Annotated in this window: 46 protein-coding genes (2 of these 46 only partly in view); 28 read left to right on the top strand and 18 right to left on the bottom strand. The window is 58.3% G+C overall.

Features of this window, described 5'->3' with window-relative positions:
• Together INF58_RS12035 and INF58_RS12030 are read left to right on the top strand one after the other, a co-directional pair.
• Nucleotides 1–1116 carry the 3' end of a response regulator gene (locus tag INF58_RS12035; protein ID WP_193527750.1) on the top strand. 1581 nt of this gene lie to the left of the window's left edge, so only the last 1116 of its 2697 coding nucleotides appear in the window; its start codon lies beyond the left edge, outside the window; the stop codon is at nt 1114–1116.
• Nucleotides 1085–3283, top strand: coding sequence for a sugar-binding domain-containing protein (locus INF58_RS12030; RefSeq protein ID WP_193034151.1), 2199 nt, complete (start codon nt 1085–1087; stop codon nt 3281–3283). The genes INF58_RS12035 and INF58_RS12030 overlap by 32 nt, the downstream gene beginning before the upstream one ends.
• A 7-nt stretch (nt 3284–3290) precedes the next feature.
• On the opposite strand, the gene INF58_RS12025 is transcribed toward INF58_RS12030, so the two are convergent.
• Nucleotides 3291–4202: a LysR family transcriptional regulator gene (locus tag INF58_RS12025; RefSeq protein WP_370552657.1), complete on the bottom strand. Its 912-nt coding sequence runs from the start codon at nt 4200–4202 to the stop codon at nt 3291–3293.
• A gap of 120 nt (nt 4203–4322) precedes the next feature.
• Here INF58_RS12025 and INF58_RS12020 point away from each other — a divergent pair, with 120 nt between their 5' ends.
• From INF58_RS12020 to INF58_RS12010, 3 genes are all read left to right on the top strand, one after another.
• Nucleotides 4323–4928, top strand: coding sequence for an NADPH-dependent F420 reductase (locus INF58_RS12020; RefSeq protein ID WP_193527748.1), 606 nt, complete (start codon nt 4323–4325; stop codon nt 4926–4928).
• 17 nt (nt 4929–4945) lie between these two features.
• Nucleotides 4946–5827 (top strand): helix-turn-helix domain-containing protein, encoded by an 882-nt coding sequence (locus INF58_RS12015; protein ID WP_112792904.1) that lies wholly within the window; start codon nt 4946–4948, stop codon nt 5825–5827.
• A gap of 101 nt (nt 5828–5928) precedes the next feature.
• The gene (locus INF58_RS12010) at nt 5929–6675 is read left to right on the top strand and encodes an SDR family oxidoreductase (RefSeq protein ID WP_063865311.1); all 747 of its coding nucleotides are present in this window, start codon (nt 5929–5931) and stop codon (nt 6673–6675) included.
• 39 nt (nt 6676–6714) lie between these two features.
• On the opposite strand, the gene INF58_RS12005 is transcribed toward INF58_RS12010, so the two are convergent.
• Nucleotides 6715–7437 (bottom strand): SDR family oxidoreductase, encoded by a 723-nt coding sequence (locus INF58_RS12005; RefSeq protein WP_193527747.1) that lies wholly within the window; start codon nt 7435–7437, stop codon nt 6715–6717.
• 98 nt (nt 7438–7535) lie between these two features.
• Between INF58_RS12005 and INF58_RS12000 the strand changes: the two genes are divergently transcribed.
• The 7 genes from INF58_RS12000 to INF58_RS11970 all read left to right on the top strand — a co-directional run bounded on the left by INF58_RS12000 (nt 7536) and on the right by INF58_RS11970 (nt 27266).
• Entirely contained in the window at nt 7536–8453 is a 918-nt protein-coding gene (locus INF58_RS12000; RefSeq protein WP_193527746.1) for a LysR family transcriptional regulator, read from the top strand.
• Between the two features lie 892 nt (nt 8454–9345).
• Nucleotides 9346–20778, top strand: coding sequence for a BapA/Bap/LapF family large adhesin (locus INF58_RS11995; protein WP_193527745.1), 11433 nt, complete (start codon nt 9346–9348; stop codon nt 20776–20778).
• An 80-nt stretch (nt 20779–20858) separates the two neighbouring features.
• Entirely contained in the window at nt 20859–22262 is a 1404-nt protein-coding gene (locus INF58_RS11990) for a TolC family outer membrane protein (RefSeq protein WP_063865314.1), read from the top strand.
• Entirely contained in the window at nt 22259–24451 is a 2193-nt protein-coding gene (locus INF58_RS11985; protein ID WP_193527744.1) for a type I secretion system permease/ATPase, read from the top strand. The genes INF58_RS11990 and INF58_RS11985 overlap by 4 nt, the downstream gene beginning before the upstream one ends.
• On the top strand, nt 24432–25631 hold the full coding sequence (locus INF58_RS11980; protein WP_227415078.1) for an HlyD family efflux transporter periplasmic adaptor subunit: 1200 nt from the start codon (nt 24432–24434) through the stop codon (nt 25629–25631). Before INF58_RS11985 ends, INF58_RS11980 begins: the two co-directional genes overlap by 20 nt.
• Before the next feature lie 323 nt (nt 25632–25954).
• Complete coding sequence (locus INF58_RS11975) at nt 25955–26392, top strand: hypothetical protein (protein ID WP_193527743.1); 438 nt, start codon at nt 25955–25957, stop codon at nt 26390–26392.
• Between the two features lie 526 nt (nt 26393–26918).
• Nucleotides 26919–27266: a HigA family addiction module antitoxin gene (locus tag INF58_RS11970; RefSeq protein WP_193527742.1), complete on the top strand. Its 348-nt coding sequence runs from the start codon at nt 26919–26921 to the stop codon at nt 27264–27266.
• 50 nt (nt 27267–27316) lie between these two features.
• On the opposite strand, the gene INF58_RS11965 is transcribed toward INF58_RS11970, so the two are convergent.
• Together INF58_RS11965 and INF58_RS11960 are read right to left on the bottom strand one after the other, a co-directional pair.
• Nucleotides 27317–28498, bottom strand: coding sequence for a PLP-dependent aminotransferase family protein (locus INF58_RS11965; protein ID WP_112792777.1), 1182 nt, complete (start codon nt 28496–28498; stop codon nt 27317–27319).
• 20 nt (nt 28499–28518) lie between these two features.
• Nucleotides 28519–29406, bottom strand: a complete 888-nt coding sequence (locus INF58_RS11960) for a LysR family transcriptional regulator (protein WP_112792776.1) — start codon at nt 29404–29406, stop codon at nt 28519–28521.
• Between the two features lie 97 nt (nt 29407–29503).
• Here INF58_RS11960 and INF58_RS11955 point away from each other — a divergent pair, with 97 nt between their 5' ends.
• The gene (locus tag INF58_RS11955; RefSeq protein WP_193527741.1) at nt 29504–30106 is read left to right on the top strand and encodes a short chain dehydrogenase; all 603 of its coding nucleotides are present in this window, start codon (nt 29504–29506) and stop codon (nt 30104–30106) included.
• Here INF58_RS11955 and INF58_RS11950 read toward each other — a convergent pair.
• From INF58_RS11950 to INF58_RS11930, 5 genes are all read right to left on the bottom strand, one after another.
• Nucleotides 30103–30834 (bottom strand): bifunctional 2-polyprenyl-6-hydroxyphenol methylase/3-demethylubiquinol 3-O-methyltransferase UbiG, encoded by a 732-nt coding sequence (locus INF58_RS11950; protein ID WP_193527740.1) that lies wholly within the window; start codon nt 30832–30834, stop codon nt 30103–30105. The two genes, INF58_RS11955 and INF58_RS11950, sit on opposite strands and share 4 nt — an antisense overlap.
• Before the next feature lie 74 nt (nt 30835–30908).
• Nucleotides 30909–31907: a transketolase family protein gene (locus tag INF58_RS11945; protein WP_063451815.1), complete on the bottom strand. Its 999-nt coding sequence runs from the start codon at nt 31905–31907 to the stop codon at nt 30909–30911.
• Nucleotides 31907–32752, bottom strand: coding sequence for a transketolase (locus INF58_RS11940; protein ID WP_193033245.1), 846 nt, complete (start codon nt 32750–32752; stop codon nt 31907–31909). Before INF58_RS11940 ends, INF58_RS11945 begins: the two co-directional genes overlap by 1 nt.
• 12 nt (nt 32753–32764) lie before the next feature.
• Nucleotides 32765–33514 carry an SDR family NAD(P)-dependent oxidoreductase gene (locus INF58_RS11935; RefSeq protein ID WP_003862216.1) on the bottom strand — a complete coding sequence of 250 codons (750 nt, stop codon included), beginning with the start codon at nt 33512–33514 and terminating at the stop codon, nt 32765–32767.
• A gap of 36 nt (nt 33515–33550) precedes the next feature.
• On the bottom strand, nt 33551–34882 hold the full coding sequence (locus tag INF58_RS11930; protein ID WP_193033244.1) for an MFS transporter: 1332 nt from the start codon (nt 34880–34882) through the stop codon (nt 33551–33553).
• A 216-nt stretch (nt 34883–35098) separates the two neighbouring features.
• Here INF58_RS11930 and INF58_RS11925 point away from each other — a divergent pair, with 216 nt between their 5' ends.
• Nucleotides 35099–36019, top strand: a complete 921-nt coding sequence (locus INF58_RS11925; RefSeq protein ID WP_063451819.1) for a LysR substrate-binding domain-containing protein — start codon at nt 35099–35101, stop codon at nt 36017–36019.
• An 18-nt stretch (nt 36020–36037) separates the two neighbouring features.
• Here the strand turns inward: INF58_RS11925 and INF58_RS11920 are convergent, their stop codons facing one another.
• The 6 genes from INF58_RS11920 to INF58_RS11895 all read right to left on the bottom strand — a co-directional run bounded on the left by INF58_RS11920 (nt 36038) and on the right by INF58_RS11895 (nt 43602).
• Complete coding sequence (locus tag INF58_RS11920; RefSeq protein WP_193527739.1) at nt 36038–37417, bottom strand: amidohydrolase family protein; 1380 nt, start codon at nt 37415–37417, stop codon at nt 36038–36040.
• 1 nt (nt 37418) lies between these two features.
• A complete protein-coding gene (locus INF58_RS11915) occupies nt 37419–38375 on the bottom strand; it encodes a carbamate kinase family protein (RefSeq protein ID WP_193527738.1) in 957 nt (318 codons plus the stop codon).
• Nucleotides 38372–39922 (bottom strand): xanthine permease, encoded by a 1551-nt coding sequence (locus INF58_RS11910; protein ID WP_088204888.1) that lies wholly within the window; start codon nt 39920–39922, stop codon nt 38372–38374. The genes INF58_RS11915 and INF58_RS11910 overlap by 4 nt, the downstream gene beginning before the upstream one ends.
• Before the next feature lie 11 nt (nt 39923–39933).
• On the bottom strand, nt 39934–41349 hold the full coding sequence (locus INF58_RS11905; protein ID WP_193527737.1) for a DUF1116 domain-containing protein: 1416 nt from the start codon (nt 41347–41349) through the stop codon (nt 39934–39936).
• Complete coding sequence (gene fdrA / locus INF58_RS11900; protein ID WP_063869466.1) at nt 41349–42890, bottom strand: acyl-CoA synthetase FdrA; 1542 nt, start codon at nt 42888–42890, stop codon at nt 41349–41351. The genes INF58_RS11905 and fdrA overlap by 1 nt, the downstream gene beginning before the upstream one ends.
• A 106-nt stretch (nt 42891–42996) precedes the next feature.
• A complete protein-coding gene (locus INF58_RS11895; RefSeq protein WP_063869464.1) occupies nt 42997–43602 on the bottom strand; it encodes an ankyrin repeat domain-containing protein in 606 nt (201 codons plus the stop codon).
• A 320-nt stretch (nt 43603–43922) separates the two neighbouring features.
• Between INF58_RS11895 and INF58_RS11890 the strand changes: the two genes are divergently transcribed.
• A complete protein-coding gene (locus INF58_RS11890) occupies nt 43923–44852 on the top strand; it encodes a LysR substrate-binding domain-containing protein (RefSeq protein ID WP_193527736.1) in 930 nt (309 codons plus the stop codon).
• Here INF58_RS11890 and INF58_RS11885 read toward each other — a convergent pair.
• Complete coding sequence (locus INF58_RS11885) at nt 44849–45007, bottom strand: YqaE/Pmp3 family membrane protein (RefSeq protein WP_003862203.1); 159 nt, start codon at nt 45005–45007, stop codon at nt 44849–44851. The two genes, INF58_RS11890 and INF58_RS11885, sit on opposite strands and share 4 nt — an antisense overlap.
• A gap of 178 nt (nt 45008–45185) precedes the next feature.
• Between INF58_RS11885 and INF58_RS11880 the strand changes: the two genes are divergently transcribed.
• Both INF58_RS11880 and INF58_RS11875 read left to right on the top strand, forming a co-directional pair.
• Nucleotides 45186–45704: a rhodanese family protein gene (locus INF58_RS11880; RefSeq protein WP_193527735.1), complete on the top strand. Its 519-nt coding sequence runs from the start codon at nt 45186–45188 to the stop codon at nt 45702–45704.
• 82 nt (nt 45705–45786) lie between these two features.
• Nucleotides 45787–45966, top strand: a complete 180-nt coding sequence (locus INF58_RS11875) for a hypothetical protein (protein ID WP_063451827.1) — start codon at nt 45787–45789, stop codon at nt 45964–45966.
• Between the two features lie 37 nt (nt 45967–46003).
• Here the strand turns inward: INF58_RS11875 and stpA are convergent, their stop codons facing one another.
• Nucleotides 46004–46408, bottom strand: a complete 405-nt coding sequence (stpA, locus tag INF58_RS11870; RefSeq protein ID WP_063869457.1) for a DNA-binding protein StpA — start codon at nt 46406–46408, stop codon at nt 46004–46006.
• A 496-nt stretch (nt 46409–46904) separates the two neighbouring features.
• Here stpA and alaE point away from each other — a divergent pair, with 496 nt between their 5' ends.
• On the top strand, nt 46905–47354 hold the full coding sequence (alaE, locus tag INF58_RS11865; RefSeq protein WP_063869455.1) for an L-alanine exporter AlaE: 450 nt from the start codon (nt 46905–46907) through the stop codon (nt 47352–47354).
• Nucleotides 47355–47386: 32 nt separating this feature from the next.
• Here alaE and INF58_RS11860 read toward each other — a convergent pair whose 3' ends face one another.
• Entirely contained in the window at nt 47387–47731 is a 345-nt protein-coding gene (locus tag INF58_RS11860) for a DUF2002 family protein (RefSeq protein ID WP_193527734.1), read from the bottom strand.
• A 158-nt stretch (nt 47732–47889) separates the two neighbouring features.
• Here INF58_RS11860 and INF58_RS11855 point away from each other — a divergent pair, with 158 nt between their 5' ends.
• From INF58_RS11855 to emrR, 10 genes are all read left to right on the top strand, one after another.
• Nucleotides 47890–48216 (top strand): DUF883 domain-containing protein, encoded by a 327-nt coding sequence (locus INF58_RS11855; RefSeq protein ID WP_063869453.1) that lies wholly within the window; start codon nt 47890–47892, stop codon nt 48214–48216.
• Between the two features lie 243 nt (nt 48217–48459).
• Nucleotides 48460–48699, top strand: a complete 240-nt coding sequence (gene nrdH / locus INF58_RS11850) for a glutaredoxin-like protein NrdH (RefSeq protein ID WP_063451831.1) — start codon at nt 48460–48462, stop codon at nt 48697–48699.
• A complete protein-coding gene (gene nrdI / locus INF58_RS11845) occupies nt 48696–49106 on the top strand; it encodes a class Ib ribonucleoside-diphosphate reductase assembly flavoprotein NrdI (RefSeq protein ID WP_063869450.1) in 411 nt (136 codons plus the stop codon). The genes nrdH and nrdI overlap by 4 nt, the downstream gene beginning before the upstream one ends.
• Nucleotides 49079–51223, top strand: a complete 2145-nt coding sequence (gene nrdE / locus INF58_RS11840; protein ID WP_193527733.1) for a class 1b ribonucleoside-diphosphate reductase subunit alpha — start codon at nt 49079–49081, stop codon at nt 51221–51223. Before nrdI ends, nrdE begins: the two co-directional genes overlap by 28 nt.
• A 9-nt stretch (nt 51224–51232) precedes the next feature.
• A complete protein-coding gene (gene nrdF / locus INF58_RS11835; protein WP_064909824.1) occupies nt 51233–52192 on the top strand; it encodes a class 1b ribonucleoside-diphosphate reductase subunit beta in 960 nt (319 codons plus the stop codon).
• Between the two features lie 333 nt (nt 52193–52525).
• On the top strand, nt 52526–53728 hold the full coding sequence (proV, locus tag INF58_RS11830) for a glycine betaine/L-proline ABC transporter ATP-binding protein ProV (protein WP_063869443.1): 1203 nt from the start codon (nt 52526–52528) through the stop codon (nt 53726–53728).
• The gene (gene proW, locus INF58_RS11825) at nt 53721–54785 is read left to right on the top strand and encodes a glycine betaine/L-proline ABC transporter permease ProW (RefSeq protein WP_063869441.1); all 1065 of its coding nucleotides are present in this window, start codon (nt 53721–53723) and stop codon (nt 54783–54785) included. Before proV ends, proW begins: the two co-directional genes overlap by 8 nt.
• Nucleotides 54786–54794: 9 nt before the next feature.
• Entirely contained in the window at nt 54795–55790 is a 996-nt protein-coding gene (gene proX, locus INF58_RS11820) for a glycine betaine/L-proline ABC transporter substrate-binding protein ProX (RefSeq protein ID WP_193527732.1), read from the top strand.
• A gap of 169 nt (nt 55791–55959) precedes the next feature.
• Nucleotides 55960–57144, top strand: a complete 1185-nt coding sequence (locus INF58_RS11815) for an MFS transporter (RefSeq protein WP_107533585.1) — start codon at nt 55960–55962, stop codon at nt 57142–57144.
• Between the two features lie 314 nt (nt 57145–57458).
• Nucleotides 57459–57671, top strand: partial view of a multidrug efflux transporter EmrAB transcriptional repressor EmrR gene (emrR, locus tag INF58_RS11810; RefSeq protein WP_017694792.1) — the beginning only. 318 nt of this gene lie beyond the right edge of the window; 213 of the gene's 531 nt are visible here — the first part of the coding sequence; the start codon lies at nt 57459–57461; its stop codon lies off the right edge, out of view.

Here is a 57671-nt window from a genome sequence, read left to right as displayed (position 1 = left end):
CTTCGCCAGATGGGTCTGACGCCGACCTGTGTTAACAACGCAGGGGAAGCGTTAAGCCTGATCGCAAAAGGGGGATGCTGGCCGCTGATCCTGCTGGATGCGCAGATGCCGGATATGGACGGCGTATCGCTGGCCCTTGAGCTCTCCGTTATGCCGCAGGCCGGGCAAAGCCACATCATTATGCTCAGTTCCATGAGCCGTCATTTCGACGCCAACATGCTGAAGCGCATCGGGATCGCCCATTATCTGCATAAGCCGGTTGCCCAACGTGAACTCTATCAAACCATAGCCAGCGTCCTTGCGCCCGCCCCCCTTGCCTCCCCCGCGGCTGTGCCCGCTTCTGCGCCCGTTACGGCGCAGGCCAGTCTGCGTATCCTGCTGGCTGAGGACAACCTGGTGAATCAGAAAGTGGCCAGACGCCTGCTGGAGCAGCTCGGGCACCGTTGCGAAGTGGTATCCAATGGCCGGGAGGCCCTCGAACGCTGGCGTGAACAGCCGTGGGATTTGATGCTGGTTGACCTGCAAATGCCAGAAATGGACGGTGAAACGGCCATTCGCCTGCTTCGTGAAGAAACGCTCGCGCGAGGGCGTAACCATCAGCCCACCATCGCGATGACCGCCCATGCCATGCAGGGCGACAAGGCGCGCTGTCTGGCAATGGGCTTCGACGGCTATATTGCCAAGCCGGTAAGTCAGGAGGCGCTCAGGGAGGAGATAGCCCGTGTTGTCGCCGGAGAAGAAAAGGGTCTGCCGGATGAGGCACAGCTGTTAAAACAGTGCGCGGACGATCCTGAACTGGTTAATGAGCTGCTGGCGCTGTTCGGCAACGGTCTTGACGAGGCGGTGGCAGCCATAGCGCTGAACATTGCGCATGATGACCGCGAGGCCCTGCGGCGGGCCGCTCATAAGCTTCGCGGCGAAGCCGTCACCCTCGGTTTCACTCGTCTTTCAGAAGTGCTTCAGCAAATGGAGAGTCAGGCGGTCTCGCTGAACCAGACGGGGCTGAGCGTTTTACATGGCGAGCTTATCGAGGAGGCCAGACGCTCTGCGGCCTGGCTGCGCCGCAGAGCTCAGGAGGTTAAAGATGATCAGGTTTCTTCTGCTGCTGGCAATTAGCCCTCTGCTGGCCCAGGCCAGCCAGCCCGTCACCTGGTCACTGGCCGGAATGTGGCGCGTGCATGACGCCAACCTCAGCACCTTTGATGGCGCCAGCGCACCTGACCGCGACTGGCGATCGGTTGCGGTTCCGGCCAACTGGTACAGCGCCGGATACGATCATCAGGGTGCTCTCTGGTATCGGCACGAATTTACCCTGCCCCGGCGCGCGCCCGATACCATGGCCACCCTGGTCTTTGATGGCGTGGACTATTTTGCCGACGTCACGCTCAACGGCAGGCATCTTGCCCGTCACGAGGGGTATTTTCAGCGCTTCTCCGTAGACATAAGCGATGCTTTGCAGCGACACAATAAGCTCGCCGTGCGGGTGGACAGCCCCTGGGAAGATCCGAAAACAATCTGGCCGCTGCACAAAACGATGGTTAAAGGCGTACTTAACCAGCACGACACTCGCCCTGGCGGGGCGTGGGCAGAGAATGGCCAGGACGCCAACTCAGGTGGGATTTGGGCACCGGTGAAGCTACACCTGAGTCGCGGCGTGACTATCGATGAGGTGATCCTGCGTCCGGACTGGCGTGAAGGGCTGAACAAACCAGCGCTGCGCGCCGAGATCCGCTATCGGGCGTTGTCTGCCGGTGACGTCACGCTGCGCCTGTCAGCGACCCCTGATAATTTCATCGGCGAGCGCACAGAGCAGGCGTTTTCGGTTCAGATTGCGAAAACGGACGGTAAGCCGCGGTCGCTCAGCGTCACGCTGCCCGTAAAAGACGCGAAGCTCTGGTGGCCAGTGGGCTATGGCAGGCCAAATCTCTACCGGGTGCGTGCGACCCTGGCGGACGAACAGGGCGTGATGGATACCGCGGTGACCCGAACCGGCCTGCGCAAGATGGAGGAGCAGCCGGACAACAGGGGCTGGCTGATCAATGACAGGCGCCTGTTTATCAAGGGAAGCAACTACATCGGTTCCCCCTGGCTTAGCACCATGACGCGCAAGAAATATCGCCGCGACTTCAGGCTGGTACAGGCGATGAACGCCAATGCGATACGCGTTCACGCGCATGTGGCAGGCCGGGCGCTTTACGATGTGGCTGACGAGATGGGGCTGATGATCTGGCAGGATGTCCCCCTGCAATGGGGTTACAACAACAGCGACGCCTTTGCGGACAATGCCGCGCGGCAGACCCGCGAGATGGTTGAACAATTTGGCAATTCCCCGGCCATTATCGTCTGGGGCGGTCATAACGAGCCGCCGTGGAATTCACCGTGGATGGAAAAACGCTTCCCCGACTGGAATAAAACCCTGAACCAGAACCTGACGAAACGCGTGGGAGACGCGCTTGCGCAAGACACCTCGCGCATTGTGCATCATTTTTCCGCGGTGGAAGAACACTACTGGGCCGGCTGGTACTTCGGCACCATGCGCGATTTGCTCGGCCCCGCCAAAACCGCGATCATCACGGAGTTTGGCGCTCAGGCGCTACCGCGACTCTCAACCCTGAAAACCATCATTCCCGCCCGCCTGATGTGGCCGAAAAGCACCGCCGCCGACGATCCCGGCTGGACGCACTGGAAATATCATAACTTCCAGCCCTTCCAGACCTTTAAATTTGCCAATATTCCGCGGGGTAATACCATTCAGGAGATGATTGCCAACACCCAGCGTTACCAGGCGGAGCTGGTGGCAATGGCGGCAGAGAGCTATCGCCGGCAGCGCTATCAGCCGGTTACCGCCCTCTTCCACTTTATGTTTGTAGAAACCTGGCCCTCCATCAACTGGGGCGTCGTGGATTATCTGCGTAAGCCGAAAGCGGGCTACTACGCGCTGCAAAAAGCTTATCAGCCCATTCTGCCGTCGATTGAACCCGTGACGGCGGTGTGGCGTCAGGGGAACGAAGCAACGGTTCGCCTGTGGGCAATAAATGACACCTGGTCCGCCTGTGAGGCGTGTCGTCTGAAGTGGCAGGTGAAGCAACATGGTCGGGTGCTGGCTAAAGGCAATACAACCCTTACGCTTCCCCCCGATTCGGGCAGCAGGATCCAGGACATCACCGTCACACCGACCACCAGGCATAACGTTACCATTGAGTATGAGATTTCGGATCGCGCCGGTAAAACCGTGGGTTCCAACCAGCGCACTGAGAGGGTGGAAAGCCCTCCTGAGCCATAAATGCTGGCTACCCGACGCTGCTATTGTTACCCAGCATGCCAGCCTGCATTTTCAGCATGTTAACGAACCAGCGCCCGGCCGGCCCGGGCGGATGTTCTTCCAGGTGCACCGCCTGCATGGAAAAACCGGCCCCGACGTCGGGCTGCATCTGCACGTTCAGCGTAACCAGTTTTCCCGCTGCGAGATCTTCCTCGACCATTGGCAGCGGCATATAGCCCCACCCCAGTCCGGCACGCAGGAAGGCGTGCTTCGCGCCCATATCCGCCAAATGCCAGGTCTTCGACGACATGACGCCAAAGCTTCGGCCCACGGTGAGAGCGGAGCGATCGGTCAGCACCAGCTGGACGTGTTCCTGTAAGAGTGAACGAAGGATCGGGCCAGACGCGGTCGCCAGCGGATGCTCAGGGGAGACAACGGCCACCGCAGGCACGCTGAGAAGGAATTCTGAGGTGCATCCCGCCGGAAGATGCGGCAGCGATCCGGTTATCGCCACCCGGCAGTGACCGTCCAGCAAAGGCTGGAGCACCGCCCCCAGCGCTTCCACATACAAACGCAGCGGCGTGTCAGGAAATGCCTGATGAAACGCCTGCACCGCAGCGGTGAGCTGCGCAACGGGAAACATCACGTCGACGGACACCACCAGCTCAGGCTCAAGTCCTTCCGCTAAGGTGCGCGCCTTAGCCTTAAAGGCATCCATCCCGGCAGCGGCAAGACGTGCCGCTTCCAGCATGGCGACGCCCGCCTCCGTCAGTTTCGGATAGCGCCCGGAACGATCGAATAATGGAAACCCGACCTGCGCCTCAAGATTGGCCAGCGTCGCGCTGACAACCGACTGCGCGCGCCGCAGCCTGCGCCCGGCGGCGGAAAAACTGCCCTCATCAACGGCGGCAATAAAGGTGCGCAGTTGATCAACAGACATACCGTCCAGCATGTATCGCTCCAGCAGATGGATTCCATCTAATTATATAGGCTATTCAGATAGGTTAAAGATTACTACTCTCTGTGCATGTTCACTACACATCATTGAAGGTTATTCAGCATGAAAACAACAACGGTAGGCATTATCGGCGCTGGCGCAATCGGGCAAGCCTTTGCAGGACAGCTGGTTAAAGCGGGCATAAACGCTATTCTGAGTAACAGCCGCGGGCCGGAAAGCCTGGCTGCGGTGGTCGATAGACTGGGACACGGGGCGCGCGCCGGCACCGTACAACAGGCCGCTGACGCCGATATCGTCTTTGTCAGCACGAACTGGGACAAAACCGAAGCCGCGTTAAGGGGTATTCACTGGGATGGGCGTATCCTGATTGACGCGACCAACCCGGTCATACTGCCAGGCTTTACGCTGGCTGAACTGGGCGGGAAAAACTCGAGCCAGGTTGTGACTCAGTGGGCGCCGGGTGCACGCGTCGTGAAAGCCTTTAATACCCTGCTTGCAGGGGTGCTGGCTCAGGATCCGGCGCAGGCGGGTGGTCGTCGTGTCGTCTTTCTCTCCGGAGTCCATCCAGACGCGAAGGCGGACGTCAGCGCGCTGGCAGCGCAGCTCGGTTTCGCACCTATCGATTTAGGCAGCCTGGAGGTCGGCGGTACGCTTCAGCAATTCCCCGGCGGGCCTCTTCCGGCGGTAAACCTGGTGCAACTGCCATAACGAAAGGCACGATAAACATGACGCAGCGTACTTCCGCAGAGACGTTTGAAGAGTACCTTCCCGGCGAACTGCTCAGGGAGCATCGGGCGCAATCCTCCCGGGATGTCTTTGTGCAAATTCTGGCGCGAAGGCACGTTCAGGAAAACGTCATTATTCCGGCGGTACCAGAGCCTTTTATCGTCTGGATCCTTTCAGGTAATGCCGTCGTTGAGGAGCGCTCTCCCGGGGAAGCGTGGTTATCAAACCGCGTTGCCGCAGGTGATTTTTTTCTCACGACGGCGGACTACCCAAGCGAAATGCGCTGGCGCGCCGAGCCAGAGACACCGTTTGTCGTCATGCATGTTTACATCGGCGTGGCGATGATGCAGGAGTGTGAATTGCGGGAGGTTTCCGGCGCGCGCGACGAAACGCTGTCCGTCCTGCTGGAGCAGATACGCCGCGAGCTGTATTTGCAAAATCCACCAAGTGGCCCGTTTATTCAGGGGATTGCACAGGCGCTGGCGGTACACCTTATTCGCACCTACGGCACCCGTGCGAAACGACACCGCGGGGGCTTGCAGGCGTTTAAACTGCACCGGGTCTTCACGGCAATGCGTGACGGGTTAGCCCAGCCGTTTGACCTGGCACGGCTGGCTAAGCTGTCCGATCTGAGCGAATACCATTTTAGCCGCGCCTTTAAACAGTCTACCGGGCTTTCGCCTTCCCACTATTTTATCCGACTACGCATGGAGGAAGCGCGGCGCATGCTGTCGGAATCCACTGATTCCGTTATCAATATTGCCCTGAACGTGGGTTACACCAGCCCCAGCCACTTTGCAGCCGTCTTCCTCAGGCATAACGGCGTGACGCCCTCGCACTATCGCAAGGCGATGGTGCGTAGCAAAAGCCCGACAGTTTGAGCAAAAGCCCGCGCGAAGCCAGCGCCTGAAAAATCCATTATTGAACCGTACTTCAGACGTTCTTTCTGAAGCGTTGAAATTAACTCTCAAGAGGATCAACTATGGAACTCAAAGGTAAAGTCGCGCTCATCACCGGTGCTTCAAGCGGAATTGGCGCCGCCACGGCAAAAAAATTAGCGCAACAGGGCGTCAGGGTGGGTCTCGCCGCCCGCCGTCTGGATCGCCTTCAGGCGCTGGTGTCTGACATTGAGGCTGCTGGCGGTGAAGCCATAGCGCTGGCGATGGATGTCACTGACCCGGCCTCGGTGAATGAAGGGGTGGCGGCACTGCACAAACGCTATGGGCATATTGATATCGCCTTCAATAACGCCGGGCTGATGCCGATTTCGGATATCGCCAGCCTCCGGGTTGACGAATGGCACCGTATGGTAGACGTCAACGTAAAAGGCCTGTTTAACACCGTGGCGGCCGTGCTGCCGATTATGCAGTCGCAGCGGTCCGGGCATATCATCAATACCTCGTCGATCGCCGGGCGTAAAACCTTCCCCGGGCTTGGCGTGTACTGCGCGACGAAGCACGCCGTTGCCGCCTTCTCGGATATTTTGCGTATGGAGCTGGCGCCGCAGTTCAACATTCGCGTCACCTCGCTTCAGCCGGGTGCCGTTGAAAGTGAATTATTCGAGCATATCAGTGACGAAAATTATCGTGCACAGATGGAACAGCTGAAGGAGAAGATGACGTTCCTGAAAGCCGATGATATCGCCGACTCGATTCTTTACGTGTTGCAGGCACCGGAACATGTGGACGTGGCAGAGCTGTTTATTATGCCGACCGAACAGCCGTGGTAAGAGGGTGAAGCGGGTCAGGCTGATGCCTGACCCGCTACGTTAGTTTGCGGATGCCGTAGGTCTGATGGTGATTTCGGTGGTATCGACACTCTCAGGCGCCTCGATGACGTGGCGCACGGCGCGGGCGATATCAGCCGGTTTGAGGGCAATAGCCCGGTACGCATCCATCACCGCCATGGTTTCTTCGTGCGTAATGGTCGAGGCCAGTTCGCTTTCCACCACTCCGGGGTTGACGCAGGTCACGCGGATGTTCGAACTTTCCTGACGCAAACCATCGGAAATGGCCCGGACCGCAAATTTGGTCGCACAATAAACGGCGGCCGTGGGCACAACGGACAAGGCACCGATCGAGCCAATATTAATGATCTGCCCCGAGTTCTGGGCTTCCATAATCGGCAGAACCGCGCCAATTCCCCACAGTACGCCCTTGATATTCACGTCAATGGTGCGTTCCCACTCATCCTGCTTGCCTGCGGAAAGCGGAGAGAGGGGCATAATGCCCGCGTTGTTAATCAGTACGTCAATGCGGCCCCACTTTTCCCGTGCAGCCTGAACGAAGGCAGCCATCGACTGGCGGCGGGTTACGTCTAATTCCCGAGCCTCTGCCTCCCCTCCTGCGCTGCGGATTTCTTCAGCCAGGGCGTGGATGCGATCCAGCCTGCGTGCCCCGAGGAATACTTTTGCGCCTGCCTTACCCAGCTCTCTGGCAATACCTTCTCCAATACCGCTGGAGGCACCGGTAATTAAGATCACTTTGTTCATGTTTTACTCCTTCAGTTGAGTTCAAAGCAATCATAGAGTCTCAACATTGTTTCTTGTATCCTGCCTTTACTGGACTCACTGGTTAGCGATGTTAAACAATGAAAATTGATCTTAATTTGTTACCGCTTTTTCTGGCGGTCGCCGAGGAGCGCAGCTTCAGCGCGGCCGCCGGGCGGCTGGGCATCACCCGTTCCGCTGTCAGCCAAGGGATAAGACGTCTCGAAGATGGGTTTCAGACCCTGCTGGTGATGCGCACCACGCGCTCGGTAAGCCTTACCGAAGCGGGTGAACGGTTGCATAAATCGTTGCAGGGGCCCATCGCCAATATTGAAGCGGCCTTTGAGGATGTCACGTCAGACAGCACACCGCGCGGACAGCTCAGGATCGCGGTCACCTCAATTGCGGAAGCGTTTCTTTCTGGCCCCCTGCTCGCCTCGTTTGCGGCAGCGCATCCTGCGGTATCGCTTGATGTCTTCGTGTCAGATGAGGAGTTCGATATCGTGGCGGCGGGCTATGACGCAGGGGTGAGGCTGGGCGAAGTTATCGAAAAAGACATGATCGCCGTTCCCCTTACGGGCCAGCAGCGTGAACGGGTGGTGGCTTCACCTTCTTATCTGGCGACGCACAGCGCACCGGCGCATCCCCGAGAGCTGGTCGCTCATCGGTGTATCGGCTGGCGCCCTTCCCCGGACGTTGCCCCCTATCGCTGGGAATTTGAGGAAGCAGGCGTCCCTTTCGATGTGGCCATTGATCCACAAATCACTACTAACGATCTGCGTCTTATGCTCAGTCTGGCGCTGGCGGGTGGTGGAATTACCTTTGCCACGGAGGATACCTTCGCGCCTTACATTGAATCAGGACAGCTGGTTTCCTTACTGGATTCGTTTCTTCCGTCTTTTCCTGGCTTCTATCTCTATTTTCCCCAACGCCACAATATGGCCCCCAAACTCAGAGCCCTGATCGAGCACATCCGCCAGTGGCGCCAGCTCCCCGCCACGCAACCTGCTCAGCGATAAACGGTTCCAGCCCTGGATGCAGATTTTACTCAATCTACCGCGTCCTTTTGATGAGCATCAACGACAGCACAGCGTTACCATGGAAAATGACAAAGGACACGATGGGCAGGACTTTACACAAGGATGGAACCGTAAAAATGCACAGACCAATGGTCGTTATCCTCTTTATTCTTTTGACATTAGCCGCCCTCGTGGAAATCGGCCTAATTTCTTTCGGCTAAACCGGTTACTTCTGAAAGGCCACATTTGTGGCCTTTTATTTATTAAACATGAGAAGAAATCACTTTATTTTTTGAGTAGCAGAAATTAAAGGCCCCATAAAAATATATTTTATAAATGAGATAATTTTAAATATATCATACACCAGATAATTCACCCTAACTTAAACCGCAATTAAGCAACAATTAAACCTAACCAAAATTATATATATATCGCACATTTTAATTATTATTATCGCCCTGCCAGTCACGTTTTAAGGGTTGCACCTTTTACGCCAAAACCCTTTCGCCACGCGCCCTTGTAGCGAACGAAATATATTCATGCTATCAATTAATTCCCCCTGCAATAACCGCGCTGGGTTTACGAACGCTTAATTTGCATATTCAGACATTTATAGCTATATCATTTTCATAACGAAATAAATCAATACCTGCACAAATAATAAGGCTTATAAATCGCAAATATATAAATAAACAACAGTTTCCTGACTAAATAATTAGCTTTGCCCTGAGGTTGCCACTTTTAATCCTGGCGGGCATCGGTCGCGCTAAAGAAAGTGACGGTAAATTCTGTTTTTTAAACAGTATTTTCGCCGGGAGCGCGCTCATCCCTTCAGAAACGATGGCCTTGTTTGACACGCCGTAACCAATAACTCTGCTGGAGTAATAACTGTATGAGCCAAATATCTGTTATATCTAAATTAACTGGCGTGGAAACGACCACGGAAGGGACACAGATAACACTCGATCACTCATCTGTCGTTAAGCTTAACGTGGATCGAGCCGACATCGCAGGTTACTCCCGCAGCGGAAACGATCTGGTGATCACCCTCAACTCGGGAGAAGTGATTACCCTCAAGAATTTCTACGTCACTGATGCGCAGGGCGTAAGCCAGCTGGTGCTTGAGGAGAGTGACGGCGCACTGTGGTGGATTGAAGATCCAACCGGTGCTGCGACCTATGAATCCATCGCCTCCACCGATGCATTACTGGCGGCGTCAGGGAGCGATGCCGGCGGCGCCGCAGCGTGGCCCTGGGTGCTGGGTGGCCTGGCCGTCGCAGGGGGGATTGCCATCGCGGCGGGAACCGGCGGTGGAGGGGGCGGAGATGACGATAACAACAACCCGAATCCTGGCAATCCGGGAAATCCTTCCGAACCTGATACTACGCCTCCGAATGCCCCCACCAATCTTCAGGTCTCACCTGACGGCAAAACCGTAACCGGTACGGCTGAACCGGGCAGCACGATTACCCTGAAAGATGCCAATGGCAACACCATTGGAACGGGCAAGGTCGGCAGCGACGGTAAATTTACTATCGATCTGGGTACGCCGCTCACCAACGGGGAGCAGATCACCGCCACCGCCACCGATCCGTCCGGCAACACCAGCCAGGGCGGCCAGGTCACGGCGCCGGATCTCACCGCGCCGGATGCGCCTGCTAATCTGGAGGTTTCACCTGACGGCAAAACCGTGACCGGTACGGCTGAGCCGGGCAGCACCGTGACCCTGAAAGATGCCGACGGCAACACCATCGGCACGGGCAAGGCGGGCAGCGACGGTAAATTTACTATCGATCTGGGTACGCCGCTCACCAACGGGGAGCAGATCACCGCCACCGCCACCGATCCGTCCGGCAATACCAGCCAGGGCGGTCAGGTCACGGCACCGGATCTCACCGCGCCGGATGCGCCGCAGATTGTCACCGTCAGTGATAACGTGGGCACCGACGCGGGCCCGCTGAGCAACGGACAGCGCACGGACGATGCACGCCCGACGTTCAGCGGCATCAGCGAAGCTGGCACCGTCATTACCTTCTATGACAACGGCAAGCCGATCGGTACCGCCACGGCCGATGCCAGCGGTAAATGGAGCTTTACCCCGTCGACCAACCTGTCTGAAGGAAACCACGCTATTACCACCACCGCGACCGATGCCGCAGGCAATACCAGCCCGGCGTCCACGGCGGTGACTTTCGTGGTGGATACGGTCGCGCCGGGTGCCCCGGCGATCGTCAGCATAACCGATGACGTTGCGCCCAATACCGGCACGCTCGGAAGCGGAAGCACCACGAACGATCCGCGCCCGCAGCTCACCGGCACGGCGGAAGCGGGCTCTACGGTCACCATCTATGACAACGGCATTGCCATTGGCACTGCGGTTGTGGGCAGCAACGGAAGCTGGAGCTTTACGCCGTCGGTAAACCTGAGCGAAGGCAGCCACCAGCTTACAGTACGCGCCACCGACGTCGCCGGTAACACCGGTCCGGCCTCGCCGGCCTTTACCGTAACGGTGGATGTCACCACCCCGCCGGCGCCAACAGGGTTTATCGTTAATGACGATACCGGAGGACTGAAAGGCGCGATTACTGCCGGACAGGTTACCGACGAGTCACAGCCGCGTCTGACGGGCCGCGGAGAGCCGGGCAGCACGATTACGGTTTACGATAACGGCGTTGCGATTGGCAGCACCACCGTTCTGCCGAACGGTACCTGGAGCATCACGCCGACAACGCCGCTGGCAGAGGGTGCACACTCAATTACCCTGCGCGAAACCGATGCGGCAGGCAACCAGAGCGGCCTGTCTGAGCCGATCAACTTCACCGTCGATCTTACGCCGCCAGACATGCCGGTTGCGACGCTCAACTCCGCAGGCACGCAAATCACCGGTACCGCCGAGCCGGGCAGTAAAATTGTCATCACCAACAACGCCGGGGTGCAAATCGGGACCGCCACTGCCGACAGCAACGGCAACTACGTCGCCAACCTGAACCCTGCACAAGTGAACGGCGAGATCATCTCCGTGGTCGCCTCCGATGCCGCAGGCAACCAGAGTTCACCGGCGCTGGTTAACGCCGCGGATATCACCCCGCCTGCCGCACCGGGTAACCTTGTGGTGGCAGAAGACGGGGCAAGCGTCAGCGGAACCGCCGAGCCAAACAGCACGATTATCATTAAAGCGCCAGACGGTACGACCATCGGCCAGGCCACCGCCGGCCCGGATGGCTCCTTCACGATCCCGATTTCGCCAGCCCAGACCAACGGCGAGGCCCTTGAAGTGACGGCTACCGACGGCAGCGGCAACACCAGTCCGTCCGGCTTTGCCGACGCGCCAGACAGCACGCCGCCGCAGGCGCCGGAAAATGTGGTTATCTCTGCCGACGGCACCACGGTGACTGGTACAGCCGAGCCGGGCAGCACCGTGACCATTCGTGAAAATGGCGTGAAGGTCGGGGAAGCGATTGCCGACGATCAGGGTAATTTCAGCGTTGATCTGATCCCGCCGAAAGCCAACGGCGAAGCCCTGACCGCCGATGCCACCGATACCGCCGGCAACACCGGCCCGACCGCGCCGTTTGACGCGCCGGACATCACCGCAGCGCAAACCCCGGTCATCACCGGCGTGGTGGACGATGCGCCAGGCGATACCGGTCCCGTCAGCCAGAACGGTCTCACCAACGACAGCACGCCAACCATCAACGGAACGGGCGAGCCAGGCACCACCATCACCCTTTACAGCGGTACTACCGTCATTGGCACCGGTACGGTTGGGCCTGACGGCCAGTGGTCCATCACGCTGGCTACCGCGCTGCCGGACGGCGGGCACGTGCTGACGGCGACCGCGATTGATGCCGACAACAACCTCAGCGGGACATCGAACACCTGGAGCATCACGGTGGATACCGCCGTTCCGGGCGCCCCGGCCATTACGCAGGTCGTTGATGACGTACCGGGCACTACGGGGGCGCTGGACAGCGATGGCATCACTAACGACACGCTCCCTACCGTGAACGGTACCGGCGAGCCGGGAACCACCGTAACGATCCGTCTGAATGGGCAGGATATTGGTACTGCCCTCGTTAACAGCGCCGGCGCGTGGACCTTTACGCCTGCCACGCCATTAGTGAACGGCCAGCATACCTTCACCGTCGTTGCGAGCGATGCGGCAGGTAATACCAGCGCGCCTTCTGGCGGCTTTACCTTTACCGTCGATACGACTCCGCCACTGGCGGCCACCATTGACACCGTCTCCGATAATATTGGTCCAGTACAGGTTCCGCTTAACAGCGGGGATACTACCGACGATACGCTGCCGCAGTTGCAGGGTACCGCACCGGCAGGTACCACCATCACTATCTATGACGGCACCACCCTGCTCGGCACGGCCGTGCTCGACGGCAGCGGCGGCTGGAGCTTTACGCCAACCACGCCGCTGACGGAGGGTCCACATTCGCTGACGGTCCACGCCACGGATGAGGCGGGTAACACCACCATCTCGCCACCGTTTGAGCTGGCGATCGACACGACCGCGCCTGCAACGCCGGATATTCCTGACATCACCGTCAACCCGGATGGCGGTACGCCGGGTACTGCCCTGAATCCGGGGGAGACCACCCGCGATACCACGCCAACCCTGAGCGGCTCGGGCACGCCGGGGGATACCGTGAACATTTACGATGGCGCCACCAAAATTGGTGAAGCCGAGATCGACGGCGACGGCAACTGGACCTGGACACCAACTACCCCGCTGCCTGACGGCACCTACGATCTCTCCCTGACGGTGACCAACCAGGACAGCGCCGGGAACGAAAGCGCGCCGTCCACGCCGGTGACTATTACCATTGACAGCGACGCCCCTGCCGCGCCGGGTGTTCCGGTGGTGACGGACAGCGTGAGCCAGATCACCGGTCCGGTGGCCGATGGCGGATCCACCAACGATCCGCGTCCGGTACTGAGCGGCACCGGTACGCCAAACGACGTCATTACCATCTATGACCAGGTGGGTACAGGCGCGCCGCAGGCCGTAGGCAGCGTTACGGTAGACGGTAACGGCAACTGGACCTGGCGTCCGGAGAGCAACATCGGCGAAGGAACGCACGAATACACGGCGACCGCCACCGATGAATCCGGCAATGAATCTTTGCCATCAGCCGGTATCACGATAACGGTAGATACCCTTGACCCGATTACCCCGGTCATCAGCGACATCGCTGGCGCGCAGAACGGCGGGTCTACTAACGACACTACGCCAACCCTGAGCGGCACCGGCACCACCGGCGAAACGGTGATCATCTACAACAACGGCGTGGAAGTGGATCGCGTTGATGTCGTTAACGGTCAATGGTCCTATACCCTGCCGACGCAAACCGATGGCCCGCTGAACATCACCGTTGCAGCGGTGGATGATGCGGGTAACCTTAGCCCGGTCAGCCCGGTCTTTAGCGTGACGGTCGATACCCAGACGCCAACCGTACCGCAAATTGACGCCGTCTCTGACAGCCAGCTGGCGAACAGCGTGCTTTACACCCGTGACGGCACCCCAACCCTTACCGGGATCGGCGAGCCGGGTTCGAACGTAACGGTCACCGTTGACGGCGTCGCCTCTCCGGTCGTGGTGGTGGTTCAGCCGAACGGGACATGGACCTGGACCGCCGACCCTGCGCTCGCGGAAGGGCCGCACACCTTCTCGGTCGCCGCGAGTGATGCCGCGGGGAATACCTCCGTCAGCTCCGGCGATCTCAGCGTGACGGTGGATACGCTGCCGCCTGCAACGCCAACGAATATCGACATCGCCGAGCAGGGTACGCCGCTGACCGGTACGGCGGAAGATGGCACCACCGTGACGGTACGTGACGCCAACGGCAATATCATCGGAACCGGCGTTGCGACGGGAGGCTCCTTCTCCATCGCCCTCTCCCCGGCCCAGCTGGATGCCACCACGCTGACGCTGATCGCCACGGACGCAGCAGGAAACGCCAGCCCGTCAACCACCTTTGACGTGCCGGAGTCCACGCTCGATCTGCCTGCGGTACCGGTGATTACGGCAATCAACGATGACGTCGATCCCGTCACGGGCGACGTGAAAGATAAAACCACCAATGACACCACGCCTACCCTTACCGGCACCGCCGATCCGGGCAGCGTGATCGCCATTTATCAGGATGGATCGCTGCTTCCGGTGACCACTGTCGTTGCGGATACCAACGGCAACTGGAGCTACACGCCGCTCCTGCCGCTGACGGAAGGGCCACATACCTTTGCCGTGACTGCCACGAATACCACCACCGGCGAGACCAGCGGGCAGTCGCCGATCGCGACCGTCACCGTCGACCTCACCGCCCCGACAGCGCCAGCCATCGGTGCGGTGACCGATTATGTGGGTCCGGTTACTGGCCCTATCGCCGACGGGCAGAGCACCAACGACAACCGTCCTACCCTCACCGGGACAGGCGCGGCTGGGGACACCATTACGATTTACAATAACGGCGACCCGCTGGGCACCGTTCTCGTCGGGCCAACCGGCACCTGGAGCTATACGCCGCCTGCGCTGGATGACGGCAGTCACACCCTGACCGTCACCGCCACCGACCCGGCAGGGAATGAAAGCACCCCATCGGCAGGGATCACCATCGTTGTCGATACCGTCTCCACCACGCCGGTGATAACCAGCGTGACGGATAACGCGGGCAATGCCGCAACGCCTGTACCAAGCGGCGATCCGACCAACGACACCACGCCAACCCTGACCGGCACCGCAGAGCCGAACAGCGTCGTCGCCATATTTGATGGCACCACGCAGATTGGTACCGTAGCAGCAGACGGTACCGGCGCCTGGACCTTTACCCCGGAAACCGCCCTCGGCGAAGGGACGCATGACTTTACCGTCAGAGCGACGGATCCGCAGGGCAACGTTAGCCAGCCGTCCGGCGTCTGGAGCGTCAATATCGATCTGACGGCGCCACAGGTGCCGACGATCGATTCGGTCAGCGACAACGCCCCGGGTGGCGTAACCGGCCCGCTTACCGCCGGGCAGGTCACCAATGACACCACGCCAACCCTTAGCGGCACCGGCCAGGCGGGCACCACCATTCACGTGCTGAATAACGGCGTGGAGATTGGTACCACCACGGTCGACAGCAGCGGCAACTGGACCTTTACGCCGGATCCGGTCCTGACGGACGGGACGTATAATCTGCGCGTTAACGCCAGCGATGACGTCGGAAACGTCTCCGCCAACTCGCCAGTGTTCGCCTTTACGGTGGATACCGCTGGCCCTGCGGCACCGGTCGTCACGACGGTGATAGACGACGTGGGCCCGGGAACGGGAACCCTCGCCAGCAACGGGGCCACCAACGACACCCGTCCAACCTTCAACGGTACGGGGGAAGTGGGCGCAACGGTACACGTTATTGTTGATGACGTGGAAATTGGCACGGCGGTCGTCAACGCCCAGGGTACCTGGAGCTTCACGCCGACCACCGCGCTGAGTGAAGGGCAACACACCATTACCTTCAACGCCACCGACGCCGCAGGCAATACCGGCGACACCTCGCCGCCGTTCAACCTGACGGTGGATACGTCGGTACCCGTTGCACCGGTCTTTACGCCAGCCACCGATAACGTTGGCACCGTACTGGGCCCGGTCGCTTCGGGGCAAAGCACAGACGATACCACGCCAACGCTGAACGGCACCGCGGCGGCCAACGCGACCATCACCATTTATGAGAATGGTCAGCAGGTGGGCACCGCCGTGGCGGATGCCAACGGCGTATGGAGCTTCACCCCCGGCACGCTGGCAAACGGCAGCCACACCTGGACTGCCACGGCAACCGACGCCGCGGGCAACGTCAGCCCTGCCTCACCGGGCTTCACGCTGGTTGTGGATACGACCGTGCCTGTCGCGCCCGTTATCACGCAGGCGATTGACGATGTTGGCACCATCACCGGGGCGATCGGTTCCGGCCAGACCACCAACGATCCTCTCCCGCGCCTGGTGGGGACCAGCGAGCCGCTGGCAACCGTGAATATCTATGAGGGCAACACGCTGGTGGGCACCGGTACTGCCGATGCCAACGGCAACTGGACTATCGATATCACCGTGCCGCTGGACAACGGGCCGCATACCTTTACGGCAGAAGCCACGGATCAGGCGGGCAACACCAGCGCGCCATCCGGCGACTTCAGCCTGACCATTGATACCACGCCGCCAGCGCTGCCGGTGCTGACCAGCATCACCGATGACGTCGGTAACGCTGCGACGCCTGTCGCCAACGGCGGGTTAACCAATGATGCCCGACCAACGCTCACCGGTACGGCAGAAGCCGGCGCGACGATCACCATCTTTGATAATGGGGTACAGATTGGCACCGCTGTCGCCACCGGCGGCGCGTGGAGCTTTACGCCGTCTACCCCGCTGGCTGACGGGCCGCACAATCTGACCTTCTCCGCCACCGACGCCGTGGGCAACGCCAGCGCGCAGACCGGCGGCTACACCATCAATGTGGATGCCACCGCCCCTGTCGCGCCGGCCATCACCTCGATTGTGGATGATGTGGGAACCGTCACCGGCCCTGTCACCGGTACCAACCCAACCAACGATACGCGTCCAACGTTAAGCGGCACGGCGGAAGCCAATTCCACCGTACGTATTTACGACGGCACGACGCTGGTGGGTACGGTCACCGCGGATGCCAACGGCAACTGGACGCTGCCGCAAACCAGCACCACGCTGACGGAAGGCGCGCATAACTTCACCGCCACCGCCACCGACGCCGCGGGCAATACCAGCGTGGCATCACCGATTATCACGATTAACGTTGACCTGACGCCGCCACCTGCCCCGGCGGGCCTGGCGGTGATCACCAACGGTACGCAGGTGACCGGTACGGCGGAAGCGGGAAGCACCGTCACCATCACCAGCAGCACCGGAACCGTTCTTGGTACAGCCGTCGCTGACGGTAGCGGGAACTTTAGCGCCACCATCACCCCTGCGCAGACCGCCGGGGAATCCCTGATCGTCTTTGCTACCGATAAGGCCGGTAACGCGGGTATCACCACCTCAGTGATAGCTCCAGTCACGGCGATCCCGAACGCGCCGGTTATCGCCACCATCGACGATAACGTCGGGACGGTGACGGGCAACCTGACCAACGGAAAAACCACCGATGACACCACGCCAACCCTGAGCGGTACGGCGCAGCCGAACGCGACCATCACCCTGTATAACAACGGGGTGCTGATGGGCACGGTCACCGCGAATGCCAGCGGCAACTGGAGCTTCACCACGCCGGTACTGAGTGAAGGTCCGCATGCCTTCACCGCCACGGCGAGCAACGGCTCGGGCACCAGCCCGATTTCCACGCCGACGACCGTGATTGTCGATCTCACTGCGCCAACGGCCCCAACCGGGACCTTCAACGCAGACGGCAGCGTACTGACCGGCAGCGCCGAAGCGGGCAGCACCGTCACCATCCGCCTGGCGGATAATTCAACGGTCACCGCCACGGCGGATAGCAACGGCAGCTGGAGCTACACCTTCCTCAATAAACAGACGGAAGGCCAGACGCTGCAAATCACCGCTACCGATGCGGCAGGCAACGTCTCGCTGCCTGGCTCAGCCCTTGCGCCGGTGGTGCCGCTGTCGGCCAGCACCAACGCTGAAGAGCTGGCGCTGACGACCACCGCCACGGTGACCAACTCGCAGTACAGCGACTACGGTTTCCTGCTGGTGGGCGCCGTGGGTAACGTGCTGACGCTGCTCGGCAACGACACCGCGCAGGTAGGTTTCACCGTCGGCAGCGGCGGCACGGCGGATATTGCCGTGAACGCCAACGCCACGGGTGCCGTGCTCTCCCTGCTCAACACCCTTGAGCTGGTAGTGCAGCGCTTTGACGCCGTCAACAATACCTGGACCACCGTTGTGGATACCGGACAGCCGCAGTTCGCTGACCTGTTGACCCTCGGCGCGGCGGGGGTGTCGCTCATCCTGACCGGCCTGGCGAATGGCCAGTATCGCGTCCTGAGCTACAACACCAACCTGCTGGCAACCGGCTCCTACACCAGCCTCGACGTGGCGGTGAAAGAGACCAGCGCAGGTACCGTGTCCGGCGACACCAGCCTTGCGGGTAACGTGATCACCGACGTTGACCCGACCGCAGGCAGCGACAACGCCCCGGCGGGCACCACCGTCACCGCGGTCACCAACGCCCAGGGCACCACCACCAGCGTCACGGCTGACGGCACGGTGATTCAGGGGCAGTACGGCACGCTGACCATCAACCTGGACGGCAGCTATACCTATAACCTGACCAACACCAGCTCCTCGGTCATTGGCCGCACGGAGAGCTTTACCTACACCATCACCCACAACGGCACCAGCGCCTCGGCAAATCTGGTTCTGTCGCTGGGCGAAGGCGCCACCAGCAGCGGGATCGTGGCCGTGGACGATACCGCCTCGCTGACCTTCGACACGACCGTTGAGGCCATTAACAACGGTCCGTCGTCGCAGGGCGGCTTTACCCTGGTGGGCATTAACCTTGGCAATACACTGGGGCTGAACCTGCTGGACGATCTGGCCAACCCGATCATCTATAACGTGGAAGAAGGCACCACCCGCACCATGACCGTTCAGGCCTCCGTGGGCGGCGTGGCGCTGGCCTCGGTGTTCGACCTCTACATCTATAAGTTCAACAATGCGACGCAGACCTTCGAGCAGATGCGCGTTGAACCGGGCTGGCTGCGCGCGCCGCTGCTGGGCGGCACCTCGCCGCAGCTGACGCTGAACCTGCCCGCCGGCGAGTACCTGTTCCTGCTGAATACGGCGGCGGGGATCACCGCGCTGACGGCCTACACGCTGAACGTCTTGCAGGATCATGTCTACAGCGTGGCAAGCGTGAGCGAGTCCACCACCGGAGATGTGCTGTCCGACGATATCGCACCGGCGGGTACCGTGGTCTCCGACGTTAACGGCGTGACGGTGAACGGCAATGGTCTGACGGAGATTACCGGCGAGTACGGTACGCTGCGGATCAACGCGGCCGGGGAGTACACCTACACCCTGAAGAGTGGGGTCGGTGCTGACAGCATCAGCACGCCGGATACCTTCGTTTATACCATCACCGCGCCGAACGGCTCGAAAGACACGGCATCGCTGAACATCACCCCAACCGCGCGGCCAATGGACGCGGTAAACGATGTCAGCACGGCGATGGACGTGAACTCGGTACACCGCACCGCCGCCTACTCGGATACTACCGTCGGGTCGGCGAGCTGGAACGCTGCGCTGCTTACCTCAACCCAGGGTACCGGCACCGGTACCTTCGTGGTGGATCCTAATACCGCGCTGCATAACGTGGTGCTGTCGTTTAACGTCGCCTCGCTGCTGACGCTTACCGGGTTAACGGTGGACTGGACGCTGACCAACGGCACCACCACCATCCGATCCGGTTCGTTCAACGGCGGGCTGCTGCTGGGCGGCAGGGCGACCATCAACCTGACGGGACTCGATCTGGAGGCGGGAACCTATACGCTGAACTATACCGGCAAAATGGGGCCGCTGGGGGTGGGGAATATCACCGTTACCCCAAGCGTTACCGGCACCAGCTACTCGCTGTCGCAGTTCGACGCCACGGGCACCCACACCGTTGACGGCAATATCTTCGACGGCACCGGCTCCGCGGGCGCAATGGACCAGCTGCACTCGGTGGATACCCGCCTCAGCATTACCGGCTACGACGGCGTGACCACCACGCTGGATCCGTACACCGGCAGCACGCAGGTGAACATTACGGGCCACTACGGCACGCTGGCGATTGCCGCAGACGGCAGCTACACCTACACGCTCAACCCGGGGATATCGTTCTCTACCATTACCAGCAAGGAGGTCTTTAACTACACCCTGACCGATGCCAACGGTAGTAAGGATACTGCGTCGCTGACCATCAACATGGCGCCGAAATTTGTCAGTTCGGAGCATAACGATCTCATCAGCGGCACGGCCTACGGCGACACGCTGATTTATCAGGTGTTGAACAATACGGCGGGTAACGCAACGGGGGGCAACATCACCAGCGCTGGCGGTGACCACTGGACGAACTTCTCCCTGGCGCAGGGAGACAAGATCGACATTGGCGATCTGCTGGTGGGCTGGAACGGTAGCGCGTCGACGCTTGGGAACTATGTCTCTGTTTCACAAAGCGGTGGCAATACTGTGATCTCCATCGACCGTGACGGCACGGGAGCCGCCTACACTAAATCTACGCTCGTTACGCTTGATAACGTTCAGACCACCTACGACGAGCTTGTAAACCAGCAGCACATCATTACCTGATAGCACGTGCAATAAATGACCCGGGCGCGCAGCGCCCGGGCATAAACAATAAAGCAGTACTCTTTTATTAGGGACAAGACATGGGAAAGAAGATGCCTTACTGGTGGCTCTCGTGCTGCCTGATATCTGTGCCCGCTATCGCGGCAAACCCTGCGGCGATGATTAATACCGGACAATTACGCGAAACGCAGGAACTCCCCTCGTTAAACGGTCGCGTGGCGCCCGTTGCCGGCAAGGCCGCCCCCGGCACGCTTCAGCTGGATGAAGCCGTTAACCGCGCCGTGACCTGGCATCCGGCCATCAGTGAAGCCGTCGGCAAGCTCTATCAGCAGAGCGAAAATGTGGACGTCGCCAAATCAAAATATTACCCACAAATCAACGCTGGCATGGATAACGGCTATACCCACGACGGTGACGATAACGGCTTTACCCCCTCGCTGGTGCTTTCCCTTTCGCAGATGCTCTATGACTTTGGCAAAGTCGCCAGCCAGGTGCGCGCTGAAAACGCGGGCGTCGCCCAGCAGCAGGCCAACGTGCTGGTAAGCATCGACACCATCGCCCACGATACCGCCATCGCCATGGTGCAGGTGCAAACCTGGCAGCAGATGGTCGAGACGGCTAAAGAACAGCTGGACGCCCTGACCTCCATCGGCTCGCTGACGAAGCTGCGTAATGACGAAGGCGCCACGTCGCTCTCTGACGTGGTGCAGACCGACGCCCGTATCGAAGGCGCGCGCGCGCAGCTGATGCAGTATCAGGCCAGCCTCGACAGCTCGCGCGCCACGCTGATGAGCATGCTGGGCTGGGACAGCCTGAACGCGGTCAGCAATGAGTTTCCGCAGAGCCTGGCCCGCAGCTGCGATATCGCCGAGCCGGACGATCGTCTGGTGCCCTCGGTGTTAGCCGCCTGGGCGCAGGCCAACGTCGCGCAGGCTAACCTTGACTACGCCAACGCGCAGATGACCCCTACCGTCTCGCTGGAGCCGGAGGTTCGCCACTATCTTAACGACCGTTACTCCGGCAACGAAACCCGCGACCGCACCCAGTACTCCGCGTGGGTAAAGGTGCAGATGCCGCTCTATCAGGGCGGCGGCCTCACCGCCCGGCGTAACGCCGCCGGACACGCGGTGGAATCCGCCCAGTCCACTATTCAGCGCACCCGTCTTGAGGTGCGGCAAAAGCTGCTGGAGGCGCGCAGCCAGGTGATGAGCCTGATGAGCACGCTTCAGATCCAGGGCCGTCAGGAAGCGCTCAGCGCCCGCACCCGCGAGCTGTATCAGCAGCAGTATCTCGATCTCGGTTCCCGCCCGCTACTCGACGTGCTTAACGCCGAGCAGGAGGTTTATCAGGCGCGCTTTACCCAGCAGCAAACTGCCGGACAGCTGCATCAGCTTCAGCTGAACTGCCTCTACCAAACCGGACGCCTGCGTCACGCGTTCGATCTTGAAAACCGCACCATCCAGACCGTGGAGATCCAGCCATGAAGCAACGCGATATCCCGCAGGGTGAAAACATGACGGATGAGGCGCTGGAGCAGTGGGCGCAGGCGTTTGGCTACGTGGCGACGCGCTATCGCGTTGCCTGCTCGCCAGGCTCGCTCGTCGCGGGCGCGCCGTGGCTGAAAGGCAAACCGATGGTGCCCGCGCTGACTCAGCTCGCCCGTGAAGCCGGGCTGACCTTCCAGCTGCTGGGGGCCGATCAGCAGTCCATCAACAGCTGGCGTCTGCCGGTGGTGGTGGAGCTGAACGACGGCAAAATCGGCGTGATCGACAATTTCGACGGCGAGGATACGCTGGAGGTCAGCTTTTTCGACGACAGCACGCACACCAACCGCCTGTCGATGAGCGCGATGCTGCCCGCCATCCGCCACGTTATTGCCCTGCGTCCGCTGGCGGCGCTGAAGGACAGCCGCGTGGATGCCTATATCTCAAAATATCGCCCGGACTGGCTCTACCGGCTGGTGATGCGCGACCTGCGCCCTTACAGCTGGGTAATGCTGGCGGCGCTCTTTATCAACGTGCTCTCCCTTTCCGGCATTGTGTTTTCCATGCAGGTGTATGACCGGGTGATCCCCGCCCAGTCCTACCCGACGCTCTACGTGCTGACCATTGGGGTACTGATCGCCACGCTGTTTGGCTTTGTGTTGCGCGTGGCGCGCGGGCACATTATGGATCTGCTGGGCAAGCGCTCGGATCTGCGCGTGTCGGATCGCGTGTTTGGCCACGCGCTGCGGCTGCGCCACAGCGCCATTCCGCGATCGACGGGGAGCTTTATCTCCCAGCTGCGCGAGCTGGAGCAGATCCGCGAGATGGTCACCTCCTCCACCATTTCCACCATCGTCGATCTGCCGTTCTTTATCCTGTTCGTGATCGTGCTGGCGATCATCGCCCCGCAGCTGGCGTGGATCGCCCCGGTCGCGGCGCTGATCATGGTTCTGCCCGGCCTGCTGCTGCAAAAGAAGCTGGCGGAGCTGGCGAAGCAGTCGGCGCATGAATCCACCCTGCGCAACGCGGTGCTGGTGGAGAGCGTGCAGGGGCTGGAGGACATCAAGCTGATGCAGGCGGAGAACCGCTTTTTGCAGCAGTGGAACAGCTATATCCAGATCACCGCCGAATCCGGTCTGCGCACCCGCGAGCTGACCCAGAACCTGATCAGCTGGGGGATGACCATCCAGAGCCTGGTCTATGCCGGGGTGATCGTGGTGGGCGCGCCGATGGTGATCGACGGCACCTTAACCACCGGTTCGGTGGTGGCCGCCTCGATGCTGGCCTCGCGGATGATCGCCCCGATGGCGACGCTGTGCGGCGTGCTGGCCCGCTGGCAGCAGGTTAAGGCGGCCAAAGAGGGGCTGGACAGCATTATGCAGTTGCCGACCGAGAACCAGCGCGAAGAGACGCCGATCCGCCAGGACGTGCTGCGCGGTCACTATCTTTTCGAGCAGGCGCAGTTCCGCTATCACCCGGAAGATCCGCGCATGGCGCTGCGCATTAACCGCCTGGAGATCAAAGCGGGCGAAAAAGTGGCGATCCTCGGGCGCAACGGTGCGGGGAAATCAACCCTGCTACAGGCGATGGCGGGTGGAATGGATCTGGCGGGCGGCGAGCTGCGGCTCGACAACCTCAGCCTGCCGCATCTGGACGTGGCGGACGTGCGGCGAAACGTCGGCTTTATGACCCAGAACGCGCGGCTGTTTTACGGCACTCTGCGCGAAAACATCACGCTCGGCATGCCCCGCGCCACCGACGAAGAGATCTTCGAGGTGCTGGAGATGTGCGGCGCGGCCAGCTTTGTGCAGAAGCTGCCGAAGGGGCTGGATTACCCGATTATGGAGAACGGCGTCGGGCTGTCCGGCGGGCAGCGGCAGTCCATTCTGCTGGCGCGGATGCTGCTGCGCGACCCGAATATCGTGCTGATGGACGAACCCACCGCCTCCCTGGATGAACACACCGAGCGGGAATTTATTCAGCGTCTCGGGGCGTGGCTTGGCAACCGTACGCTGGTGGTTGCTACCCACCGCGTGCCGGTACTGGAGCTGGTGGAGCGCGTGGTGGTGCTTAAAGACGGCATGCTGGTGATGGACGCGCCAAAAGCGCAGGCGCTGAACAACAGCCGTATGCAGCAACAGCAGCAGGCAACCGGACGGGAGTGGAAAAATGAAAATCAGTCAGCGTGACGTCGCCGCAGTAGAAGATCTGGATAACGCGCTCGATTCCGAAAGCGGTTATACCGGCGCCCGGCGCATCGTTTTCTTCTCCCTGGTGATGTTTGTGGTGCTCGGCATCTGGGCGTGGTTCGGGGTGCTGGACGAAGTCTCAACCGGCACCGGAAAAGTGATCCCCAGCTCGCGCGAGCAGGTGTTGCAGTCGCTGGATGGGGGGATCCTCACCGAGCTGAACGTGCACGAAGGCGATCAGGTGCAGGCCGGACAGGTGCTGGCGCGGCTGGATCCTACCCGCTCGGAATCTAACGTTGGCGAAAGCGCGGCGCGCTACCGCGCGTCGCTGGCCTCCAGCGCGCGCCTGTACGCCGAGGTCAACGACCTCCCGCTGAAATTCCCCCCTTCGCTGGCAAAATGGACCGACCTGACCGCCGCCGAAACGCGGCTCTACAATTCACGGCGCGCCCAGCTGGAGGATACGCAGCGTGAACTCCGCTCCGCGTTAGCGCTGGCCAATAAAGAGCTGGCGATCACCCAGCGGCTGGTAAAAACCGGGGCCGCCAGCCACGTGGAGGTGCTGCGCCTGCAACGGCAGAAAAGCGACCTGGAGCTGAAGCTCACCGACGTGCGTTCTCAGTATTACGTGCAGGCCCGTGAAGCGCTGTCGAAGGCCAACGCCGAGGTGGACATGGTGTCAGCGATCCTGAAAGGTCGGGAGGATTCCGTTACCCGCCTGACGGTGAAATCGCCGGTGCGCGGGATCGTGAAAAACATCAAGGTGACCACCATCGGCGGCGTTATACCGCCCAACGGCGAGCTGATGGAAATTGTGCCGGTGGACGATCACCTGCTGATTGAAACCCGCCTCTCGCCGCGCGACATCGCCTTTATCCACCCTAATCAGGAGGCGCTGGTGAAAATCACCGCCTACGATTATGCGATTTACGGCGGGCTGCACGGGGTGGTGGAAACCATTTCGCCGGACACCATTCAGGACGAAGCGAAGCCGGAGATATTCTATTACCGCGTATTCATTCGCACCAGCCAGGATTATCTGGTGAACAAGGCGGGCAGGCATTTTTCGATTGTGCCGGGGATGATTGCGACGGTGGATATTAAGACCGGAGAGAAAACGGTGCTGGATTATATGATTAAGCCGTTTAACCGGGCGAAAGAGGCGCTGAGGGAGCGATGATGAAACGCCTTACATCATTTTCTGAAGCCGCCTCGCAGGATTTAACTTCTCCTGAGGAACCTGCTTTTTATTAGGGTTAATCGGGCGTATGTTCCTTCCACGCCAGCAAAATCTGGCGTCGGGATTGGCATCCCGGTTATGATTGGAGACGGCGTAAGTCCTTGTTACGCTGTACGTCTGGCTACATTCCAATGGTGGGCTGGACGGGGGCGTCGCAAGACGCGCCGGAACACTCCAAGCCGGTAATGCCAACTCCGTTCAGACCTGCCACCCGGAAATTGGCATTTCCGCGGTCGGGTTAATTACCTGATTGGAGAAAAATTATGACCACCAGTAACGCACTTTTCACTACTCCCTTCGGCCACAATACCGACTTCACTGAACTTGCCGACAACTGCCAACGCTATTGCGAAGCATTGGTGGAAGAGCCCGATCCTGCAAGAAAAATAGCGCTCTGCGGTCGTCTTGCATCGGCCCTCGCCCTGCTCCGCCCAATGCTGCTGGAGCCGCTCCCTGAGCACTTACAGGAACGTCTTACCGTCGATATGTTCCCCGAACATGAACCTGCATTCAAGGCTGAATCCGACCAGCTCTGTCGCTACTGCGAGGAAATCACGCAACTGTTGATGGGTGGCGCGCTCGCCCCTGAATCCGCTCGTGTGATGGGAGATTTACTCTTTGAACTGACGGGATATTTTGCCGACCAGCTAAAAGCCCCGCGCTGGCTAAGAACGGAGGCTGGCGTCGCGCTATTGGGTTGACGTGGTTTTCTCCCTCTCCCCTGTGGGCTGAGGATTCCCCAGTAATGTCTCTACCCGAAACGATGAATGTTGCTTCAGGAAAATGAATGGCTTGCAGCGACGCCCTGGTCCGGCTGTAAATCGCTGAGGCGTTTCCTGAAGGCCGGGGCGAGGCGCAGGGATGCGCCGAGAGGGCGGGCTTTACATGGACGTTACCTCCGCCCGTCCCCGACAAGCCGGAAGGAATAAGCCGAGGGCACCGCGAAGCGGCGATTTACCGCCGGGAGCCCGGGTCGCCAGGGCGGCGGCGATTGAGCCGCCCTGGCACGTTCACCGGGACAGGAATCACAGAGTAGCAAAGAACATAAAGTGAACGGAATGACCACCGCAGCCGTATGTTCCCCTCACCCTAACCCTCTCCCCAAAGGGGCGAGGGGATGATTCGCTGCTCGCATTAATTTGTGGGGATCCCTCAGCCCACAGGGAGAGGACCGGGATGAGGACATCAAACCGCACTCATTTTATGTTTATAAACAGGACGTTAATTATGAATAACCAAGAAAAACTACGCATCTCAACCACACCAGGCGAAGTGTTGCTGCACGATTATCTCAAGCCACTCAGTCTCGGAATCTCCGAACTGGCAGAGAGAATAAATACCGATCACACCACTGCTAGCGCGCTGGTAAACAATAAAATCAAACTCAACGTTGATTTGGCCACAAGACTGGCAAACGCATTCGATACCACCATTGAATTCTGGTTGAACCTACAGCTAAACGTCGACGTCTGGGAAGCGCAAACCAATTCCCGGACTCAGGAAGAGTTGAGCCGTATAAAGACGGTCGCGGAAATTATGGCAAAAAGGAAATCAGGCCAGCCGGATGTGGCCTGATCGGTCGTTTTCCCCGGTACGATATTGACCGCACCGGGTTTCACGCGTATTTACAGGGAGATTTTCAGGCGTCGAACCGCTTCTTTCAGCTGTTCATCCGTTGGGGTAACAAACGACATGCGCAGCGTTGTCTGGTCCGGTTCGTTGCAGTAGAAGAACTCACCCGGCACAAACACCACGCCGTTGCTCAACGTTTTTTCCAGCCATTTCGTCGTATTCATGCCGTTGTTCATTTTTGCCCACAGGAACATGCCGCCCTTCGGCTTGTGGAACGACATCACGTCGCCCAGCTCGGCTTCCAGTTCCGTTGCAAACGTCTGGTATTTCTGGCGATAGGCCTCGCGGATCATTTTAATCTGGTTCGCCAGACGCCCGGTTTTCAGATACTCGTAGGTCATCAGCTGCGACAGCGTGCTGGTGTGCAGATCGGTGGTTTGCTTGAGGTTCACCACCGCGCGCTTCAGCCATTCCGGCACCAGCACCCAGCCCACGCGGGTGCCCGGCGCGAGGATTTTGGAGAAGGTGGAGGTGTACACCACGTTATCCTCATTGCCGATATCTTTCGCATGGGCAATCAGCGGGCGGAACGCTTCGTCGGTGTAATTGATCTCGCTGTACGGGTCGTCTTCGATAATCACGAAGTCGTAGCGCTTCGATAATTCCACCAGCTGTTTACGGCGCGCTTCGGAGAGCGTCACGCCGCCGGGGTTACCGAAGGTTGGCACGATATAGACCGCCTTGATGGTTTTCTTCGCCACCAGCGCTTCCAGCTCATCCACTTTCATGCCGTCGCCGTCGGTGCCGACGGATTCAAAATTCGCCTGTGCCAGGCCAAAGACCTGCAACGCGGCGAGGTAGGTAGGACGCTCAACGACGACCGTATCGCCTGGGTTAATTAACGCACGCGCCAGCACGTCCAGAGACTGTTGCGAGCCCGAGGTGATGACCACGTCATCGGCTTTACAGGCGATGCCGCGTCCTTCGCAGATACGTTGGATCTCTTCGCGCAGCCCCGGGACGCCTTCCGTCAGGCCGTACTGGAACGCTTCGCCAAAATGCTGAGACAGCACGGCATCAGCAGCGATTTTTAAACCTTCGTGATCGAACAGGTCCGGGTTGGGAATACCGCCACCCAGCGAAATCACGCCTGCCATTTTGCTATGTTTTAATAATTCACGAATGGCAGAGGATTGCAGGCCCTGCGCGCTGCTGGCGAGTTTGTTTGCAGACATTCTTTGCTTACCTTCTTTTTTTATAGTGTGCCCAATCTTAGCAGAATATGCGCAATAAATTCCGTTAGCTTAGGCAGCGGACGCAAATCCTGACGCCACAGTAAATGCACCGGCCTCGGCGCGGGTGTGAATGCCTCCAGCACCCGTACCAGCCTGCCGCTCGCCAGCTCTTCCGCTACCAGCACTTCCGGTTGCAGCAACAGTCCAGCCCCGGCTCGCGCCGCCATGCGTAACCCGTAGCCGTCATTGCACCTCAAGACGGCATCCCGCTTCCAGCGCACTTCGCCTTCAACCCCCGGCAGCCGCCACTCGTTACGCGCCGTCCATACCGTGTGCGACAGGCACAGATGATCCACCAGATCGGCTGGCGTTTGCGGCGTACCGTGGCGCGCCAGATATTCCGGCGCGGCGCAGATCGTCATGTTGTAAGGACACAGGTATTTCGCCACCAGATCGTCATGACGAATCTCACCGATGCGAATGGCCAGATCGACCCCTTCTTCTACCAGATCGACCATTCGATTGGTGAGATCCAGCTCGATGCGCACTTCCGGGTAGCGCTGTAAAAACGAGGCGGTCAGGGGCGCGATAACGCAGCCGCCAAACGATGTGGGGGCCGTCACGCGCAGGGTGCCGGCAGGTGCGGCACGCAGACGTTCAACCGCGTTTTCGGCAATCGAGACCTGCTCCAGCACGCGCCTTGTCTCTTCGTAATAAACGCGTCCGGCATCCGTCAGGCTCTGGCGGCGGGTGTTGCGCTCCAGCAGCCGCGTGCCGAGCTGCGATTCCAGCTGTGCAATATACTTCCCGACCATCACCGCCGACATCTCCAGCCGCGACGCCGCGCCGGTAAAGCTGCCGCTCTCTACCACCGCGATAAACGTCTCCATTCCGCGAAGCTTATCCATATTCCAAACCTTTGGTTAGTAATCATCTAACTTTAGCCCAGTTTATCTGACTTTTTATTTATTAAAGAATGAGGGCTTACAACATGAGGAGTCGGATATGAAAATCGTCATTATTGGTGCCAGCGGTACGGTCGGTCGTGCAGTCGCAGAAGAGTTAAGCCAACGCCACGAGACGATCCGCGTGGGTCGCACGCAGGGCGATCGTCAGGTGGATATCACCTCTCAGGCGAGCGTACAGGCGCTGTTCGAAAAAATCGGCCCGGTGGATGCGATCGTCTCCGCAACCGGAGGGGTGCACTTCGGCCCGCTCGCAACTATGACCGACGGCGAGTTCAACCAGGGCTTGCAGGATAAGCTACTGGGGCAGGTTCGTCTGGCGCTGACCGGCCAGCACTACCTGAACGAAGGCGGTTCGATTACGTTGATAAGCGGGATTGTGGCGCACGAGCCGATTGCACAGGGCGTCAACGCCACCACGGTAAACGCGGCGCTGGAAGGGTTTGTCCGCGCCGCGGCCTGCGAACTGCCGCGCGGTATTCGCATTAACCTGATCAGTCCGACGGTGCTGACGGAATCCGCCGAAGCGTATGATGGCTTCTTCCCCGGCTTTGAAAGCGTTTCCGCCGCGAGCGTGGCGCAGGCCTACCGCCGCAGCGTGGAAGGGGTGCAGAGCGGTCGGGTATATAAAGTCGGTTATTAAGCCTTACGGGCGGCGATGAGCACCAGCATCGGGCGCTCCGCCTCTTCAGCCAGCGCGGGCCAGGCGTCAACCTGCGCCTGCGTTGGCCCCCACTCATTGACTTCACTTATCGTTAATCCCGCCTTGACCAGCGCGTTGAGGACCGTACCCAGCGTGCGGTGATATTTGATGACCCCCTCTGCCAGCCAGTTGCTGACGCGCTTGCCTTCGTCCTGATAATGGTTAACGCCCCAGAACCGCTCACCGTTGTCATCGGTGAGCCAGCCCTGACGGTTGGCGCAGGTGTAAATCGGGTGTTCCATCGAGAAGACCAGGCTGCCGCTGGGTTTGAGCGCGCGCTGGACGTTGGCGAATAATATGTCCAGTTGCGGCAGGTAGTGCAGCGCCAGCGAGCTGTAGACCAGATCGAGACTGTTTTCGCGAAGCTGAAGAGATTCCAGATCGCTACGCTGATAGTGAATCTGCGCGTCATCCGTCAGTTCAGCCGCGCGGGCCAGCATTTTTTCTGAGATATCGACGCCCGTAACGTCGCAAGCGCCCAGCTCGCGCGCCACGCGGCAGAACCAGCCGTAGCCGCAGCCGAGATCGATAACCGCTTTGCCGGTTAAATCAGGCAGCATTGCCTTGAGCGCAGGCCACTCAGGCGCACCGTCCAGCCCCTGCACCGAGCGCGGAAGCTGAGCGTAGCCTTCAAAAAACGCCGGGTTGTCGTAGATGTTTTGTGCCATGACGGACTCCTTTATCGCAACAGAGGCAAGGGTAAAGCCCCCCTCGCCCGTTGGCAACGTATCCGTCTGATAAATCACAGCCTGCGCCGGATTTTCTCCACCATGGCTGTGGTTGAGATCCCGTAGCGGTCATGAAGGGTTGGCAACGCGCCCGCATCAAGGAACGCGTCCGGCAGCGCGACGGTATCGAAATCCACGTTCACGCGGTTGCGCATCAACAGCGACGCGACGGCTTCGCACAACCCGCCTACGCTGCTGTGGTTTTCCGCCACAATGACCAGCCGTCCCGGCTTCGCGGCCTGCGCCAGGATCGTCTCTTCGTCCAGCGGCTTAATGGTGGGCGAGTGCAGCACCGCCACGCTGACGTTATCCTTACGCAGTTGCTTCGCCGCTTCCAGCGCACGCATGGTCATCAGGCCTGAGGCGACGATCAGGACATCGCTCCCCTCTTCCAGCAGCGCAGCTTTGCCAAGCTTAAACTGGTAGTTGTACTGGTCCAGCACCACCGGCACCTTGCCGCGCAGCAGGCGCATATAGACAGGGCCATCGTGCGCTGCCATCGCCGGCACCGCCTGTTCCGTGTCGATTGCGTCACAGGGATCGATAATCGTCATGCCCGGAATACCGCGCATAATCGCAATATCTTCCGTCGCCTGGTGGCTCGGCCCGTAACCGGTGGTTAGCCCCGGCAGCGCCGCGCAGATCTTCACGTTCAGGTGCTCTTCAGCAATCACCTGATGGATAAAGTCGTAGGCGCGGCGGGTAGCGAAGACGGCATAGGTTGTGGCGAAAGGAATAAAGCCCTCTTTCGCCATGCCGCCCGCGGCCCCCATCAGCAGCTGTTCGGCCATGCCCATCTGGAAGAAGCGTTCCGGGTAGGCCTGGGCAAAGATATGCAGATCGGTGTATTTGGACAGATCCGCCGTCATACCGACGATCTCCGGTCGCTGTTCCGCCAGCTTTACCAGCGCGTGGCCGAACGGTGCGGCGCGCGTCTCCTGGCCCTCTTCCGCGATAGAGGCAATCATCGCCGACGTGGTTAAACGCGGTTTTTTCTCCGTGGTCTGGCTCATTACAGCACTCCTTCAGGTTTGTTGGCATCCAGCACGGCGAGTGCCTTTTGCCACTCGTCAGCATCCACGCGAATAAAATGGTTCTTGTCACGCTTTTCGAGGAACGGCACGCCCTTGCCCATCAGCGTGTCGCACAAAATGACGCGCGGCTGGTTTTCCGGGTAGCGTTTGGCATTATCAAACGCCGTCACCAGCGCAGGAACATCGTTGCCGTTCACGCGCTGCACGTACCAGCCGAAGGAGGTCCATTTATCCTCCAGCGGCTCAAAGCCGAGGATCGCGTGCGAGTTGCCATCCGCCTGCTGGCGGTTAATGTCCACCAGCACGATCAGGTTCGACAGGCCGTGATGTGCCGCCGACATTGCCGCTTCCCAGGTTGACCCTTCGTCCAGCTCGCCGTCCGACATGGAGTTAACGACCCATGCCGCGCTCTGCTTGTGCTTCAGCCCCAACGCCATGCCAACGCCAATGCTTAAGCCCTGCCCCAGCGAACCGCCGGAGATCTCCATACCTGGTGTGTAGGTTGCCATACCGGACATCGGCAGGCGGCTGTCGTCCGCACCGTAGGTCTCCAGCTCCTCTTCAGGAACGATCCCGGCTTCAATCAGGGCCGCATAACAGGCAATGGCGTAATGGCCGTGGGAGAGCAGAAAACGGTCACGCCCTTCCCACTCCGGCTCGCCCGGTTTAAGGTTCATTCCGTGGGTAAACGCGGTGGCCAGCACATCGGCATAGCCCAGCGCCTGCCCGATGTAGCCCTGCCCCTGCACTTCGCCCATGCGCAGCGCGTAGCGGCGAATGCGCCAGGCCGCGGCGACAACCTGTTGAACTGTGGTATCCGTCATCGTCGTATCTCCTTAATGGATCAGCATCCCGCCGTTCACGTCGAGCGTGATACCGGTGGAGTAAGAAGAGAGGTCGCTGCCGAGGAACAGCGCGGCACGGGCAATATCCTGCGCGTCTCCGAGGCGGTTAAGCGGAATGCCCGCCAGAATGGACGTTTTCATCTCATCGCTCAGCTTGCCTGCGGTGATGTCCGTCTGGATAAGACCCGGCGTGATGCAGTTTACGCGCACGTTGTCGGGCCCCAGTTCACGCGCCATAGCTTTTGCCAGTCCCAGCACACCCGCTTTTGCAGCGCTGTAGTGTGGGCCGCCGAAGATGCCGCCGCCGCGCTGGGCCGATACCGATGAAATGCAGACGATGCTGCCCGACTTTTGCGCGCGCATAGTGGGAATAACCGCCTGGGACATTAGCAGCGTGCCGCGCAGGCTGACGTCAAGCACCGCATCGTAATTTTCGCGTTTGATATCCATCAGCTTGATCGGCTGAGTAATGCCGGCGTTATTCACCAGAATATCGATGCGCCCGTATTTCCCCAGCACCTGCTCAATGGCGGCATTAACCTGTAATTCATTGCTGACGTTCGCCGCAAGGCCCAGATGTTCGTCGCCCAGGCTCGCGGCGGCAGCCCGGCTGGCTTCAGCGTTTAAATCGATAATCACCACTTTCGCACCCTGTTCGGCATATAATTTCGCTGTAGCGAAACCCAAACCGCGTACGGAAGCCGCGCCGGTAATAACGGCGACTTTATTTTTCAGTAGCATATATTTACTCCATTCGGACAAGAGAGATTTAATGATTTATTTCGGTTCTTCCAGCAGCATAATCATAATTAAGCCAATGGCTGCGCAAATACCGAAATAAATAAACACGGAATTAAAACTACCTGTTTTATCCAGCAGATAACCTGCCAGCATCGGGGAAACAAATCCGCCGAGATTACCGCCGCTGTTGATGATGGACGCGGCAATGGGATAGGTTTTATTGTCCGCAACAGCCATGCCATAAGCTGTAAAAGCGGGCCAGCCAATATTCAGACAGAGGCCGACAAAAAATAGCCCGACGCAAACCGCCACGGTGCTTTGCGGAATATTCAGCATAATGACCATCATTAAAACGGTGCTGATGGCGGTAAACATCATGGTCGGTTTACGTCGGCGGCCGAGCAGTTTGTCGGAGACGTAGCCGCCAAAAATCGCACCGATAAATCCACCGATGCACGGCATGCTGGCGACCAGCCCCATGCTCATAAACGTAAAGCCTTTCTCTTTCACCAGATAGAGCGGGATCCACGTCAACAGTCCGTACAGCACGCTGACCATCATAAAATAGGCTACGCAGTCGCCGAGAATATTCTTCGAGGTAAACAGCCCTTTCACCGTGCTTACCGGGGCTAACTCCCGCACGCGGATCAGCCGATCGAGGCGTGCAAAGCCCGGTGAAATCACGATGTTTTCACGTCTGGCGTCCGGCGTCTCCTGACCGGCGGTAATGGTCTCCAGCTCCGCTTTAGAGACGAATGCGCTCTCGGACGGCTTCGTGCGTACCAGCAGATACCACAGGACGGCAATGACCAATCCTGGGATCGCAAAGGAGAAGAAGACCCAGCGCCAGCCCCAGGTCATGGCGATCCACACGGCCAGCGGCGGCACGAGGATGGGCGCGAACATGGTGGCGGCGATGTAGACGCCCGTGGCCGTGGCCTTCTCCTTTGGCGGAAACCAGTTATTGATGGTGGAGGCCAGCCCGACCGGGCACGGCCCCTCTGTTAACCCCAGCCCCAGGCGGATACACTTCAGGCCCAGAACCGAGGTTGCGGTGCCCATCAGCCAGGTAAAGGCAGAGAAGCCGAATATCGACAGTGCCACCATGCCGCGAATTCCCTTTTTGGCAATAAAAAAGCCCGCAGGAATTTGGCTCAGGGCATATCCCAAAAAAAACATGCTGGCGATAGCACCGGCTTCGAAATTATTGATATGAAATTCGTCAATGATAAACGGCAGTACCGCACCAATATTTGTTCGGTCAGCATAGTTAATGGCATAAACAATAAAAATTAATGCCAGCACAACGAAACGGTAATTGGTTTTTTTAGTCTTTATGTAGGGGACAGCTTGTTCTATACGAGACATAACTTACCTCATTATTCGAACACCGTGAGTCGTTTTATTATTGCGTTCAACGTCAATATATCGGCTCACCCATGAAACGCCATTCAATAAAGCTCATTTATTGCTGAGATAAATTTGATTCGCGATACAGCTCAAAAAAAATAACATCGGTATAAAATTGCCCGCTCGCAGTCACAATGTTATGTTTTTTATCAATTATCGTGTAAGGAGTAGGCCATGTCCGCGCAGGATCGCCAGACGTTATCGCTGCCCTCGCTCAGAAATTTGCAGGCGTTTATCGCCGTTGCTAACGCCCTGAGCATTCATCAGGCGGCGGAACAGCTCAACGTCACGCCTTCGGCGGTAAGCCACCAGATCGCGTCGCTGGAATCGTGGCTGGGCAAGAAATTATTTATCCGCAGCGGCAAAGGGGTTCAACTCACCCCGACGGGAGAAAAATATCTGCGGGAGGTCTCGGCGGCGATGAGCGCCATTGGGCGCGCCACCGATCAGATCGTGAAAGAAAAAGACAATGCTGTGCTTCGCGTGCACTCTTCCCCCACCTTCGGACTGTCATGGCTGTTGCGCCGTCTGGGCAGATTCCGCGCCGAATATCCTGATATCACCATCAATCTCACCTGCTCCTATGAGAACCAGCAGTTCGCCAGAGATAATATCGACATTGATATCCGTCATGGTATTCCGGACTGGGATGCTTACCGGGTGATGACCATTAAAAACGACACTCTGGTAGTATTGGCCTCGCCGGGCTATGCAGAAGAGCATCCCATCAGCACGCCTGCCGATCTGCTGCAACAGTCGCTTATCTCCTCCACCAGCACTCTGGTGAACTGGGAAAAATGGTTCGCCTGGCACAATATCGACAGGCCCTGGCTCAATTTCAGCCTCAGCTTCGACCGTTCCTATATGAGCTTTGAAGCGGCGCGCATGGGGCTGGGGTTTATTCTGGAGAGCAAAATGATGGCTACCGATCACCTGAAGGATGGCTCGCTGGTACAGGTTCTGCCGGATGAGATGGGAATCGCCATTAACGCGCATCATCTGGTGATGCCGCACATGAACGAACGCGCGTGGAAGATCCAGCAGTTCGTCGAGTGGATTGATCGGGAGTTGCGATTGTCGGGGTATCACCTGTAGCGATACCCCATCGTGGCGTCAGGCGACCGTGCCCCAGACGAGGTTCCCCTTGTGGAACGTCGCGGTGCGCGGAGAAATGCGCGCCACCGCCTCGGCGGAACAGGAGGCGTCCACCAGCACAAAGCTGGCGTCGTCCTGCGCTTTCGGCCATACGCGTTCACCTTTATCGTTCAGCGGCAGCACGTCGCCGGTGGCGATGCCGAGCGCGCGGGAGAGCGTCTGCTCGTTCGGGCGAATATAGAGCTGGGCGTACAGATTGGCTTTCTCCAGCATGTCACCCAGACCGTACGGCGACCAGTGGTCGATCACGCTGTCGGTGCCGGTCATAACAAACACGCCCTTCTCCCGCAGCTGCTTCAGCGGCATGTGCAGGGTGCCAATCGGCACGGTGGAGGCGATGGTCACCTGCTGCGCCGCCATGCGGGTGGCAATCTCATCCACCTGCTGCTCGTTGAGCGTCGCCAGCGCGAAGGCGTGGCTGATGGTCAGCTTCCCCTTCAGCGCCGGCGTTTTCTCCACGGTTTCCACCATGTAATTCACCGCCGCCACGCCCGCCGGGCTGGTTTCGTGCAGGTGAATATCCACCCCTTTGTCGTAGTCCAGCGCAATCTGGAACATGGTATCGAGCGATTTTTCCATCGCGCCGTCAACGCTGGTTGGGTCCAGCCCGCCCACGTAGTGCGCCCCGGCCTGCATCGCCTCGCGCATCAGCTTTTCAGAGTTGGAGAGCAGCAGACCGTGCTGCGGGAAGGCAACGATTTCGCAGTCGAAACCTGCGCTGCGGCGCGCCAGCACCGCCTGCAAATTTTCCAGGTTTTTCAGGCCGGAAACCGGCTCAATATTACAGTGGCTGCGGGCGATGGTGGACCCTTTCGACTGGATCAGGTCGATCAGCTTTTCGGCGCGTTCTTGCGTGTAGGGCTGTAACTCCGGCAGCAGCTTCTGTTCCAGGCGGATCATATCCTGAATAGTGGTTCCCGCCGGGCGGTTGAGCGACCGCCACGGGCCGCCGTAAAAGGTTTTATCCAGATGGATGTGCATGTCGCGCATCGCCGGAAGCATCAGTTTCTTACCCGCGTCGTAGTGCGGCAGCGCGGCGTCGGCGTGGCTGTTGTTGTCGCGCAGGGCGACGATCTTCCCGTCTTTGATCTCCAGCGTTTTCAGCTCGGTGCGGGTGCTTGTCGCCACGTTGCCGTCGACGTTGAACCCGGCCTCCAGCAGCACGTTGTCCAGATAGTAATGTTTTGCGGTGATGTTCATCGGTTTCCCCGTCTCGCAGGTTGCCTTTGCAGTATCGGCAGCATACGCGACGGAGCCGGTTGCGCCAAACAGCGCGCAGGCGGTGACCATTTTGCCGCTCTGGCTGATAAACTCGCGGCGGCTTTTGTTTTCACTCATCTTATCTTCCTTCATTAACAATGTGGGTACCCGTTTCACCGCGCAGCGCCGCGGGCAGGCAGTCCGGCGAGGTGATGATCACGCGCCTGCCGCCGTGGCGTAAAAACGCCAGCGAGGCGACGATTTTTGGCAGCATGCTGCCCGCCGGGAAGTGGCCTTCGTTCATGTAGCGCGTCATCTGCGCCACGCTGACGGTGTCCAGCGCCTGCTGGTCTGGCTTGCCGAAGTTAACGCAGACTTTCTCCACGCCGGTGGTTATCACCAGCACGTCGGCGCAGATCTCGCGCGCCAGCAGCGCGGTGGAGAGATCTTTATCGATAACCGCATCGACGCTTTGATAGTCCCCCTGCTCGCTGCGCACCACGGGAATGCCTCCGCCGCCCGCGCCGATGACCACAAAACCCTTATGCGTTAGCGCCTTAATCGCATCCGCCTCGACGATGCGCAGCGGCTGGGGTGAGGCCACCACGCGGCGATAGCCCCGGCCTGAATCCTCGACAAAATGCCAGTCCGGGTGCGCGAGCTGTAGCTCGTCGCGCTGCGCCTCGCTGAAGAACGCGCCGATCGGTTTTGTCGGGTGCGTAAAGCCGGGATCGTTTTTATCCACCTCCACCTGGGTAACGACCGTGACCGCCTTCTGCTCGCCGCGCGCCGCCAGGCGGTTGTTGAGCGCCTGCTGGATGAGGTAGCCGATACCGCCCTGGGTATCCGCCACGCAGTTTGCCAGCGGGGTCAGCGGCAGCCCTTCCCGCTCGTGGGCGATCTCGGCGCGGCGCAGATCCAGCCCCACCTGCGGGCCGTTGCCGTGGGTGAGGACGATGTCATAGTCGGAGGCCAGCATTTCGAGCACCGACTCGGCCACCGCTTTGACCGCCTGCGCCTGATGTTCAACCGACTGGCTGGCGTTGTCTTTGATGATGCTGTTGCCGCCGATGGCGACGACCATAAGCTCTTTCATACGTTTTCCTTCGCAACAGTAACTTCAGCGCTCGCAACTTCGCGGCTGTCGAGGAAATGCTTCACCACAAACATCCCGCCCATCATCAGGTAGGCCGTGACGAACATCAGGGAACTGCCCTCGGCAAAGCCCACCACCGGCGCGTGGATCACGCCAAACAGCGCCAGCAGCGCACCTCCTGCGGCGGCGGCGGCTCCGCGCAGCGGTTTGTTGATGATGGCGAAGATAGCGATACAGCCCCAGAGCATGCTGGCGAGCGGTGCGCCGTTGCCGAGGTGCATCAGCCCCTCGTAGTAGATCCCTTTGCTGTGCAGCACGTCGGTGCCAATTTTCGCCGCGCTGGTTCCCGCCGCGCTCATCACGCTGTTCATCATGGTCAGCGCCCAGTTAGCGATCCACGGGAACAGGCAGATAAAGATGACGGGCACCTCCACTTTCGGCGTTTCCCGCACCACCTGGTTGGCGGTGACGACGCCGATAAACACCAGAATCGGCACGATAGCGGTCATCGGTATGATGGCGAGCATAAACGCCCCCAGCCCGAACAGCGGCACGATAAACATGGTTACGCCGGACGCCAGCGTGTAGCCGATGCTCGCCCCCATCGCCTTCCAGCCGGGATGGCCCACGTAGACCGTGACCGGGAACGGGTTGCCCATCAGGCAGCCAAGCATGGAAGCCAGGCCGTTTGCCAGCATTACCTTGCGGGTCGGGTACTCATCCCCCGCCGCGTGGGCGCTTTCGATGTTCTCCAGGTCAAAGATGTAGTTCGCCAGCCCCAGCGGCACGGCGGACGCCAGATACGGCAGCGCGTGCGGCAGGCCCTGCATAAAGCTGTCCACGTGAACCTCAGGCGGGTTAAAGCCGAAGGAGGACATAGACGCTTTAATGGCATCCGGGCTTTGCAGTCCGGAAATCCACGCTAATGCCGTTCCGGCAATCAGCAGCAGCAGGCCGGTCGGGATTTTGGCGAAAATCGGCTTTTTACCGAACCAGTTAATGAAGATCAGCAGCAGGACGATGAACGACACGGTGGGCGCTTCGAACGCCTGCAACATCGGGTTCATCGCCAGCAGCAGCAGGCCAAGACCGGACAGGCACGACAGCAGCACGGTACGCGGGATCATCTTGCGGATGGTCTCACCCAGGAACGAGCCGCCCGCGAGGATCATCGCTTCCACGAAGCACCACACCAGGCCAATCTGAATCGCGAAATCCGCATCCCCGGTTTGCTGGTAGACGGGCATCAGGACCAGGAAGGTCACGGTAAAAATCGAGGGTGCGCTCGGGCCGGACGGCAGCGCGGTGACGTCCGTACGTCCGGTGGCGCGCGCCATTTGCAGGCCAAACCATGTGTAGCATAAGCTCGCTACCAGCACCGCCAGCCCGAAGGCCGGCGCGATGCGTCCATAAACAATCTCCTTCGGGATGCCGACGACAAAAATGAGCAACCCCATCATGGTCAGCAAATTGGTCAGGTTGTTGGTCATCAACCCGAAATAGGCCGCCCAGTCACCTCTTTTCCACTCCAGTTTCATGTTTTTCATGGATGCATACCTTATAGAACGTAGCGATCGCGGAAGGTCAACAGCGCCTTTTCAAAACAGCTAAACGGCGGGTGAACGATGCCCGCCCCAATCATGCCGATGCCCGCGTCCTTGTGGGCTATGGCGGTGTTGATCACCGGCAGAATGCCGCTGCCCGCCACTCTGGTGATGTCGATGGCGGTTGGAATGCCCATAAACGACAGCAGCGGAATGGTGACGTTCGGGTTCTCGCCGAGGGTGATTTCGCGCATCTGGCGGGAGAAGTCGATGGCTTCCTCCACCGTGCCGCCCACCAGCGCAACGATGGCCGGCGCCGTCGCCATCGCAAAGCCGCCGATGCCGTAGGTTTCGGTGATGGCGCTGTCGCCAATGTCCAGTCCGGAGTCTTCCGGCTTATAGCCTGCGAACATCGGGCCAATCACTTGCTGCGCCGGACCGGTAAACCACTGCCCCGGCAGGCCGGAAACGCGCAGGCCGAACTCGTAGCCGTTGCGCGCCATGGTAGTCACGACGGTGCTGTACTCAATGCCGTGGGCGGCATCCAGCGCGGCCTTACACATCGCCATCCACGTCGGGCCAGAGAAGTAGTCGCTGCTGGCGACAAACTCGAACACCTCACGCTGCTGCTCCACCGGATAGCCCGCCTGGATCAGCCCCGGCGTCAGGGCCTGGATCAGCAGCGTGGTGCCCGCGTTGTTGCGGTTGTGGCACTCGTCGCCCATGTGCAGCGCCTGGGCCAGCATCAGGCGCAGGTCGATTTCGCCGATGATGTTCATCGCGTCGCGCAGCATCGGGCCGAGCACGTCGCGCATCCAGTTCAGGCGGTCGATCACGCTCTGGTCGTTGGCGCCCATGCGCAGGATCTTCGCCATTTGCTCGCTGAGGTTGGTGAACGCCCGGTTGCCGTAGGTTTTGTTCTCAACGATGTGCATAAACATCGACGCGGAGGTGACGCCCGCCATGGAGCCCACACAGTCGTGCTCGTGGCACGGCGAGAAGGTGATGTCGCCTGAAGCCGCCAGCCTTGCCGCGTCCTCCAGATCCGTCGCCAGCCCTTCAAACACCAGCGCACCGGTAACCGCGCCCTTCATCGCCCCGCACATGTTTTCCCAGGAAACCGGCGGACCGGCGTGCAGAATGGTGGTGCGGGTCATGCCCGGCACCACGTTAATCGCCTGGTCATAGCCCACCAGCACCGGATGGGACTGAATAATGCGCTCAAGGGCGATTTTGTTCGCGGCGGCGATCTTCTCCGCCAGCGGTTTCTCTGCCAGCTGGTCGAGCGCCTCCACCACCTGCATATTGCCCTGCCCCGGCGGCGTCCAGTCGAGCTGGGTCACGGGAACGTGCTGCTTTTTGAGGTCGTCGCTGAACATCGCAATGCCGACGTTAATGACGTTAAGCGGCTGGTTGAATAAAGTGGTCATTATGCTTTCTCCCCTTTGCAGACAAATTCGCGTGCCAGTAATCCGGTGTTGGTGCTGCTGCTGGCCCAGATGACGCCTGCGTCGGTCAGCCGCTGGCACTGCTGCGCCAGCGACTGCGGATCCTGGTCGGTGCCGAGCACGTAGCCGAGGATCTCCAGCGGACGGTTATCGGCTTTCGCAATGGCCTGTGCCTCTTTGATCGCCTCGATCATCACCCCCACCGGATCCTCGTGTGCGCCAAAGCCGAGCACGAAGTCCATGACGATGACGCCCACCTGCGGATCGCGCGCCTCCTGTAGCAGGCGGCTGATGCGGTTAGTCGGGTCAATCATTGGGTGCGGTTTGCCGTTGGTGAAGTCGTCGTCACCGAAGTCAAGGAAGGTGTGGGCCTGGCTGACGCTGATGTCCTTCAGGCGCTTAGCCGGATCGGGCTGGATATTGCTCCAGACATCGTCGAATTTCGCAAGCGCGGCGAACATCGCTTCGTCGCACAGGGTGCCGCCGCAGAACAGGCCGCGAATGTACTTCTGCTGCGGCGTCAGGCGGGCGCGCACCTCTTCAATCAGCGGCCAGTTGAGCGGATGTAAATCCAGCGACTCTTTTTTAACGCCGGTGAGCAGCACCGCTTTGAGCGCCGCCTCTTTGGTGCCACGGGCAAACTGCAAGCCGTCTTCATCGGCGGGCGGGTCGTTGCGGCCAAGGAAACAGACGACCACGGGCTTGCGGCAGGCGCGTGCGCGGGCCAGCACTTTTCCGGCCACCGCGGGTGCAGGTGGCTTGGAGATGAGCGCAATCACCTGGGTGCCCTCATCCGCCTCAAGCATGTCAATGGCGTCGAGCATCATCAGGCCGCCGATTTTCTCGCTGAGATCGCGCCCGCCGGTGCCGATCAGCTGCGACACGCCGCCGCCGAACTCGTGAATGCGTACGCTCAGCTCCTGGCTGCCGGTGCCGGAGGCGCCCACAATCCCAATCGGCCCGCGACGTACCGCGTTGGCGAAGCACAGCCCTGCACCGTTGATGATGGCGGTCCCGCAGTCCGGCCCCATCATCAGCAGCCCTTTCTCATGCGCCAGCTGCTTCAGCGCCAGCTCGTCGTCCAGCGACACGTTATCGGAAAAGAGCATGACGTTAAGATCGTTTTCCAGCGCCTGACGCGCTTCGCGGGCGGCAAAGGTGCCGTTGACGGAAATCACCGCCAGGTTGCTGTCCGGGCGATGGGTTTTGGCGCTGGCAATCGTCGCGTAGCGTGCTTCGTGGCTGCCGCTGCTCGCTTTGCGGGTAAATAAGGCTTCTATTTCCGCCAGCGTTTCATCGTTCGCCGCGTCGCCTTTAATCACGATCATCAGGTCGCCATTTTTAGCTTCTGCTAATTCCGGCGTGAGCAGCCCGAGATTTTTCAGAACGCCTTTATTCATTTCCGTCGCCATCGCCACAAATGCCTGTTCGACGCCCGGCAGTTTATTGGCTTTGGTGGAAACCGACATTAAGGAAACCGAATCAAAATACGTGTTCTTTTTTATGACGATTTTGGTTGGCATTATTTTCACCTGTTTAAGATAAAAGGGGGCCGCCGTCGTGCTAAAAGCACGTCGGTAACAATGCGTTTTTGATTAATGGCCAGCCGGAAAAGGCTGGCCAATTGCGCTATGCGCCTGCCGCCAACAGCAGGTCTGCTATCGCGTTGAAGCCTTTTTCCCGCGCCAGTTCGAGCGGGGTTTTGCCGTATTTATCGGTCATGTGCGGATTCGCGCCGTGATCCAGCAGCAGCTTCACAATTTCCTGCTGCTTTGCGCCGCCGTCGTTTAACACGATGGCTTCAAGCAGCGGTGTCCAGCCGACAAAATTGGTGTGGTTGACGTTAATATCGGTTTTTTCCAGCAGCTCGCGCACGATTTCAACGTGCCCTTTTTCACTGGCAGGGGTTATACCCACGCCGCCAAAACGCGTCAGACGGTCGAGATCCGGCTCCGCTGGAAGAACAATGCGCAGCAGGGTTAAATCATTGGTCAGGCAGCTAATCAGGAAGGGGTTAAAGCAGGTCTGGTCCTGTTTATCAATATCCGCCCCAGCGGCAATTAAAAATTCCACGCAGGCGTAATGCTTTTTCAGGCTGGCAATAATAATGGCGGTTCTTTTCTGGCGGTTGGTCGCGTTAATATCCACGCCTTTCTTCAGGCAGGCTTTTAGCGCATCGATATTGCCCTCTTCTGCCGCCAGCAGAAATTCTGTAACCAGTGCAGTTGCAGACATATTAAGACTCCCTATGTGTCACTTCTGATGACCTGAGAATAGCAACAGGCTGTTCATAAAAGAATCCGCTTAAAAATGATTCATCGACACGCAATTCATTGTTGACTTAAATTCAACAGTCAGGCAAAAACGTGCGTCTGTGCAACCTTTTTCTTATGTTTTACCGCGTTCAGGCACCTTAGGCTGCATTATCCTTATGGCTGAAAAAACCTTACATGACGCGGCCCTACGTAAAAAGCCAGAACTGTGACCGGCATCAAACTTGATGTAACGTCGTTGTTAAAATATGTTCAAAACTGATGGTCACCCGGAGCCATAATATGAATTCCATCTTTACCGAAGAGAATTTGCTGGCCTTCACCACCGCGGCGCGTTTTGGCAGTTTTAGCAAAGCTGCTGCCGAGCTGGGCGTGACCACCTCCGCCATCAGCTACACCATTAAGCGCATGGAGACCGGGCTGGACGTGGTGCTGTTTGTACGCAACACGCGCAGCATTGAGCTGACCGAATCCGGCTTTTACTTTTATCGTAAAGCGACCGACCTGCTGAATGACTTTCACGCCATCAAGCGCGGGATTGATACCATTTCGCAGGGCATTGAGACGCGGGTGCGCATCTGCATTAATCAGCTTTTGTATACGCCATGCCATACCGCGCGTTTGCTCCAGGTGTTGAAAAAACAGTTTCCCACCTGCCAGATCACGGTGACGACCGAGGTGTACAACGGCGTCTGGGATTCCATCATTAATAATCAGGCCAACATTGCCATTGGCGCGCCGGATACGCTGCTGGACGGCGGCGGGATCGATTACACCGAAATAGGCGCAATCCGCTGGGTATTTGCCATCGCCCCGACGCATCCGCTGGCGTTCGCCCCGGAGCCCATTTCTGAAAGTCAGCTGCGTCTGTATCCCAATATCATGGTCGAGGACACTGCGCACACCATCAACAAGAAGGTCGGCTGGCTGCTTCATGGCCAGGAGGCGATTCTGGTACCGGACTTCAACACCAAATGTCAGTGTCAGATCCTGGGGGAAGGTATTGGATTTTTACCGGAGTATATGACGCGGGAGGCGGTAGAGGACGGGCTGCTGGTGACGCGGCGGATCAATAATCCGCGCCAGGACTCGCGCATGCTGCTCGCCACGCAGCATGCGGCGACCGGTCAGGTCACGCGCTGGATCAAACAGCAGTTTGGCCCCGAGGGCGCGCTGACCCGGATCTACAGTGACTTACTGTGGCGTATTTAGCTTTTCGTCTGAACCCAAAACGCGTGGATAAGGCCCGGGAAGTAACCCAGGATGGTCAGAAGGATATTCAGGATAAACGCCCAGCCCAGTCCCTTGCCAAGCAGCACGCCCAGCGGCGGGAGAATAATCGTAAAAACAACACGCCAAAAACCCATAAAAACTCCGTGCAAGCTAACCAATTGAAAAGTATAAAAGACACAACTCTAAGCGTAGCCAGTTTACGGGTAACTGCCATTCGGCACTCGCGCTTTTACCTGCCTTTACCCTCTTTACACTGGCTTAAACCTTGCCTTAAATGCTCTACTGTTCTGAAAATGGCCGTAAGGAAACACAATGTCTCTTCCCCTTATTACGCCCCGGCAGGCAAGCACGCTGATTGCAGAGGGCGCTAAACTCATCGATATTCGCGACGCCGACGAATTTGCCCGCGAGCATATTCCGGCGGCGCACTCCATCCCGCTGGATTCGTTACCCGGCGGGCTAAACCCAGCGCCGGGAGAAACGGTGATTTTCCACTGTCAGTCCGGCGCGCGAACCTCAAACAATGCCGCTCGTCTTGCCCGGGCAGCGTCCCCTGCAAACGCCTTTGTGGTTGAGGGGGGTATTCAGGGCTGGAAGCAGGCCGGGCTGCTGACCGTTGAAGACAGATCGCAACCCCTTCCGCTGATGCGTCAGGTGCAGATCGCCGCCGGGCTGCTGATCCTCTGCGGCGTGGTGCTGGGCTACAGCGTCTCCAGCGCCTTTTTCCTGCTGAGCGGTTTTGTGGGCGCCGGGCTGCTGTTTGCCGGTGTGACGGGTTTTTGCGGCATGGCGCGACTGCTAAAAGTGATGCCGTGGAACCGGCGTACCTGATAAGGGGTATTTGCAAGATTAGACTGTACCCCGCCCCCGGACGTGGGCTATGGTGAAGATCATAACAACGTTAGGAGGTGCTATGTTTTCTGTCGGCGATTATGTTCAACCGCGTCAGGGCGGTCCGAAACTGAAAGTACTCGAAGTGAATGGTGAAAATATTGTGGCCGTACAGGCCAGCAATGAGCAGGGCGAGAAATATAACCTGAAAGCGGCGGACGTGGTTCTGTACTCCGAAGAAGGTGACTTTGGCGTCTGCTGAGTCAATAACCGGGCGGAATACACCGCCCGAATTATCATCAGATCAGAAAATCGTCCAGAGATTTACCGTTTGCCAGCGCGTTCGCAATGGGCTTTGGCGTACGTCCCTGACCGGTCCACGTTTTCTCTTCACCGTTCGCATCGATGAAACGATATTTCGCCGCACGCGCTTTACGTTTTTTAGCCGGCTGGCCCGCATGAGCCAGTTCACCGCCTAACAGATCGCTCGGGGAAATACCGTCAGCCTTCATCAGTTCCAGCAGAGCATTAATTTTTTCCTGCTGCTCAGCGCGTTGACGCTCTAATTCAGCCTGCTCGCTGCGTTTTTCTTCCGTGACCATCCGGACTTTTTCCAGCATTTCTTCCAGAACATCCATGGATAATTCACGCGCCAGCGCCCGGAGCGTACGGATATTATTAAGATTCTGTAACGTTAAAGCCATAATAATGAGAAACCTTTCTTCGTGTGTATAACATAAATCAGGCAACAGAATAATTGATTTTTGTTCTGATATCTACCCACCCTGTCGTTTTGACATTATTGTAAATGTTTTAGAATATCCCGTTAATATAACCCGGAATTATCCGTCAGTTATAATGCGTAATATACCGTCCTGCATCTGGTCAAAAACGCCTGTTTAAAACCGTTCAAAAAACCGTCCTTAAACGCTCGTACAACAAACGTTTCACGCATGCTCAGATAAGCTAATCGTTTGATTTCTTTCAACAAAAACGTTGATGGGAAAGAAAATAACGAAGCGCGCAAAAAACAGACGACTTTAGAGAATTTTATGGACAAAGCGCCACTAAATAAAGATTAATCACTACTTGTTAGTTAAAAGCCAGAGAGATACGCTATACACTCAAAACAAACCAACCTAAAGCACTAAACGCCGCAGGTAAAACGCCACTTTTTTGTCCTGTTCGAGGAGTTCAGACATGTTCTCACCGCAGTCTCGCCTGCGCCATGCGGTAGCGGATACTTTCGCGATGGTCGTTTACTGTTCCGTCGTGAACATGCTGATTGAAATATTTCTGTCGGGAATGTCCTTTGAGCAGTCCCTCTCGTCGCGCCTGGTGGCCATTCCGGTGAATATTATGATCGCCTGGCCGTACGGACTGTATCGCGATGCGGTGATGCGTTATGCCCGGCGTATTAGCCCGGCAGGTTGGGTAAAAAACCTGGCTGACGTGCTGGCCTATGTAACGTTCCAGTCCCCGGTGTATGTGGTTATTTTGCTGACGGTGGGCGCAGACTGGCATCAAATCGCCGCCGCGGTAAGTTCGAATATCGTGGTATCAATGCTGATGGGTGCGGTGTACGGTTACTTTCTGGACTACTGCCGTCGCCTGTTTAAAGTCAGCCCCTATAGCCAGGCCAAAGCGTAAGGTGAGGCGACTGGCACATGCCAGTCGCAGAGTTATTGTACGTCGCCAAACAGCCCTTTCAGGAACCGCTCCAGCGCCATACGCGAGCTGAAACCGTGCGGAATACCATAATGTTCATGCGTCTCGCCGCCTATATAGAGCGGAAATTGCTGATAATGATCGCAGGTTTTAATATCCGAGGCGGGCTCAGCAAATGACAGGCTTCTGTCTTTCAGTGTCGGGTGAATAATGAGAGCAGTACGCCCCATTCTTGCTTCACGGTTAACGTAAACATAATTCTCGCCACGGCGATATCCGTACGCTTTTGATGTTACCTCATCCATGGTGAACCCTTCTTTTTCAAGAACGCGCGCCACCTCATCGGGTCGTAAATACATATCTCTTCCTCATTATCATACCTGCCGGGCAACCTTACAGTATTCAGCATTAGCAGGGCTTTCAGAATATTCCATAAACTGCCTGATAACCCGTGACTGGCTTCAGATATTAAATTTCTGAACTAGACTAAACGGGAACACAAATTATGGAGGATCGTATGTTTAACAGACCGAACCGAAACGATATTAACGACGACACCCAGGATATTCGTAATGATGTCAGCCAATTAGCGGATACGCTGGAAGCGGTGCTGAAATCCTGGGGCTCTGATGCGAAGGATGAAACAGATGCCGCGAAACGTAAGGCTCAGTCTCTGCTGCGTGAAACGCGCGCAAGGATGAATGGCCGCTCACGTACCACCCAGGCGGCCTGCGACATGGCCAGCTGCGCCACCACCTTCGTACGTGAAAAACCGCTGTGTACGCTGGGAACGGTGGCGGCGGTCGGTATTTTTGTCGGCGCCCTGCTTAGCCTGCGTAAGTAAGCGCGAGTTCTTAGCCCCGGTTGCCCCTGGCGCCGGGGCTTTTCTTTGCCGGAAAGCCTGAAAAACATGCACAGCCCGCCCTGCCCCGCCGGGCTCATCATTAGGGCCTTATCAATCTAAATTTCCCATATCTTGTGTGGTTGAAACTTATCACAACTACATCTAGTATTCCCTTTAGACAGATACACACAACATGACGCGTTTACTCGCGCCGTTCTCTCATTCTAAATGGAAATGCGAATCATGAGCATTATTATTTACACTCGTAACGATTGTGTTCAGTGCCACGCCACGAAACGGGCGATGGAGAGCCGCGGCGTGGCATTTGAGATGGTCAATCTTGATCAGGTGCCCGACGCGGCTGACATCCTGCGGGCGCAGGGTTTTCGTCAGCTTCCGGTGGTGGTTGCCGGTGATACCAGCTGGTCTGGCTTTCGCCCGGACATGATCAACCGTCTTGCCGCTCAGGCCGTCAGTGCATGAGCAGGCTGGTCTACTTTTCCAGCAGCTCGGAAAACACGCTTCGGTTTATGGAGCGCCTCGGGCTGCCTGCGATACGCATCCCGCTGAACGAGCGGGAGCGTATTCAGGTAGACGAACCTTACATACTGGTGGTGCCGAGCTATGGCGGCGGCGGCACCGCGGGGGCTGTTCCCCGTCAGGTGATCCGCTTTCTGAACGATCCCCATAACCGACAGCTGATTCGCGGCGTGATTGCGGCGGGCAATCGTAATTTCGGCGAGGCCTTTGCCCGCGCCGGGGATGTCATCTCTCAAAAATGCGGCGTGCCGTATCTCTATCGTTTTGAACTGATGGGGACACAGCAGGACGTAGAGAACGTGCGTAAAGGAGTGAACGAATTTTGGCAACGACAACCGCAGAACGCGTGATTCAGGCGACGCCGGATTACCACGCATTAAACGCAATGCTTAACCTCTACGACCGCGAGGGGCGCATTCAGCTCGATAAAGATCGTGAAGCGGTGGACGCCTTTTTTGCCGCCCACGTACGCCCGAACAGCGTTGCCTTTGGCAGCCAGCGGGAACGTCTCGACTATCTGGTAAAAGAGGGATATTACGAAGAGCGCGTCCTGACCCGCTACGATCGCGCCTTCGTGGAGGCATTGTTTGCACGTGCGCACGCCAGCGGTTTTCGCTTCCAGACGTTTCTTGGCGCATGGAAGTATTACACCAGCTACACCCTGAAAACCTTCGACGGCAAACGCTATTTAGAAAGCTTTGAAGATCGGGTGGTCATGGTGGCGCTGACGCTGGCGCAGGGCGATGAAGCTCTGGCCGAAAGGCTGACGGAGGAGATGCTCTCAGGCCGCTTCCAGCCTGCCACGCCAACCTTCCTTAACTGCGGCAAAGCCCAGCGCGGCGAGCTGGTCTCCTGCTTCCTGCTGCGTATTGAAGACAATATGGAGTCGATTGGTCGTGCGGTGAATTCGGCGCTACAGCTGTCGAAACGCGGCGGCGGCGTGGCGTTTCTGCTCTCAAACCTGCGGGAAGCGGGCGCGCCGATCAAACGCATCGAAAACCAGTCTTCCGGCGTCATCCCGGTGATGAAGATGCTGGAAGATGCGTTTTCCTACGCCAACCAGCTTGGCGCACGCCAGGGTGCGGGCGCGGTTTATCTGCACGCGCACCACCCGGATATTCTGCGTTTTCTGGATACCAAACGTGAAAACGCCGACGAAAAAATCCGCATCAAAACCCTGTCGCTCGGTGTGGTTATCCCGGATATCACCTTTAAGCTGGCCAAAGAGAATGCCGACATGGCGCTGTTCTCGCCGTATGACATTGAACGGATCTACGGCAAAGCGTTTGGCGACGTGGCGATAAGCGAGCTTTATGACGAGCTGGTTGCAGACGATCGCATCCGCAAGAAGTACATCAACGCCCGCGATTTCTTCCAGACGCTGGCGGAAATTCAGTTTGAGTCCGGCTACCCGTACATCATGTACGAGGATACGGTTAACCGCGCCAGCCCGATTGCCGGGCGCATCAACATGAGCAACCTGTGCTCGGAGATTTTGCAGGTCAACAGCGCCTCCACCTATGACGAAAACCTCGACTACGCGGACATTGGCAAAGACATCTCCTGTAACCTCGGGTCGCTGAATATTGCCCACACCATGGATTCGCCAGATTTTGGCCGCACGGTGGAGACCGCCGTTCGCGGGCTGACGGCGGTATCGGACATGAGCCACATCCGCAGCGTGCCGTCCATTGAGGCGGGCAACGCCGCGTCGCACGCCATCGGCCTGGGGCAGATGAACCTGCACGGCTACCTGGCGCGGGAAGGCATCGCCTACGGCAGCCCGGAAGGGCTGGATTTCACGAATCTCTATTTCTACACCATCACCTGGCATGCGCTGCACACCTCAATGATGCTGGCGCGCGAGCGCAACCAGCGGTTCGCAGGCTTTGAGCAGTCGCGCTACGCCAGCGGGGAATATTTCAGCCAGTATCTGGAAAGCGACTGGCAGCCGAAAACCGAAAAAGTGCGCGCGCTGTTTGACCGCGCCGGCATTACCCTGCCGACGCGCGAGATGTGGCAGCAGCTGCGCGACGACGTAATGCGCTACGGCATATATAACCAGAACCTTCAGGCGGTGCCGCCGACCGGCTCCATTTCCTATATCAATCACGCCACGTCGAGCATTCACCCGATCGTGTCGAAGATTGAAATCCGCAAGGAAGGCAAAACCGGGCGCGTCTACTACCCTGCCCCGTTTATGACCAACGACAATCTGGCGCTCTATCAGGACGCCTATGAGATCGGGCCGGAGAAAATCATTGATACCTACGCCGAGGCGACAAAGCACGTGGACCAGGGGCTGTCGCTGACGCTCTTCTTCCCGGATACCGCCACCACGCGGGATATCAATAAGGCGCAGATTTATGCCTGGAAGAAAGGCATCAAAACGCTGTACTACATTCGCCTGCGCCAGCTTGCGCTGGAAGGCACCGAAATCGAAGGCTGCGTGTCCTGCGCGCTGTAAGGAGAAAGGATGAAACTGTCACGCGTGAGTGCCGTTAACTGGAACAAGATTCAGGACGATAAAGACCTGGAGGTGTGGAACCGCCTGACCAGCAACTTCTGGCTGCCGGAAAAGGTGCCGCTCTCCAACGATATTCCGGCCTGGCAAACGCTCAGCCACGCCGAGCAGCAGCTGACAATCCGCGTCTTTACCGGCCTGACGCTGCTGGACACGATTCAGAACACCGTGGGTGCCCCCGCGCTGATGAGCGATGCGCTGACACCGCACGAAGAGGCGGTGATGTCGAATATCAGCTTTATGGAGGCGGTCCATGCCCGCTCCTACAGCTCGATTTTCTCGACGCTCTGCCAGACCAAAGACGTGGACGCGGCCTACGCCTGGAGTGAAGAGAGCGCGTCATTGCAGCGGAAGGCGGAGCTGGTGCTGGAGTATTATCGCGCCGACGAGCCGCTGAAGAAGAAGATCGCCAGCGTGTTCCTGGAATCTTTTCTCTTCTATTCCGGCTTCTGGCTGCCCATGTACTGGTCGAGCCGGGGCAAGCTTACCAATACCGCCGATTTGATTCGCCTCATTATTCGTGACGAGGCGGTGCATGGGTATTACATCGGCTATAAGTACCAGAAAGGGCTGGAAAAAGTCAGCGCAGCGAAGCAGGAAGAGCTGAAGGGATTTGCGCTCGATTTGCTGATGGATCTGTACGACAACGAGCTGAGCTATACCGAAGAACTGTACGCCGGAACGGGCTGGGAAGAGGACGTAAAAGCGTTCCTCTGCTACAACGCCAATAAGGCGCTGATGAACCTGGGCTACGAGGCGCTTTTCCCGCCGGAGATGGCGGAGGTGAACCCGGCGATCCTCGCGGCGCTGTCGCCCAACGCGGATGAAAACCACGACTTCTTTTCCGGGTCCGGCTCATCGTACGTGATGGGTAAAGCGGTGGAGACGGAAGATGAGGACTGGGATTTTTAATGAGTGAATTAACGTTCGTTAATTAAATATAAACTTCATTATTCCCGGCCGAATATTTCACTACGTACTACACTGTAATTTCCACGTCATATTCGCCTGAATCACACCGATTCAGGCGGAATTTCCCCATGCAGCAGCAAAAAATTGAGAAAAATTCAAACCACCCTCAGCCCTTTATTCATGGGAAATTCAGCCGTTTCGCTTGTGGCAAAATTCCGACCTCATGCCCGCTCAGGGTTGTCTCAGATTCTGAGTATGTTAGGGTAATGCCAGTTAACTATTTACCTTGGTAATCATATCGACATAAACAAATAACAGGACACTCTCTATTGCATGGCAATTAAATTAGAAGTGAAAAATCTTTATAAAGTATTTGGTGAGCACCCGCAGCGTGCTTTCAAATATATTGAGAAAGGCCTTTCGAAAGAGCAAATTCTGGAAAAAACCGGGCTATCGCTTGGCGTTAAAGACGCCAGTCTGGCCATTGAAGAAGGCGAGATTTTTGTCATCATGGGATTATCCGGTTCGGGTAAATCCACTATGGTTCGCCTTCTCAATCGCCTGATTGAACCCACCCGCGGACAGGTGCTGATTGACGGCGTGGATATCGCCAGAATCTCAGACGCAGAACTCCGCGAGGTGCGCAGAAAGAAAATTGCGATGGTGTTTCAGTCATTTGCGCTGATGCCGCACATGACGGTGCTCGATAATACCGCCTTCGGCATGGAGTTAGCCGGCACGCCCGCTCAGGAACGTCAGGAAAAAGCCCTTGATGCGCTGCGTCAGGTTGGGCTGGAAAATTACGCTCATGCCTACCCGGATGAGCTGTCAGGCGGCATGCGTCAGCGCGTGGGATTAGCCCGCGCATTAGCCATTAATCCAGATATTTTATTAATGGACGAAGCTTTCTCGGCGCTCGATCCCTTAATTCGCACCGAGATGCAGGATGAGCTGGTAAAATTACAGGCCAAACATCAGCGGACCATCGTGTTTATTTCTCACGATCTGGATGAAGCCATGCGTATTGGCGATCGAATTGCCATTATGCAAAATGGCGAGGTGGTGCAGGTCGGTACGCCTGATGAAATTCTCAATAATCCGGCAAATGATTATGTGCGCACCTTCTTCCGCGGCGTGGATATTAGCCACGTATTTAGCGCGAAAGATATTGCCCGCCGAACGCCAAACGGCATTATTCGAAAAACGCCAGGTTTCGGCCCGCGCTCCGCGCTGAAGCTGTTGCAGGATGAAGATCGTGAATACGGTTATCTGGTTGAACGCGGCAATAAATTTGTCGGCGTTGTCTCCATCGACTCTCTGAAAACCGCCCTGAGCGAAAACCAGGGAATCGATGCGGCGTTGATTGACGCTCCGCTTGCCGTGGACGCCGAAACGCCGCTCAGCGAGTTGCTCTCTCACGTGGGTCAGGCGCCTTGCGCCGTGCCGGTTGTCGGGGAAGAACAACAGTACGTTGGCATCATCTCAAAACGGATGTTGCTACAGGCTTTAGATCGCGAGGGGGCAAACAATGGCTGATCAATCAAACCCATGGGGTACCACTGACGCTGCGGACAGCGCGGCGCAATCTGCCGATGCGTGGGGTTCCACGCCCGCACCTGCCGACGGCGGCGGCGCGGCGGACTGGCTCAACAGCGCACCTGCGCCTGCGCCAGAGCATTTCAATATTATGGATCCGTTCCACAAGACGCTGATCCCGCTGGACAGCTGGGTGACGGAGGGGATCGACTGGGTCGTTACCCACTTCCGCCCGGTGTTCCAGGGGATCCGCATCCCGGTGGATTACATCCTGAACGGCTTCCAGCAGCTGATGCTGGGCATGCCTGCGCCCGTGGCGATTATCCTGTTCTCGCTGATCGCGTGGCAGTTCGGTAGCGCGGGGATGGGCGTCGCCACGCTAATCTCCCTGATTGCCATCGGCGCGATTGGCGCGTGGTCTCAGGCGATGATTACCCTGGCGCTGGTGCTGACCGCCCTGCTCTTCTGCATTGTCATCGGGCTACCGATGGGGATCTGGCTGGCGCGCAGCCCGCGGGCCGCGAAAATTATTCGCCCGCTGCTGGATGCGATGCAGACCACGCCGGCGTTCGTTTACCTGGTGCCTATCGTTATGCTGTTCGGTATCGGTAACGTGCCGGGGGTAGTGGTGACCATAATCTTCGCCCTGCCGCCGATTATTCGCCTGACGATCCTGGGCATTAACCAGGTGCCTGCGGATCTGATTGAGGCCTCGCGCTCGTTCGGCGCCAGCCCGCGTCAGATGCTGTTCAAGGTTCAGCTTCCGCTGGCGATGCCGACCATTATGGCAGGCGTGAACCAGACCCTGATGCTGGCGCTGTCCATGGTGGTAATCGCCTCGATGATTGCCGTTGGCGGGTTAGGCCAGATGGTACTGCGCGGTATTGGCCGTCTTGATATGGGGCTGGCGACCGTCGGCGGCGTCGGGATTGTGATCCTCGCCATCATTCTTGACCGCCTGACCCAGGCTGTCGGTCGTGATTCACGCAGTCGCGGCAACCGTCGCTGGTACACCACCGGCCCTGTCGGGTTACTCACCCGCCCCTTTACAAAATAAGGAACAACGATGCGACATAACGTACTTTTTGCCACAGCGTTTGCAACCCTTGTCTCCACCAGCGCGTTTGCCGCTGACCTGCCGGGCAAAGGCATTACCGTGCAGCCGGTGCAAAGCACCATTTCGGAAGAGTCCTTCCAGACGCAGCTCGTCAGCCGCGCGCTGGAGAAGCTGGGCTATACGGTCAACACGCCGAGCGAAGTGGATTACAACGTGGGCTATACCTCGATTGCCTCCGGTGATGCCACCTTTACCGCCGTGAACTGGCAGCCATTGCACGACGATATGTTTGCTGCCGCAGGCGGTGACAAGAAATTCTATCGCGAAGGCACCTTCGTGACCGGCGCGGCGCAGGGCTATCTGATCGACAAGAAAACCGCCGACCAGTACCACATCACCAATATTGAACAGCTGAAAGATCCGAAGATCGCCAGACTGTTCGACACCAACGGCGACGGCAAAGCGGACATGATGGGCTGTTCACCGGGCTGGGGCTGTGAAGCGGTGATCAACCACCAGAACAAAGCGTTCGATCTGGCGAAAACCGTCGACGTGAGTCACGGCAATTACTCCGCGATGATGGCCGACACCATCGCCCGCTTTAAAGAGGGCAAGCCGGTGATCTACTACACCTGGACGCCGTACTGGGTGAGCGACGTGCTGAAGCCGGGCAAAGACGTGGTGTGGTTGCAGGTGCCCTTCTCCTCCCTGCCGGGCGAGCAGAAAGATATCGACACCAAACTGCTGAACGGCATGAACTATGGCTTCCCGGTGAACACCATGCATATCGTGGCGAACAAAGCCTGGGCAGAGAAAAACCCGGCTGCGGCGAAATTGTTCTCGGTGATGAAGCTGCCGCTGGCGGACATCAATGCCCAGAACGCGATGATGCACGCGGGTAAATCGTCCGAAGCCGATATTAAAGGCCACGTGGATGGCTGGATCAAAGCTCACCAGCAGCAGTTTGATGGCTGGGTGAAAGAGGCGCTTGCGGCGCAGAAGTAAAAATACAACATAACCTTACCCCTCACCCTAACCCTCTACCCTTTAGGGAGAGGGCTGGGGTGAGGGGGATAACCGCACAAACACACACATAACAATCCCCCAACATTCTCAATCATTGGTTATTATGTTTCCGGAAAAATAATCACTTAACTCACGATTCCTGAAACTAATGACAAAAACATCTCAGGGGCTTAGCCCCGCGCTCATCCTTTTAATGTCCGTGGCAACGGGTCTGGCAGTCGCCAGCAACTATTACGCGCAGCCTCTGCTTGATACTATCGCGCGCGCCTTCGATCTTTCCGCCAGCTCCGCCGGCTTTATCGTCACCGCTGCGCAACTCGGCTATGCGGCAGGGCTGCTGTTCCTGGTGCCATTGGGCGATATGTTTGAGCGCCGGATGCTTATCGTCTCTATGACGCTTCTGGCGGCAGGCGGGATGTTGATCACTGCCAGCAGCCAGTCGTTAACGATGATGATTATTGGCACCGCGCTGACCGGCCTGTTCTCCGTGGTGGCACAAATTCTGGTTCCCCTTGCCGCTACGCTGGCGTCCCCGGAAAAACGCGGCAAAGTGGTCGGCACTATCATGAGCGGCCTGCTGCTGGGCATCCTGCTGGCGCGAACCGTTGCCGGGCTGCTGGCGAGCCTCGGCGGCTGGCGCACCGTCTACTGGGTGGCGAGCGTGCTGATGGTTATCATGGCGCTGGCGCTGTGGCGCGGCCTGCCGAAAGTGAAGCAGGAGAATCACCTGAACTATCCCCAGCTTCTCGCCTCCGTTTTCAGCCTCTTTACGCAGGATAAACTCCTGCGCACGCGCGCCATTCTGGGGTGTCTTACCTTCGCTAACTTCAGCATCTTATGGACGTCGATGGCATTTCTGCTCGCCGCACCGCCGTTTAACTACTCAGAAGGGGTGATTGGCCTGTTTGGGCTGGCAGGCGCGGCTGGCGCGCTGGGCGCACGCCCGGCCGGTGGGCTGGCCGACAAAGGCAAATCGCATATGACCACCTCCGCCGGGCTGGTGTTGCTCCTGCTCTCCTGGGCGGCCATCTGGTACGGACACGTCTCAGTGCTGGCGCTGATCGTCGGTATTCTGGTGCTCGACCTCACCGTGCAGGGCGTACACATCACCAACCAGACCGTTATTTACCGCGTGAAGCCGGACGCACGTAACCGCCTGACGGCCGGATATATGACCAGCTACTTTATCGGCGGCGCGGCGGGCTCGTTGATCTCAGCCTCCGCCTGGCAGCATGCGGGCTGGACGGGCGTGTGCGCCATCGGCGCCATCGTCGCGGCGATAAATCTGCTGGTGTGGTGGCGCGGCTACCACCGCCAGGAAGCAATTCACTAAGTTTTACATTGCTTTGGGCCCCCTGGGGTGTAAAGGGGGCCTGCATCTGTTAATGTAACGGTAATCATTTATCCCAGAAATTTTACTGTGGGTGACATATTTACTACCGGCATGAATAGTTCAGACCCCTGTCCTCACATCCCCTCTTTCGCGGGTATACACCCCACGCTTTCTGTGCTCACCGGGTCACGGATTTACCCGGCGCTTTCTGATGGTGACATTCGTTTGGCGGATATAACCGCACAAATAATTCATTTACATTATTTGTCACTATCGTTACTATATCGGCTGTAATTAATGAGGTTATGCCCAAAATGGATAGTTCGTTTACGCCCATTGAACAAATGCTTAAGTTCCGCGCCAGTCGTCATGAGGACTTCCCGTATCAGGAGATCCTGCTGACTCGCCTGTGCATGCACATGCAGGGTAAGCTGCTGGAAAATCGTAATAAGATGCTGAAAGCGCAAGGGATTAACGAGACGTTATTTATGGCGTTGATTACGCTTGAGTCTCAGGAAAACCACAGC

The organism is Enterobacter cloacae complex sp. P24RS, from assembly GCF_014982165.1.
Lineage (GTDB): Bacteria > Pseudomonadota > Gammaproteobacteria > Enterobacterales > Enterobacteriaceae > Enterobacter > Enterobacter quasihormaechei.
Note: the sequence above shows the minus strand (reverse complement) of the source record. Positions and strands in the feature narration are given on the sequence as shown.

Coding starts and splice junctions, on each gene's coding strand:
- INF58_RS12030 (WP_193034151.1), top strand. CDS start 1,085: ATGATCAGGTTTCTTCTGCTGCTGGCAATTAGCCCTCTGCTGGCCCAG.
- INF58_RS12025 (WP_370552657.1), bottom strand. CDS start 4,202: ATGTCTGTTGATCAACTGCGCACCTTTATTGCCGCCGTTGATGAGGGC.
- INF58_RS12020 (WP_193527748.1), top strand. CDS start 4,323: ATGAAAACAACAACGGTAGGCATTATCGGCGCTGGCGCAATCGGGCAA.
- INF58_RS12015 (WP_112792904.1), top strand. CDS start 4,946: ATGACGCAGCGTACTTCCGCAGAGACGTTTGAAGAGTACCTTCCCGGC.
- INF58_RS12010 (WP_063865311.1), top strand. CDS start 5,929: ATGGAACTCAAAGGTAAAGTCGCGCTCATCACCGGTGCTTCAAGCGGA.
- INF58_RS12005 (WP_193527747.1), bottom strand. CDS start 7,437: ATGAACAAAGTGATCTTAATTACCGGTGCCTCCAGCGGTATTGGAGAA.
- INF58_RS12000 (WP_193527746.1), top strand. CDS start 7,536: ATGAAAATTGATCTTAATTTGTTACCGCTTTTTCTGGCGGTCGCCGAG.
- INF58_RS11995 (WP_193527745.1), top strand. CDS start 9,346: ATGAGCCAAATATCTGTTATATCTAAATTAACTGGCGTGGAAACGACC.
- INF58_RS11990 (WP_063865314.1), top strand. CDS start 20,859: ATGGGAAAGAAGATGCCTTACTGGTGGCTCTCGTGCTGCCTGATATCT.
- INF58_RS11985 (WP_193527744.1), top strand. CDS start 22,259: ATGAAGCAACGCGATATCCCGCAGGGTGAAAACATGACGGATGAGGCG.
- INF58_RS11980 (WP_227415078.1), top strand. CDS start 24,432: ATGAAAATCAGTCAGCGTGACGTCGCCGCAGTAGAAGATCTGGATAAC.
- INF58_RS11975 (WP_193527743.1), top strand. CDS start 25,955: ATGACCACCAGTAACGCACTTTTCACTACTCCCTTCGGCCACAATACC.
- INF58_RS11970 (WP_193527742.1), top strand. CDS start 26,919: ATGAATAACCAAGAAAAACTACGCATCTCAACCACACCAGGCGAAGTG.
- INF58_RS11965 (WP_112792777.1), bottom strand. CDS start 28,498: ATGTCTGCAAACAAACTCGCCAGCAGCGCGCAGGGCCTGCAATCCTCT.
- INF58_RS11960 (WP_112792776.1), bottom strand. CDS start 29,406: ATGGATAAGCTTCGCGGAATGGAGACGTTTATCGCGGTGGTAGAGAGC.
- INF58_RS11955 (WP_193527741.1), top strand. CDS start 29,504: ATGAAAATCGTCATTATTGGTGCCAGCGGTACGGTCGGTCGTGCAGTC.
- INF58_RS11950 (WP_193527740.1), bottom strand. CDS start 30,834: ATGGCACAAAACATCTACGACAACCCGGCGTTTTTTGAAGGCTACGCT.
- INF58_RS11945 (WP_063451815.1), bottom strand. CDS start 31,907: ATGAGCCAGACCACGGAGAAAAAACCGCGTTTAACCACGTCGGCGATG.
- INF58_RS11940 (WP_193033245.1), bottom strand. CDS start 32,752: ATGACGGATACCACAGTTCAACAGGTTGTCGCCGCGGCCTGGCGCATT.
- INF58_RS11935 (WP_003862216.1), bottom strand. CDS start 33,514: ATGCTACTGAAAAATAAAGTCGCCGTTATTACCGGCGCGGCTTCCGTA.
- INF58_RS11930 (WP_193033244.1), bottom strand. CDS start 34,882: ATGTCTCGTATAGAACAAGCTGTCCCCTACATAAAGACTAAAAAAACC.
- INF58_RS11925 (WP_063451819.1), top strand. CDS start 35,099: ATGTCCGCGCAGGATCGCCAGACGTTATCGCTGCCCTCGCTCAGAAAT.
- INF58_RS11920 (WP_193527739.1), bottom strand. CDS start 37,417: ATGAGTGAAAACAAAAGCCGCCGCGAGTTTATCAGCCAGAGCGGCAAA.
- INF58_RS11915 (WP_193527738.1), bottom strand. CDS start 38,375: ATGAAAGAGCTTATGGTCGTCGCCATCGGCGGCAACAGCATCATCAAA.
- INF58_RS11910 (WP_088204888.1), bottom strand. CDS start 39,922: ATGAAAAACATGAAACTGGAGTGGAAAAGAGGTGACTGGGCGGCCTAT.
- INF58_RS11905 (WP_193527737.1), bottom strand. CDS start 41,349: ATGACCACTTTATTCAACCAGCCGCTTAACGTCATTAACGTCGGCATT.
- fdrA (WP_063869466.1), bottom strand. CDS start 42,890: ATGCCAACCAAAATCGTCATAAAAAAGAACACGTATTTTGATTCGGTT.
- INF58_RS11895 (WP_063869464.1), bottom strand. CDS start 43,602: ATGTCTGCAACTGCACTGGTTACAGAATTTCTGCTGGCGGCAGAAGAG.
- INF58_RS11890 (WP_193527736.1), top strand. CDS start 43,923: ATGAATTCCATCTTTACCGAAGAGAATTTGCTGGCCTTCACCACCGCG.
- INF58_RS11885 (WP_003862203.1), bottom strand. CDS start 45,007: ATGGGTTTTTGGCGTGTTGTTTTTACGATTATTCTCCCGCCGCTGGGC.
- INF58_RS11880 (WP_193527735.1), top strand. CDS start 45,186: ATGTCTCTTCCCCTTATTACGCCCCGGCAGGCAAGCACGCTGATTGCA.
- INF58_RS11875 (WP_063451827.1), top strand. CDS start 45,787: ATGTTTTCTGTCGGCGATTATGTTCAACCGCGTCAGGGCGGTCCGAAA.
- stpA (WP_063869457.1), bottom strand. CDS start 46,408: ATGGCTTTAACGTTACAGAATCTTAATAATATCCGTACGCTCCGGGCG.
- alaE (WP_063869455.1), top strand. CDS start 46,905: ATGTTCTCACCGCAGTCTCGCCTGCGCCATGCGGTAGCGGATACTTTC.
- INF58_RS11860 (WP_193527734.1), bottom strand. CDS start 47,731: ATGTATTTACGACCCGATGAGGTGGCGCGCGTTCTTGAAAAAGAAGGG.
- INF58_RS11855 (WP_063869453.1), top strand. CDS start 47,890: ATGTTTAACAGACCGAACCGAAACGATATTAACGACGACACCCAGGAT.
- nrdH (WP_063451831.1), top strand. CDS start 48,460: ATGAGCATTATTATTTACACTCGTAACGATTGTGTTCAGTGCCACGCC.
- nrdI (WP_063869450.1), top strand. CDS start 48,696: ATGAGCAGGCTGGTCTACTTTTCCAGCAGCTCGGAAAACACGCTTCGG.
- nrdF (WP_064909824.1), top strand. CDS start 51,233: ATGAAACTGTCACGCGTGAGTGCCGTTAACTGGAACAAGATTCAGGAC.
- proV (WP_063869443.1), top strand. CDS start 52,526: ATGGCAATTAAATTAGAAGTGAAAAATCTTTATAAAGTATTTGGTGAG.
- proW (WP_063869441.1), top strand. CDS start 53,721: ATGGCTGATCAATCAAACCCATGGGGTACCACTGACGCTGCGGACAGC.
- proX (WP_193527732.1), top strand. CDS start 54,795: ATGCGACATAACGTACTTTTTGCCACAGCGTTTGCAACCCTTGTCTCC.
- INF58_RS11815 (WP_107533585.1), top strand. CDS start 55,960: ATGACAAAAACATCTCAGGGGCTTAGCCCCGCGCTCATCCTTTTAATG.